The organism is Streptomyces sp. NPDC046909 (assembly GCF_040644695.1).
Taxonomy (GTDB): Bacteria; Actinomycetota; Actinomycetes; order Streptomycetales; family Streptomycetaceae; genus Streptomyces.
Window position 1 is genome coordinate 167,250 of sequence record NZ_JBEYXC010000004.1, and the last position, 57,671, is coordinate 224,920.

Consider the following 57,671-nt stretch of genomic DNA (forward strand, 5'->3'; position numbering starts at 1 on the left):
GGGGGGGGGTGCGTTCGCTTTTTAGACCTCACACTAAAAAAAAAAACCCAACCCCCCCGCCCCCCCCGGCCCCCCCCCCCCCCCCCCGCCCGCCCCCCCCCCCCCCCACCGCCGTATCCGTAGGAACTGTCAGCCGGTGTTGCGCAGGCCCGCCGCCACGCCGTTGACCGTCAGGAGCAGGGCGCGGGCCAGGGTCGGGTCCGGTTCCTCGCCCGCCGCGGCGGCGTCGCGCTGGCGCTTGAGCAGGGCGACCTGGAGGTAGGAGATCGGGTCGAGGTAGGCGTCGCGGATGGTGAACGTCTGCCTCAGGACGGGCTGGGCGTCGAGGAGTTCGCTCTCGCCCGTGACCTTCAGGACCTCGGCGACGGTGAGCGCGTGCTCGGCCTCGATGTCGGCGAAGACGTGCTGGAGTTCGGCCGGGACGAGGGTCTCGACGTAGTGGCGGGCGATGCGCAGGTCGGTCTTCGCGAGGGTCATCTCGACGTTGGAGATGAAGTTGCGGAAGAAGTGCCACTGCTCGTGCATCTCGTCGAGCACCGTGTCGAGGCCTGCCTCGCGCAGCGCCTTCAGGCCGGAGCCGACGCCGTACCAGCCGGGGACGATCTGGCGGGACTGGGTCCAGCCGAACACCCACGGGATGGCGCGCAGTCCGTCGAGGGAGACGCCGGAGCCGGGGCGGCGGGAGGGCCGGGAGCCGAGGTGCAGGTCGGCGAGCTGGTCGACGGGGGTCGAGGCGAGGAAGTAGTTCGGCAGGTCGGGGTCCTCGACCAGCCTGCGGTAGGCCGCGTGGGCGGCGTCGCTCACCACGTCCATGGCCGCGTCCCAGCGGGCGAGGGCCTCGTCGGACTGGCGGGGGGCGGTGTGCAGGGCGGAGGCCTGGAGGGTGGCGGCGACCGTCAGTTCCAGGTTCTCGCGGGCCAGGGACGGCACCAGGTACTTGTCGCTGATGACCTCGCCCTGCTCGGTCACCTTGATCTCGCCCTCCAGGGTGCCCCAGGGCTGGGCGAGGATCGCGTCGTGGGACGGGCCGCCGCCGCGGCCGACGGTGCCGCCGCGGCCGTGGAAGAGGCGCAGACGCACGCCGTAGCGGTGGGCGACATCGCGCAAGCGCCGCTGCGCGCGGTGGATCTCCCACTGGGACGTGGTGATGCCGCCGAACTTCGAGGAGTCCGAGTAGCCGAGCATGACCTCCTGGACGTCCCCGTTGAGCGCGACCAGGCGCCGGTAGGAGGGGTCGGAGAGCATGTCTTCGAGGATGGTGTCGGCGGCCTTGAGCTCGTCGGTGGTCTCCAGGAGCGGCACGATGCCGATCTTGGCCCAGCCGGCGTGCAGGTCGATGAGGCCGGCCTCGCGGGCGAGGACGGCGGCGGCGAAGACGTCGTCGGCGCCCTGGCACATGGAGATGATGTACGACTCGATGACCTCGGGGCCGAAGACGTCGAGGGCGCGCTTGACGGTGTGGAAGACGCCGAGGGTCTTCTCGCCGGCGGCGTCCAGGGGCGCCGGGGTGGGGGCCAGGGGCCTCCTGGACCGCAGCTCCTTGGCGAGCAGCTTGCCGCGGTAGTCGCGGGGCATGTCCGCGTACCGCCAGGACTCCTCGCCGAGGCGGTCGAAGAGCTGGCCGAGGGCGTGGTGGTGGGCGTCGGCGTGTTCGCGGACGTCCATCGTCGCCAGCTGGAGGCCGAAGGCGGCGAGGGTGCGGATCGTGCGGTTCATGCGGCCCTCGGCGAAGAGGCCGCCGCGGTGTTCGCGCAGGGAGGTCTGGATGAGCGTGAGGTCGTGCAGGAGCTCGCTGGTGCCGAGGTAGTCGCGGCCGTCCTCGTGCGGGGTGTTCTTGGCGAGCCGCAGCTTGGTGTTCTCCAGCTTCTGGCGGATCGCGGTGGCCTTGAGCCGGTAGGGCTCCTCGGCGTTGAGGCGCTTGTAGCGGGGGCTGATCTCCGGGAGGCGCTCCAGGTCGGTCCGGAGCGACTGGAGCAGTTCCTCCGTGGCGCCGGTGTAGCGGATGGAGTTGGAGAGGAAGCCGCGCAGCTCGTCGATGAGGTCGAGGGCGTCGTTGATGCCGTGTTCGTGCTGGAGGATCAGGACGTCCCAGGTGACCTGGGGGGTGACGTTGGGGTTGCCGTCGCGGTCGCCGCCGATCCAGGTGCCGAAGGTGAGGGGGCGGGTGTCCTTGGGGAGGGTGACGCCGACGCGCTCCAGCTCGGCGGTGAGGTCCTCCAGGACGTCGCCGACGGCGCCCGCGTGGAGTTCGTCCAGGTAGTAGATGGCGTTGCGGGACTCGTCGGTGACCTCGGGGCGTACGACGCGCAGTTCGTCGGTCTGCCACACCAGGTCGATGTTCTCGGCGAGGCGGGTGTCGTAGCGGCGGCGGTCGGTCTCCAGGACCGGGGTCTCCAGGAGGGCCGCGATACGGCGGAGCTTGTTGAGGACGGAGCGGCGCGCGGCCTCCGTCGGGTGGGCCGTGAACACCGGACGGACGTTGAGGTTCTGGACCGTCTGGCGCAGGTGCTCGGGGTCGGCGTCCTTGAGGCGGTCGGCCGTACGGGCGAGGAGGCCGCCCTCGGCGGCGCGCTTGGCGCGCAGCTCGCGGCCGCGGTGGACCTGCTCGGTGACGTTGGCCAGGTGGAAGTAGGTGGAGAAGGCGCGCACCAGCTTGGCGGCGGTCTCCAGCTCGGTGCCCCGCAGCAGCTCGGCGGCGGCGTCACCGTCCTCACGGGTGAGGCGGCGGACCTTTTCGACGAGTTCGAGGAGCTCCGGGCCCTCCTGGCGGACGAGGGTCTCGCCGAGGAGGTCACCGAGTCGCCTGATGTCGGCGCGCAGCTCACTCGAAGTCGTGGTGGTCTGGTCGTCGGCACTGCTCACAGGTGCGGCTCCTTGCAGTGTTGAAGCTCGTCCGGGAGGGAACCCGGTACCGGTCGTGCGGCGGGTGCCGCATACGGGCCGGACATCCGGGAAGAGATGAGAGCGGACCGCGCTGTCCGAACGACTCCAGGATAGGTGTCCGTGCGGACGCGCAGGTTCTGGGGCTCTTGCCGTCGGGCGACGCGCTGCCATACTTACGACGCCGTAGGTTACGGACCCGTAGGAAGTCCCGCTCTGCTTCCGCTTGGCTCCGCTGACCAGGCTCTTGTCACAAAACCCTCGAACCCCACAGGGGACGCCCCATGACCGCAAGCTCCGATGTGATCGAAGACGCCCCGAAGGCGCCCGACGATTCCCCGATGCCGTCCGCCACCCTGGGCGGCGAGCAGAAGCGCTCGCTGGAGCAGATCACCCTTCTGCTCTTCATCATCGTCCCGTTCCTCGCGGTGCTCGCGGCGGTGCCGCTGGCGTGGGGATGGGGAGTGAGCTGGCTGGACCTCGGTCTGCTCGTCTTCATGTACTACCTCGGGTGCCACGGCATCACCATCGGTTTCCACCGCTACTTCACGCACGGCTCCTTCAAGGCCAAGCGGCCGCTGCGGATCGCGCTGGCGATCGCGGGGTCGATGGCGGTCGAGGGGCCGCTGGTCCGCTGGGTCGCCGACCATCGCAAGCACCACAAGTTCTCGGACGCGGAGGGTGACCCGCACTCGCCGTGGCGGTTCGGCGAGACCGTTCCGGCGCTGCTGAAGGGCCTGTGGTGGGCACACATCGGCTGGATGTTCGACGAGGAGCAGACGCCACAGGACAAGTACGCGCCGGATCTGATCAAGGATCCGGCGATCCGCTGGATCTCCCGGGGCTTCATCTTCTGGGCGATGCTGTCGCTGGCCATTCCGCCGCTGGTCGGCGGGCTGGTGACGATGTCGTGGTGGGGCGCGTTCACGGCGTTCCTGTGGGGCTCGCTGGTCCGTGTGTGCCTTCTCCACCATGTGACCTGGTCGATCAACTCGATCTGCCACGCGGTGGGCAAGCGGCCGTTCAAGTCGCGGGACCGTTCGGGCAATGTGTGGTGGCTGGCGGTGCTGTCGTGCGGTGAGTCGTGGCACAACCTGCACCACGCCGACCCGACGTCGGCGCGGCACGGTGTGATGCGGGGGCAGCTGGATTCCTCGGCGCGGCTGATCCGCTGGTTCGAGATGGCCGGGTGGGCGTACGACGTGCGCTGGCCGTCACGCTCGCGTATCGATTCGCGGCGCAACACCGGTGAAGACGACTCCCGGCGCCGGAAGGAGCCCGCGAAGGCGGCATGATTGACGCCGTGGCGACCGACCCGAGCAGCACCGAGAGCAATGAGAAGCCGCGGCGCGCGCGTCGTACCCGGATGACGGGGGCCCAGCGCCGTGAGCAGCTGCTGGAGATCGGCCGCACCCTCTTCGCCGCCAAGGGTTTCGAGGCCACGTCGGTGGAGGAGATCGCGGCGAAGGCCGGGGTGTCCAAGCCGGTGGTGTACGAGCACTTCGGCGGCAAGGAGGGGTTGTACGCGGTGGTGGTGGACCGTGAGATGCGGCGCCTGCTGGACATGGTGAACCGCTCCCTGACCGCGGGCCACCCCCGGGAGCTCCTGGAGCAGGCGGCGTTCGCGCTCCTGGACTTCATCGAGGAGTACACGGACGGTTTCCGCATCCTGGTCCGTGACTCTCCGATCCCCCAGTCGACGGGTTCCTTCGCCTCGCTGATCTCCGACATCGCCACGCAGGTGGAGGACATCCTGGGCCGCGAGTTCAAGAACCGCGGCTTCGACCCCAAGCTGGCTCCCCTCTACGCCCAGGCCCTGGTCGGCATGGTCGCCCTGACCGGCCAGTGGTGGCTCGACGTCCGCCGCCCGAAGAAGGCCGAGGTCGCCGCCCATCTGGTGAACCTGGCGTGGCACGGCCTGGACGGCATGGAACAGAAGCCGCGGCTGATCGGGCACCGGAAGAGTTAGGGCGGCGGTGCGTTGTCGCCTGCGGGGCGGTGGGGGCTGGTCGCGCCCACGCGGCGGAGCCGCAAATCGATACAGCCCCGCGCCCCTTAAAGACGGGGCTGCGCCCCGATTCCCCCAGGGGCGCGGGGAACTGCGCGAGCAACCCCCACAAACCCGCAGCCGCCGACGAAACACTCACCCCCGAGCTGTCAGCCCGCCTCCGGCTCCAGGAACTCCAGCCGGTTGCCCACCGGGTCGTACGCATAGAACCGCCTGTGTCCCGGCAGGTCCCCGTCCCAGGTGACCGTCGCTCCCCTCGCCTCCAGCTGGGCGGCGTACGCCTCGATGTCCGTGACCCGGAGGCCGGGGTGAGCCTTCTTCGAGGGCCGGAAGCCGTCCTCCATTCCCAGGTGCAGTTGGACCGCCCCCGCCTGGAACCAGCACCCTCCCCGCGCCGCCAGTACCGGTGGCTTGGGGAGTTCCGTCATGCCGAGGACGTCGACGTAGTACGCCCGTAGCCGGTCCTCGGAGCCGGGCGGCGCGGCGAGCTGGATGTGGTCGACGGCGGAGATCACGGTCACGCCTCCTTGCGGGCGACCGCGAAGATCCGGCGGAACGGGAACGCCGTGCCGTGGGGGCCGGCCGGATACGCCTTGCGGAGGGCGTCTCGGTAGCGGTTCAGGAAGGCGTCGCGGGCCTCGGGGTCGTCAGCGAGGGCCGTGAGGACGGGGCGCAGGCCCGTGCCCTTCACCCAGTCGAGGACCGGGTCCTCGCCGGGGAGGAGGTGGACGTAGGTCGTCTCCCAGACGTCGGCCGTGCAGCCGAGGGCGGTGAGGTGTTCGAGGTAGGACTCGGGTGACAGGACCGCGTCCTCGTGGCGGAGCGCGCCGGCGAGGCCCGCGGACTCGGCCAGTTCGCGCATCAGCCGGTGGCTGGGGGCGCCGAAGTTGCCGGGCACCTGGAAGGCAAAGGTGCCGCCGGGGGCGAGCCCGGCGATCCAGTCGGCGAAGCGGTCGACGTGGCCGGGGACCCATTGGAGCGTGGCGTTGCTGATGATCAGGTCGTACGGCGCTTCCGGGTTCCAGGTGCGGACGTCGCCGTGGGCGAAGTCGAGGCGGCCGCCGCCCGGGGTGGGGCCCTCGTGCTCGGTGTGGGCGCGGTCGAGCATCTCGGGGGAGTTGTCGTAACCGGTGATGCGGGCGGTGGGCCAGCGGTCGGCGAGGAGGACGGTGACATTGCCGGGGCCGCAGCCGAGGTCGGCGATGCGGGCGGAGGCGCCCGGGGGATCCGGGATGCGGGACAGGAGATCCAGGAAGGGGCGGGCTCGGTGGTCGGCGTGCCGGAGGTACTGCGCGGGGTCCCACGTCGTCATGGATCCCGTCGTCATGGATCCCGTGTTCGTCCTGTTCGTCATGGATCCACTGTGACCCCCGATTTATCTTGACGTCAAGAGACTTCACTTCAAGAGACTCCACGTCGACACAACCACTAGACTGATCGTCATGGAGGACGAGGTCGATCGGCTGGTCGCAGCGTGGCGCCGGGAGCGCCCTGACCTCGACGTGGAACCGCTCGAGGTGCTCAGCCGGGTGAGCAGACTGGCCCGGCACCTGGACCGGGCGCGCCGGCTGGCCTTCTCGGAGCACAGTCTGGAGCCCTGGGAGTTCGACGTCCTCACCGCGCTCAGGCGCGCGGGGACGCCGTATCAGCTCTCCCCGGGGCAGCTGCTGACGCAGACCCTGGTCACCTCGGGCACGATGACGAACCGCATCGACCGGCTGACGAAGAAGGGCCTGGTGGAGCGGTTGCCGGACCCGAGCGACCGGCGCGGTGTGCTGGTGCGGCTGACGGACGAGGGCCAGGACCGCGCGGACCAGGCCCTCGCCGGACTGCTCGACCAGGAGCGCGCGATCCTCGCCGAGCTCTCCCGGGCGCAGCGGGGCGAACTGGCGGGACTGCTACGCCAGTTGACCGCCCCGTTCGACAACATCCCCGGCTAGGTCCACGGGACCCACACCGGCCCGGCGGGCGAGCGCGACCGCGGCCAGGGTGGAGTGGACGCCCAGCTTGCCGAGGACGTTCTGCATATGGGTGCGGACGGTGTGCGGAGACAGGAACAGCCGCTCGGCCACGGCCTTTCTGCCCAGGCCCGCCACCATGCAGCGCAGCACCTCCCGCTCGCGCGGGGTCAGCGACTCGACCAGCCGCTCGCTCTCGGTGCGGTGCTTGCGCGCGGCGGTGAGCTCCCGCAGCACGCCCGTGAGCAGGGCGGGCGGCAGATGTGTCTCGTCCCGCAGCACTCCCCGTATGACGGTGAGCAGTCTGGACAGCGAGCAGTCCTTGGCCACCCAGCCGGAGGCCCCAGCCTGAAGTGCCAGCGCCGCCCGGCGCGGATCGTCCTTCTCGGCGAGGACGACGATCCGTACGCCGGGCTGTGCGGAACGCACCCCGGCCACCAGCGAGATGCCGTCGACCAGCCCGTCCTCATTGCCCTCCTGTACGGGCACGGCGGGCCGGATGCCCTGGACGTTGCCGCCCAGATCGGCGTCGACGAGCAGTACGTCGAAGCGGCGCCCCTCGGCGGCCGCGCGCTCCAGACTGCGCAGCGCGGCGGGACCGCTGCCGGCGGCGGAGACGTCGACGTCGGGCTCGGCGGCCAGGGCGGCGGCGAGCGACTCGGCGAAGATGCGATGGTCGTCGACGACCAGGACTCGGATGCGAACCACGAAACCCCCTTCCCCAAGCTCTCTGTAAGAGCAGGGGATTACCCCATCGTCGGGAGACGGAAGACGGATGCAGACCGGCACGGATACGACGCCCGAAGTGTGATGGCCGCACGGCCGCCGCCGTGCACGAACTGCTACCCCCACTTCGGGCGCCGTACCCGACTGTCTCGCCCCCTGATCGGCACCGGCCCCCACCGGTGCTGTTCATCAGGGTACGGCCGGGGGGCAGGAGCGGAAGGTAATTTGCAGAACTGCTTGTCCAGCGCGTTTATGGTGAGCCGCATGTTTCGTATGGAGACAGAAGTCGACAGAGAGCGGCGCGATCTTTTGCGCAGACGGCTCCGCGACACCAACACGGCGGCCTCGCCGGTCCTGCGCGCGCTGCGCGGAACCCCAGGTGAACGGGAACTTCCGCTCCATGTCTGGGTGTTGGACGGGTCCGGCGAGCTGGCCGGCGGGCTCGTCGGCCACACCTGGGCGAGCTGGCTCCATGTCACGTATCTGTGGGTGGACGAGCGGTGGCGGGGCGCGGGTCTGGGTTCGCAGTTGCTCGCGCGGGCGGAGACGGTCGCCAGGACCGAGCGGGGCTGTGTGAACTCCCGGCTGGAGACCTGGGACTTCCAGGCGCCGGAGTTCTACAAGCGGCGCGGCTACGAGGTGGTGTGCGTGATCCCCGACTATCCGCCGGGGATCACCGAGTACACGCTGACGAAGCGGATCGGCTGACGCGGACCGGCTAAGCGCTCCGCTGGATGTGCGGCGACGTGTCGGCGTTCGTCTGCGGCGCCGTCGTGGCTGGTCGCGCAGTTCCCCGCGCCCCTTAGCGGCGCTGCCGTACCGCAGCCGACTTCACCGGGTCCGCTTAGAGCGCCTTTCCGCAGATGGTGTCGTACGGCCGTCCGACCACGATCGTCAGCCGGATCGGGTCGGTGGTGCCGGACGGGCAGCGCGCGGAGCCGGCGTCGACGAGGCCGGTCACCTTGAAGTCCCCGGACCCGGCCCGGTCGCACGCGATCTCCTGGGCCTGCGCGTCGACACAGTCCCCCGTGACCAACTGGCCGCCGCCGGCGCCCGCGTCGCCGGGATGGCCGCCGGAGAGATTGCGCCCGCAGACGGTGTCGGTGGGGATGCCGCGGGTCGTGTCGTCGTCCGGTCCGAAGTTCATCGAGACCTCGATGACCAGGTCGGTTCCCGCCGGGCACTGCACCGCGGCGGGCAGGATGCTGCCGTCCATGATCTTCAGGGCCTTGAAGGTGGCGCCGGAGTCACCGCAGCCGAGCTGCCGGTACCCGTCGGGAGCGCGGTCCGGGTCGGGCCCGCCGCAGTCGCCGACCTGCCACTCCCCCGAACTCCCGCCGCCGTCGGCGGTGTCCGAGGCGGACACGGAGGGCGAGGACGAGGACGAGGCCTCGTCGTCATCCTTGCCGCCGGTGAACCACCAGATGGCGTAGATGATCCCGATGAACACCACCAGGGCTGTCAGCCCCCGCAGACACCCCGGCTGCTTGCGCGGTGGCGGATCCTGAGGACCGTCCTGCACAGCCATGAAATCCCCCTTCGCTCACGGCGATGTGTCCACGGTCACACGGAACGTCCGGTTCTGCGGGGGCCGTTACGTTCCGGGGACACCGGAGGGACGGGGCGGGGACAATCCCCACATCATGTGCGCGAGCGGGGCGTCACAGCGGCAGGTCGTCCGTGGAGTCGAGGCCGCGGCGGCGCCGGACATGACCGCGCCGGCCCGCCAGGAGCGCCATCAGCGTCCAGATCACCACTCCGGCGACGAGGCCGCCCAGCCGGCCTGCGGCGTCGACGTCGTCCGCCTGCTCCATGGGCACCTCGCCGTCCGGGTCCACGAGGACGTCGAGCCGCCGGCCGACCTTGGGGGCCCAGGTGTCGCCGTCGTACGCCAGCTTCTCCTTCAGCTCGCTCCCGTCCGCGCGCCGCAGGGTGAAGCGGTGGTTGTTGCCGCCCGTCTCCGCCGCGCTGTCCGCGACGATCACCACGCTCTCGCGCACCCCCCGCTCCTCCAGGGCCGCCTCGGGCGCGTACTGGACGGCCCCGACGAGGACGAACAGCGAGGGCACCGCGGACAGGACGCCGAGCCACCAGGCGCGGTGGAGCAGGATCATCAGGATGGCGAAGACGAAGCACAGCAGCACGCCGGTGGAGATGGGGATCCATTCCGAGCCCAGGGTCAGATAGGCGATGCCCGTGGTGCCCGCGGCGGCCGCCCATCCGAACAGGATCAGGGCGAGGGTGCGCCGTGCGGACGTCCAGGGGGCGACGGCCGTCGCGCCCTTCCCGTTCGGTGCCGTGACCGCGGTGCTGTGTATGCCGCCTGACATCCCCGTACTCCCTGCCTGCCTCGCGCTGTCTGCGGCTGCACGCTACAGGGGGCCCGGCACCGGGCCGGTACGCAGGTCGGCCCCGCGGCTCTGTGACGAGCGGCGGGGCCGGCCTGCTGTGGAGAAGCTCAGACGAGCCTGCGTGCGCCCGGTGAAGGCACCGCCTCGAAGACCCGGGGTGCGGTGAACCCGGCCGCGGCGAAGGCCTCTTCGACCGCCTTGGTGATGGTGTCGACGTCGGCGACGTCCGCGAGGACGATCGCCGAGCCGCCGAAGCCGCCGCCGGTCATCCGGGAGCCCAGGGCGCCGGAGGCCATCGCGGTGTCGACGACCAGGTCCAGCTCGGGGCAGGAGATCCGGAAGTCGTCGCGCAGCGAGGCATGGCCCTCGACCAGGACCGGGCCGATCGCGCGGGTGTCCCCCGACTCCAGGAGCCTGACGACGCGTTCGACGCGCTCGTCCTCCGTGACGACGTGGCGGACCAGGCGTACGACCTCTTCCTCGTCGCCGAGGCGGGCCAGCGCCGCGTCCAGGTCCTCGTACGCGATGTCCCGCAGGGCGTCCACGCCGAGCAGTGCCGCGCCCTTCTCGCAGCCCGCGCGGCGCTTGCCGTACTCGCCCTCGCTGTGGGAGTGCTTGACCTGGGTGTCGACGACCAGCAGGCGCATGCCCTCGGCCGCGAGGTCGAAGGGGATCTGCTTCTGGGAGAGGTCGCGGGTGTCGAGGAAGAGCGCGTGGCCGTCCTCGCAGCAGGCCGAGGCGGTCTGGTCCATGATGCCGGTCGGGGCGCCGACGTAGACGTTCTCGGCGCGCTGGCACAGGCGGGCCAGCTGCCAGCGGGGCAGGCCCAGTTCGAACAGGTCGTTGAGGGCGAGGGCGACCACGACCTCCAGCGACGCCGACGAGGACAGGCCCGCGCCGGACGGGACCGTCGAGGCGAGGTGGATGTCGGCGCCGGTCACCGCGTGCCCGGCCTCGCGCAGCGCCCAGACGACACCCGCCGGGTACGCGGTCCAGTCGCGGTCCGACTCCGGGACCAGGTCGTCCAGGCGCAGCTCCACGACGCCGCCCTCGACATCCGCCGAGTGCAGGCGCAGGACGCCGTCGGTGCGCCTGGAGACGGCGGCGACGGCGGTGTGCGGCAGCGCGAAGGGCATCACGAAGCCGTCGTTGTAGTCGGTGTGCTCACCGATGAGGTTGACGCGGCCCGGCGCCGCCCAGACACCTTCGGGCCCGGTTCCGTAGAGCTCGACGAAACCGTCCCGCACCTGCTGCCCCACCACTACTGCTCCCTTGCGATCTTCTGCGTGAACTCCCACGCATCCGCGACGATCCCCGCGAGGTCCGCGCGGGACGGGTTCCAGCCCAGCTTCTCGCGGGCGGTCTCGGCCGATGCCACCAGGACCGCCGGGTCGCCGCCGCGGCGCGGGGCCACGACCTCCGGGATCGGGTGGCCGGTGACCTGGCGGACCGTCTCGATGACCTGGCGGACGGAGAAGCCCTCGCCGTTGCCGAGGTTGCAGATCAGGTGCTCGCCGGGGGCGGCGGCGGTCAGCGCGAGGAGGTGGGCCTCGGCCAGGTCGGCGACATGGATGTAGTCGCGGACGCAGGTGCCGTCCGGCGTCGCGTAGTCCTCGCCGAAGACGGAGATGGCGTCGCGCCTGCCCTGGGCGACCTGGAGGATCAGCGGGATGAGGTGCGACTCGGGGTCGTGCCGTTCGCCGAACTCGCCATAGGCGCCAGCGACGTTGAAGTAGCGCAGGGAGACCGCGGCGAGGCCGTGCGCGTGCGCCTCGCTGGTGATCATGAAGTCGACGGCGAGCTTCGTGGCGCCGTACGGGTTGGTCGGCCTGGTGGGCGCGGACTCGACGATCGGCACCTGCTCGGGCTCGCCGTACGTGGCCGCCGTGGAGGAGAAGACGAGCTTGCGGACGCCGGCCTCGCGCATGGCGCGCAGCAGGACCATCGTGCCGCCGACGTTGTTCTCCCAGTACTTCTCGGGCTTGACGACGGACTCGCCGACCTGGGAGGAGGCGGCGAAGTGCAGGACCCCGTCGAAGGAGCCGTCGAGCCACTTGTCGGCGTCGCGGATGTCGCCCTCGATGAAGGCGGCCCCGGCCGGTACGCCCTCGCGGAAGCCGGTCGTCAGGTTGTCGAGGACGACGACCTCGTGGCCCGCCTCCAGCAGATGCTGGGCGACCACGCTGCCGACATAGCCCGCGCCACCGGTGACCAGGTACTTACCGCTCATGAACTCGCTACCTCTCGCAGTCGCTCGGCCGCGGCCTCCGGCCGGATGTCGTTGATGAACACGTTCATGCCGGACTCGGAACCCGCGAGAAACTTCAGCTTGCCGGAGGTGCGGCGGATGGTGAAAAGCTCGAGGTGGAGGCCGAAGTCGTCACGGCTGACACCCTCGAACTCCTCCAGCGCGCCGAACGGCGCCTGATGCCAGGCGGCGATGTACGGCGTGAGGGGTTCGCCCTCACCGAAGATCCGGTCGAAGCGCTTCAAGAGTTCCAGATAAACCTGGGGGAATTCTGAGCGCGCGTCCTCGTCGAGCCCGAGCAGATCCGGCACCCGGCGCTTCGGGTACAGGTGGACCTCGTAGGGCCAGTGCGCGGCGTACGGCACGAAGGCCGCCCAGTGTTCACTCTCCAGGACGACCCGCTCACCGGCGAGTTCGCGCTCTAGGACGGCGTCGAAGAGGTTCTCCCCGCCGGTGGCCTCCTTGTGCTGGGCCACCTGGCGCAGCATCAGGGCGGTGCGGGGCGTGGTGAAGGGGTACGCGTAGATCTGCCCGTGCGGGTGACCCAAGGTCACACCGATCTCCGCGCCACGGTTCTCGAAGCAGAACACCTGTTCAACGGAGGGCAGATGAGACAGCTCCGACGTCCGGTCCGTCCACGCCTCCAGAACCAGCCGCGCCTGCTCCTCGGTGAGGTCGGCGAAGGACGCGTTGTGGTCGGAGGTGAAGCAGACGACCTCGCAGCGGCCGGAGTCACCGGCGAGGGACGGGAAGCGGTTCTCGAAGACGACCACGTCGTACGACGAGTCCGGGATCTCGCTCAGCCGGTCGCCCTGCGTCGGGCACAGCGGGCATTCGTCGGCCGGCGGGTGGTAGGTGCGGCCCTGGCGGTGCGAGGCGACGGCGATGGAGTCGCCGAGCAGCGCGTCGCGGCGGATCTCGGACGTGGTGACCGTCCGCTCCAGCGGACGGCGGTCCACCGCGTCCCGCACGGTGTCGTCGCGCAGGTCGTAGTAGATCAGCTCGCGACCGTCGGCCAGCCGGGTCGAGGTCTTCTTCACCGCCGGACTCCTTCACTCAAACAGAACTAAACACAAGTAACCATAACTCGACAGCAGCGTCAACGTCGGAATCAAACAAAGAACGCCAGTGGAAGGGTTCAATTGCCCCATGCAATCCCCCACAGAAGCCACATATCTGGCGGCCGAGCTACGACTCCCCACGAACTGGCTCGACTACACGATCCTGGGCATCTACTTCGTCGTGGTCCTGGGCATCGGATTCGCCGCCCGGAGATCGGTGAAGACCAGCCTCGACTTCTTCCTCTCCGGCCGCTCGCTGCCGGCCTGGATCACCGGCCTGGCCTTCATCTCGGCCAACCTCGCCGCCACCGAGATCCTCGGCATGGCCGCCAACAGCGCGCAGTACGGCGCGTACACCGTGCACTGGTACTGGATCGGCGCCATCCCGGCCATGGTCTTCCTGGGCCTGGTGATGATGCCCTTCTACTACGGCAGCAAGGTCCGCTCGGTCCCCGAGATGCTGCTGCTGCGCTTCGACAAGTGGGCGCACCTGCTCTCCTCGGCCCTGTTCGCCTTCGCCGCGATCCTCATCGCGGGCGTCAACCTCTACGCGCTCGCGATCGTCGTGGAGGCCCTGCTGGGGTGGCCGCAGTGGGTGGCCATCGTGGTCGCGGGCGCGTTCGTGCTGGCGTACATCACCCTCGGCGGTCTGTCGTCGGCGATCTACAACGAAGTACTCCAGTTCTTCGTGATCCTCGCGGCGCTCATCCCGATCGTGGTCCTCGGGCTGAAGAAGGTGGGCGGCTGGGACGGCCTGACCGACAAGCTGACGGCCGAGCACGGCGCCGACTTCACGACGGCGTGGGGCGGCACGGGCATCGGCAGCGCCAACCCGCTGGGCGCGAACTGGCTGACGATCGTGCTCGGTCTGGGCTTCGTCCTGTCCTTCGGCTACTGGACGACGAACTTCGCCGAGGTCCAGCGCGCCCTGTCGGCGAAGAACCTGAGCGCGGCCCAGCGGACGCCGCTGATCGCCGCCTACCCGAAGATCTTCATCGTCTTCCTGGTGATGATCCCGGGCCTGACCGCCGCCGCCCTGATCCCCGGCTTCGGCACGGAGCAGTCCGGCTACCAGTACAACGACGCCATCCCGTACCTGATGGAACAGCTGCTGCCCAACGGCGTCCTGGGCATCGCGGTGACCGGTCTGCTGGCGGCGTTCATGGCGGGCATGGCGGCCAACGTGTCGTCCTTCAACACGGTGTTCACCAACGACATCTGGGGCCGGTACGTGGTCAGGGACCGTGAGGACGAGTACTACGTCCGCTTCGGCCGCCTGATCACGGTGATCGGCGTCGCGGCGTCGGTGGGAACGGCGTTCCTGGCATCGTCCTTCTCGAACATCATGAGTTACTTGCAGACGCTGTTCAGCTTCTTCAACGTGCCGATGTTCGTGGTCTTCATCGTCGGCATGTTCTGGAAGCGGGCGTCGGTGAAGTCGGGCTTCTGGGGCCTGCTCGCGGGCACGGTCGCGGCGATGGTGAACTACTTCTGGATCTACAAGCAGGGCATCATCGACATCCCCTCCGACCAGGGCGCCAACTTCGTCTCGGCGATCGTGGGCTTCGTGGCGGGCGCGGTGGTCATGGTCGCCGTCTCGCTGTTCACCGCGCCGAAGCCGGCCGAGGAACTCCAGGGCCTGGTCTACGGCACCCGCTCCCCCGGCATGTCCGAGGCCCCCTCCGAGGGCGACGACGCCTGGTACCGCCGGCCGGCCCTGCTGGGCTGGGGCGCGGTGATCCTGGCGGCGGCCTGCTACATCCCGTTCTCGTTCTAGTCGCGGGAGGATTGAGAGACCATGTCTGACCACCACGGATACTCCGAGCAGGACGTCCAGCGGGAAGTCACCGAACTGGAGGCCAAGTCCGCCACCGCGGCCCGCATCTTCGACCTGCGCCGCATCATCGGCGGCCTGTTCGTGTTGTACGGCGTCATCGTCACGATCGCCGGCATCAACCCCTCCGACGCCACCCTCGACAAGGCCGAGGGCGTCAACATCAACCTCTGGACCGGCCTGGGGATGCTGATCCTCGGCATCTTCTTCCTGGCTTGGCTGAAGCTGCGCCCGACCCCGCCGACGGTGCCGGAGGTGACGCCGGAGGAGACGCCGGGCGAGTAGGGGCGTGCGGGGCGACGACTGACACGGTGATTGGCGCCCGGCGCTCGGCGTCGGGCGCTCGGTGTCCGGGGCTCCGGTCAGGCGGGCGGGTCCGGTGGTGAGTGGGGTACCGGGCCCGCGCGGTCCAGCAAGCCCGTCCTCGCCGCCAGTGCCGCCGCCTCCAGCCTCGATCCCACCCCCAGTTTCATCAGGACCCGCTGGACGTGGGTGCGGGCGGTCGAGGGGGCTATCCCCATGCCGGCCGCGATGAGCCGGGTGTCCTCGCCGTCGGCGACGCGGACCAGGACCTCGACTTCCCGGGGCGTCAGCATCTGGAGCAGCCGCTGGCCCTCGTCGTCCGGTTGGGCCGCCGGGTTCAGCAGCTCGCTGAAGGCGCCTTGCAGCAGTTGAGGCGCGACGGCCGCTTCACCCGCCCTGGCCTTCATGATCGCCCGTTCGACACCCTCGATCCGCTCGTCGTGGCGGACGTACCCCGACGCGCCGGCCGCGAAGGCCGCCGCGATGCCCCTCGGGCTCGGTACCGGGCCCAGGACCAGGACCGCCACCTGCGGACGGTCGCGCTTGATCTTCACCACCGGGTCGAAGATGCCCGGTTCGGCCGGTGTCGCCGTGCCCAGCAGGCACACTTCCGGAGCGCGGGTGATCACCAGCTCCGCCGCTCCCGCGGCCGGTGCCGCCGCGGCGAGGACACGGTGCCCCCGCAGTTTCAACGCCGAGGCCAGCGCCTCGGCGAGCAATCGGTGGTCGTCGACCACCATGAGCCGCACTCCCATCGAGCAACCCCCCAGTCCCCCCAATGGATCACCATGCAACGATCCCCATGCACCGCTGTGGGTGCCCCTCTATGGATGCCCACTGGTCCGCACGGACAGAAGCCCTCCCCCGGCTCCCCCGTTCTTCATGCCCCCGGAAGCTACACGCTTGTTCGACGTTGCGCTCCCCCTACTCGCGAGAAGTGCCCCGGATCGACGGAATTTCCGGCATTCGAGGTTGATGGGTGGTACGCGCACGGCCCCGTCCCTGAGCAGGGACGGGGCCGTGCGCGACAAGCGGATTCACACCCGCCGAGCGATCACTTCGCTCACTTCGCTCACTTCTCGGCTCACTTCACGCCGAAAGCGACCGCCAGATACTCCTTCTCGCTCGTGCTGCTGCCGAAGTCGCTCGCGTAGACCTGCGACATGAACAGCCGGCCGTCGTGGTAGAGGATCTCGGAGTACTCCGGGAGCATGCTCGTCTCCACGTCACGGACCGCCTCCGTGGACGGGTTCTCCAGCAGCTTCGTCTCCTTGAAGCTGCCGCCGTCGATGGTGACGATCTGCCCGCCCTTGTCGTACGGCGGCCGCTTGTACGCCAGCAGGTTGCCGCCGTCCATGCGCAGCGGGCTGATGGTGTAGCCGGCGCCGGCGTCGGCGCGCTGGCCGGTCTGCTTGCCGGTGGCGAGGTCGACGGCGACGATCTCGTTGGTCCGGCTGTAGGTGTCGCTGCCGGCCGCGTCGTGCTCCTCGGTCGGCAGGTAGAGGCGGTCGTTGCCGACCACGACCTGGGAGCAGTACTCGATCCTGGTGATGCCGTCGCAGCGGGCGGTGTACTGCTCGGGGTCGACCGAGATACGGGTGCGCAGCTTGCCGGTCTTGTTGTCGATGGAGAAGACGTCCGAGATGCCCTGGGCGCCCTCGACCTCGCCGACCTCGGCGGCCACGACCAGCGGCTCGGTGGAGACGATGCTCGCGTACTCGATGCCCTGCGCCATCTTGTACTCGGAGATCACCTTCCCGGAGGTCGGGTCGATGGTCTGGATGTGCAGCTCGCGCTCGCCGTAAGCACCGCACTTGCGGACCGCGACGAGCTTCTCGCCGCCGCCGTACCCGGCGTCGTAGCAGGTGTCGGTGGGCTTCGGGGACCACAGCGACTTGCCCGTCTTGAGGTCCCAGGCGCCGCCGCCGCTGGTGCTGCCCGCGGCGACGGTGTTGCCGCTGGTGGTGACGTTGTCCCAGGTGATCAGCCGGTCACCGGTGTTGGCCGTCTTGGTCCACAGCTTCTTGCCCGCGGCGAGGTCGATCGCCGCGACCTGGCTGCATCCGGCGGTCGGGGTCTCCTTGGTCGGCATGGCGGGCTCGTAGGCGATGGCCGTCAGACCGTCCTCGGTGGCGTGGCGGCTGGCCTGGCAGACCGGGCCGGGCAGCTTGATCGTCCACAGTTTGGTGCCCTTGGCGGGGTCGTAGCCGACGACCTCGGCGATGCCGCTCTTGGCGTAGACCGTGTCGGTCAGCCAGGAGCCGTTCACCGTGTACGTGGTGTCGACCTTGACCTCGGGCTGCGGGACCTGGAAGAGGACGGACGCGGCCGTGCTGGAGGGGACCTTCTCCTCGCCCTTGCCGGACGTGCCGCCCTTCTCGTCGCCGCCACCTCCGCCGGTGCCGCCGCTGCTGCCGCCTACGTCCTTCTTGCCGTCGTCACCGGAGGAGGAGGCGTACCAGAGGCCGCCGCCGACGATCAGCGCGATCGCCACGACGGCCGCGACGATGATCGCGAGCTGTGCGTTGATCTTCCGCCCGCCGCCGCCCGGCTGCCCGGCCTGCGGGTGCAGCGGCACGGTCGGCTGCTGGTAGCCGTAACCGGGCTGCTGGCCATAGGGGTTGGGCTGCTGCCCGTAGGCGTCCGGCTGCGGGTGCCCGTACGCGCCGGGCTGCTGGCCGTACGCCGGGGTCTGCGGCTGGCCGTACGGCTGGGGCTGCTGACCGGGGTAGCCGTAGCCGGGCTGCGGCTGCGGAGGCGGAGGGGTCTGCGGCGGGCCCTGCGGCGGCGGGGGCGGCTGCGGGGCGCCCTGCGGCGGCGGGGGTGCCTGGGGGTAGCCGTACCCCGGCTGCGGCGGCTGGTCCTGCGGGGGGTCGAAGCCTCCGCCGGGCGGGGGCTGGTGGGGTGGTGGGGGCGGCGGCTGGGTCATGATGCGGGTACCTCGGGCAGTGGGGACGGCGGCGGAATGTGACGGGGCGACGGGCTACTTGCCGTAGGCGAGCATCAGCTTCTCCTGCGTGTCGTCGTTGCCGCTCAGCCGTGTGGTCGAGAGGTAGAAGCGTCCGCCGACCCAGTCGATGGCCTTGGAGTAGAAGCCCGACTCGATGTCGGCGATGCCCCCGGGGTTCTGGAGCAGCTTCGTCGGGCTGTGGTTCGCACCGGCCGTCGGGATGGAGACGACCTGGCCGCCCCCGTCGTAGGACGGCTCGACGTAGGCGATGAGCTTGCCGTTCTCGATCTTCATCGGCAGCATCGACTCGGCCGCCGGGGACTTGACCCGCCACTTCTCCTTGCCGTCGGCGAGGCTGATGGCCACGACCTCGTTGGCCGCGCTGGTGGCGTCGGTCGGCAGGTAGAGGGTGTCGGCGTCGGCGACCGCGCCGGTGCAGCCGGTCAGGTCGCGCGCGAGGATCGCCCAATCGCACGCGGGGGCGAAGTCCTCGTCCACGCCGACCTGGGAACGCACCTTGCCGCTCGCGGTGAACGCGGCGATGTTCCAGGTGTCCTTGTCCTCGTTGGTGGCGTACATGACGAGCGGCTCGACGGAGTACGCGCGCGCGACCCGCCAGCCCTTCTCGTAGGCGAAGGTCCACTTGGCCTTGCCGGTCGCCGGGTCGAGCTCCTGGACCTCGTCGTGCTCCTTGTCGCCGCCCGCGTCGCAGGAGGAGACGGCGATCAGCCTGGTGCCGCCCGCGAAGGCGCTGGGGAAGCAGGCGTTGCCGTACTTCCCCTTGTCGAACAGCTTCTTGCCGGTCTCCACGTCGTACGCGGTCCCGGACATCGAGCGGCCCACCATGAGCGTCTTGCCGGTGACGGACAGCTCGATCTGGAGCGCGGAGTCGAACAGGTCGCCGTCGGCGACCTCGGCGGTCCAGCCCTTGGCACCGGTGTCGAGGTCGATCTCCTGGAGCTGGTTGCACTTGGCGCGGTCGCTGCTGCCGCTCATGGAGGCGACGACGATCTTGTCGGCGGCCGTCTTCTGCGGGGTGACCGCGCAGATCTTCTGGTCGAAGGTGATCGGGTCCCAAGTGGGCTTGCCGTCACCTACGTTGTAGGCGAACAGCTGCTTGTAGGCCGCCTTCACCGCGGTCTTGCCGGTGATCCACATGCCGGGGGCGTCGGCGCCGGAACCGGGCGCGTCGGGCGCGTCCTTGTACCAGAGCACCTTCGACTCACCTGACTGGCGGCCCTCGTTGAGGTCCTTCTGCTCCTCGCCGCCGCCACCGTCGCCGTAGCCCGGGTTGACCGGGTCGTCGGAGGCGGACGGCTTGGAGCTGCCGCTCTCCTTGGCGACCGGCTTCTTCGGGTCGTCGTCCCCGCCGGCGACCGCCCACACGGTGCCGCCGATCACCAGCAGCCCGGCGACGGCCGCGGCGATGACGAGAGCGGGCCTGCCCTTGAAGGGGTTGCGCGAGCCGGACGGGGGCGGGGTGCCGGGGCCGCCGGGGTACTGGGGCTGGGGCGGATAGCCGTAACCGGGCTGGCCGTAGGGGCCGGGCTGCTGCGGCTGACCGTACGGACCGGGCTGCGCGTAGGGGCCGGGCTGGGCATATGGGCCCGGCTGCTGCGGCTGACCGTAAGGGCCCGGCTGCTGCTGCGGCTGCGGCTGGGGCTGCGGCTGCGGCTGCGGCTGCGGCTGCGGCTGCCCATAGGGACCCGGCTGCTGCGGATAGCCGTAACCGGGCTGCGGCGGTCCCTGCGGCGGGCCGGCCGGAGGCGGTGGCGTCTGCGGCGGCCCCGCGGGGGGCGGCGGCGCGCCGAAACCACCCTGTGGCGGCTGGTCCTGCGGTGCTCCAAAACCGGGCGGTTGATTGGGCGGCTGAGTCATCAGCGTGTTCCCCCTCGTCACTGATTTTTAGCCACGCCCTGAGGTACGTACGGGCTCAGAGTCGTTCTCAGACAGTTCTCAGACGGCTCTTTCTATCACTCGGGACTGACAACAAACCGGGCCGATCACCCCCTGTACCCAAGGGAGGACCGGCCCGTGATGCCTCTGTTATGCGCCTTCACGCACCCTTCACGCGTCCTCGGCGAGTTCCAGCCAGCGCATCTCCAGCTCCTCGCGCTCGGCGGCCAAGTCGCGCAGCTGGGCGTCCAGTTCGGCGACCTTCGCGAAGTCCGTGGCGTTGTCGGCGATCTGGGCGTGCAGCTTGGTCTCCTTCTCGGAGAGCTTGTCGAGCTGCCGCTCGATCTTCTGGAGCTCCTTCTTGGCGGCGCGCTGGTCGGCGGCGCTCACCGACGGCGCGGCCTTCTGCACGACGGGCGCCGAGGCGGCCGCGGCCTCCTCCATCTTGTGGCGGCGCTCGATGTACTCGTCGATCCCGCGCGGCAGCATCCGCAGGGTGGCGTCGCCGAGCAGGGCGAAGACGCGGTCGGTCGTGCGCTCGACGAAGAAGCGGTCGTGGGAGATGACGATCATCGAGCCGGGCCAGCCGTCGAGGAGGTCCTCCAGCTGGGTCAGGGTCTCGATGTCGAGGTCGTTGGTGGGCTCGTCGAGGAACAACACATTCGGCTCGTCCATCAGGAGACGGAGGAGCTGAAGCCTGCGCCGCTCACCGCCCGACAGGTCCCCGACCGGCGTCCACTGCTTCTCCTTGTTGAAGCCGAACGTCTCGCACAGCTGCCCGGCGGTCATCTCGCGCCCCTTGCCGAGGTCGACGCGCTCACGCACCCGCTGCACGGCCTCCAGCACCCGCAGGTTGGGGTCGAGTTCGGCGACCTCCTGGGAGAGATAGGCCAGCTTGACCGTCTTGCCGACGGCGACCCGGCCGCCCACCGGCTGCGTCTCGCCCTCGGTGCGCCATGCCTCGGCCATGGCCCGCAGCAGCGAGGTCTTGCCCGCGCCGTTGACGCCGACGAGGCCGATCCGGTCGCCGGGGCCGAGCTGCCAGGTGACGTGCTTGAGCAGCACCTTGGGACCGGCCTGGACGGTCACGTCCTCCAGGTCGAACACCGTCTTGCCGAGCCGCGAGGAGGCGAACTTCATCAGCTCGCTGGTGTCGCGCGGCGGCGGCACGTCCTTGATGAGCTCATTGGCGGCCTCGACGCGGAAACGCGGCTTGGACGTACGCGCGGGGGCGCCGCGCCGCAGCCACGCGAGCTCCTTGCGGACCAGGTTCTGCCGCTTGGTCTCCTCCGTCGCCGCGATGCGCTCGCGCTCGGCGCGGGCGAAGACGTAGTCGGAGTAACCGCCCTCGTACTCGTACACATCGCCCTTCTGCACGTCCCACATGCGCGTGCAGACCTGGTCGAGGAACCAGCGGTCGTGGGTGACGCAGACGAGCGCGGAGCGGCGCTCGCGCAGATGCTTCGCCAGCCAGGAGATGCCCTCGACGTCGAGGTGGTTCGTCGGCTCGTCGAGGACGAGCAGGTCCTGCTCCTCGATGAGCAGCTTGGCGAGGGCGATCCGGCGGCGCTCACCGCCGGAGAGCGGGCCGATGACGGTGTCCAGGCCCTGCGGGAAGCCGGGCAGGTCCAGGCCGCCGAAGAGGCCGGTCAGCACATCGCGGATCTTGGCGTTGCCCGCCCACTCGTGGTCGGCCAGGTCCCGGATGACCTCGTGCCGCACGGTCGCGGCCGAGTCCAGGGAGTCGTGCTGGGTGAGGACGCCGATGCGCAGTCCGCCGGAGTGCGTGACCCGGCCGGTGTCGGCCTCCTCCTGCTTGGCGAGCATGCGGATCAGGGTCGTCTTGCCGTCGCCGTTGCGGCCCACGACGCCGATGCGATCGCCCTCGGAGACGCCGAGCGAGACACCGTCCAGCAGGGCACGCGTGCCGTACACCTTGCTGACGTTCTCGACATTGACCAGGTTGACGGCCATTTCTCTCCTGCCCAGGGGGATCGATCAGCCTCCCAGCGTAGGCCCTGCCGGTCGGTGACCGATCCCCGAGCAGGTCAGCGGGCCGCCGCCGCCCGTACCTCGGTCAGCAGGTCGTACATCGTCTGCCCCGGGCACTCCGTCTGGAGCCAGTCGCGGTGGCCGCTGACCGTCTCGACGTCCTTGGTGACGCCGTTGACCGGGTTGGTGAACGTGACCTTCGCCTGCGGGTCGAGGCCCTTGAGGCGGGCGATCACCTTGACCAGGCGGACCAGCGAGGCCTTCGCCGCGTCCGTCGGGCCCTGGTCGGTGAGGGTGCCGAGGAGGGCGATGCCGAGGTTGCCGGAGTTGAAGCCGGCGGTGTGGAAGGCGGTGACGAGGTCGCCGTCGGAGTCGAAGGCGGGCACGCCGTCGTCGCCGGAGTAGCGGCCCTCGTAGACCGTGCCGGCCTCGTCGATCAGGAAGTGGTAGCCGATGTCGCCCCAGTCGAGGGTGACCGCGTGGTACTCGTAGATCGCCCGGACGGTCGCGGCGGGGTCGGCGTCGCCGTTCGGGGTGTCCGTGTGGTGGACGGTGATCGTCTGCAACGCGTAGTACTTCTCCGGCGAGTTGACCGCGCCGTCCTTGTACCGCTTCGACTCGTCCGCACCCCACGCGGGCCGCGACAGATAGCGCACGCCCCGCAGCCGGGTCGGCTCCGAGGGCACCTGGAAGGCGCGCTGCGGGCCGTCGGTGGTGTCGATGGCGAGCGAGCGCACGTCCGTCGTGCCGTCCGCCGCCTTCACGTCGTACGACGTCGAGGCGCCGGCCGCGACCAGGGCCGTACCGCCGTCCTCGACGGTGGCGCAGCCGCCGCTCAGGGTCCGCCAGTCGCCGTCCGCGAGCCGCAGCGAGGCGCCGTCCCGGGCGCCGGCCCAGCGGACGCCGACGTAGGAGGCGGCGAAGGCGGTGGTGGCCGTGCCGGTGCCGGTGGTGGCGTCGGAGCGGGTGGCCGGGAACTTCTCGGGCGTCGTACCGGACGCCTGGTCCGCGGAACCGGAGTCGGACTCGGACTCGGTCGCCGCGAAGACCACCGGGGTCAGCGCGGCCCCGGCGGCCACCGCGCCGGCGGCCCCGATCACTCCACGGCGTGACAGGGGCCGCCTGCGGCGGTGGGAGGCGGGGGTGGGGGTGGGGGGTTGTTCGGACACGGACGTGCCTTCCGGTGCGGTTCACTTGGGGGCGCCGCGTGGCGCTTGAAGTGTCAAGTGACCCTAGAGGCCTCTGGTGTCCGGCATGTACAACGGGTGCAGTAGATCGTGTGGAGATCGGGCAAAGACAGCGTCAGGCGCCGCCCTCGCCGCCCCCTCTACGCCCCCGCCCCGGTGATCCGCTGCTGCGGGATCAGCGCCGCCGCCGGTGCCAGTCCCCGGCCGCCGACGGCCTGTTCGCCCACCGGCATGTCGTCCCGCGTCAGCGCCTCGGGGATGAAGACCGCCGCGGTCACACCACCGTTGGGCGAGGCGCGCACTTCGACCCGCAGGCCCTGGCGCTCGCGCAGCCGGTTCACCACGAACAGGCCGATCTGCTTGGCGTCGAGGAGGTCGACCTTCTCGGACTGGATCTTGCGGTTGGCGTCGGCGAGGGCCTGCTCGTTCATGCCGAAGCCGCTGTCCTCGATCTCGATGAGGACGCCGTCCCGCATCCGCGCGGCGCGCAGCTGCACCTTGGAGCTGGGCGGCGAGAAGGCGGAGGCGTTCTCGACGAGTTCGGCGAGCAGATGGATGACGTCGGCGACCGAGCCGCCCACGACGGACACCTTCGGCACCGCCCAGATCTGCACGCGGGGCGAGTTCTCGATCTCGGCGACGGCGGCCCGCAGCACGTCCGACAGCGGGATGGGGTCCCGCCAGCCGCGCCCGGGCGCGATGCCGGACAGGATGAGGAGCGACTCGGAGTGGCGGCGCATCCGGGTCGCCAGGTAGTCGACGCGGTACAGGTCCTGGAGCTCGTGCGGGTCCTGCTGGCGGCGCTGCATGCCCTCCAGCAGGTCGAGCTGGCGGTGCAGCAGGACCTGGCTGCGGCGGGCGAGGCTGACGTACACGCCGGAGATGCCGCTGAGGAGTTCGGCGCGCTCGGAGGCGGCCTTGAGCGCGGCCCGCTGGACGGCGGTCAACGCGGTGCCCACCTGGGCGAGTTCGTCGCCGACGAGCCGGCGCATGGGGGCCTCGGCGTCGATGTCGACGCCTTGCCCGGCGTGCAGCTTCCGCATGGCCTGCGGCAGTCGGCGACCGGCCACTTCGAGGGCGTCGTTGCGCAGGTCGAGGAGTTCGACGATGAGACCGCGTCCGACGAGCACGGAGACGAGCAGCGACAGCAGCACACCCACGAGACCGAGCACCACGGCGACTCCGGAGGCGCCGAGGGTGTCCCAGCCGAACGGGTCGGCCTGCGCGGTCGCCCCCGTACCGGCGGCCGTCTCGGCGGCGGTCAGGTCCTTCAGCACCCCGGCCGACGCCGTGTCCCAGCCGCTCAGCAGCCCCGACGCCACGGCCGAGGCACCCGGACCGGCGCTCTGCACCCGGTTCTCGACGGCTTGCAGCTTCGCGTACTGGTCGCCGTCGAGGATCTCCTCGTACGCCGCCCGGTGCACGGACTTGAGGTCGGTGACCGCCGGCTCCAGCAGCTGCCGCTGCGTGGCGACGGCGCCGACGAACTGCGCGTAGCCCTCCCGGCTCAGCTTCCCGTCGGCCTCGGCGGCGCCGAGCAGCGCCTGCTCCCGCGCCAACGCCTCCCGCGCGCGGGACAGTTCGAGCACCACGCGCGCGTCGGACGCGGCCTCGGTGCTCTGGTCCTCGGTGAGCCCGCCCGCGACCGCGAAGGCGTCCTCGACGACCGCGGAGTACTTCGCGTACGCCACCGCCGGCTTCGAACTCGCCTGTGTCCGCAGCTGGTCGAGCTTGCCCGCCGCCGCCTCCAGGGTGTCCAGGCGCCCGGGCAGACTCGCGTCGAGCAGCGCCGCGTCCGAGCTGGACGCGTTGATGCCGTCCAGCAGCGCGGCCGCGGCCTTGTCGGTCGCCTTGCGCGCACCGGCGTAGTCGTCCGGTTCCCGCATGACGGCGGTCCGCTCGGCCTGCAACGCGGTGACGAACCTGCCGACGGGCGCGAGCAGTTCGGCGTTGACGTCCTTGGCCCGCTCGGCATCACCGATGCTGGACGCGGTCGTCACGGCGGCGAAGCCCCACAGCGCCATGAGGGACACGATGGGCAGCATCAGCAGGGAGACGATCTTCGCCCGGACGGATCTGGGCCGAAGTCTGCCGGTCGTGGTGCGGAGAACGCGCATAGGGGGACCTCAGTTTGGGGGTTTGCGGTGCGTATGGCGCCCCGAAAGGGGCGCGGGGAACTGCGCGACCAGCCACAACGAACCCGCAGACGCCAAAGCACAAGGCGCCGCAGATCAAGGGGCGTTCTTAGGCCGTCGCCAGCTCGACCTCGCGGAGAATCTCCGCAGCGATAGCCGACTCATGCCGCTTCCCGGTCGGCGACAACGCCACATACGCGGCGGCGAGAAACAGGAACGACCCGAGCACGACGGCCAACGGGAAGATGAACTCGGTCGGCGTCGCCCCCGGCAACCCCGCACTGCTGGGCGCGAGATCAATGCTCACGGCGTACATCGCGGTGTAGTGCATGCTGCTCACCGCGAGCCCCATGACGAGCGCGGCGATGGCGGCGAGCACCCCGCCCCGCACGATCAGCGTGAGCGTCAGCGCCGCCGTCGCGGCAACAACAGCGATCGCGACGGACGCGATGACGAGCATGGGGTCGTAGTTGACGTCACCGTGCAGATTCAGCGCGGCCATGCCGGTGTAGTGCATCGCGGCGACACCGACGCCGGTGCCGAGCCCGCCGAAGACGACCGACGTCACACGGGACTTGCCGTATCCGGCGGTGAAGACTCCGGCCGCGACCACGCCGATGGACATCAGCAGGCTGAGCACGGTGAGGGGGACGTCGTAGCGGATCGGGGTGCCCTCGACGCTGAAGCCCAGCATCGCGATGAAGTGCATGGTCCAGATGCCGGACCCGATGGCGACGGAGGCGAGCAGCAGCCAGTTCCGCTTGGAGGCGCCGTCGGCTTCGAGCGCCCTGAGCGTGCAGCGCAGTCCCAGCGCCGAGCCGACGCACGCCATGACATAGGAAAGGACGGGAGTGACCCATCCGGCGCTGAAGTGATCCATGTGACCCATGGGGGGATTTCCTCTCGCGCGTGGCGCGGGCTGGAGGTCGCCGCGCACACGAAGTACCGCCGGTAACAGAGGGACCGGGGTTGGCTGATCATGCCAGCCCTCCCCGTGACACAGAGGGGGCGAAAAGGGACCAGGGGCCGCAATGGTGAACATTAAAATACTGTGGCGTAGGTAACACCTGACCTGCATAAATATGCGGTCAACCCCTGCCTCGTGAAGGGTTCGAGGAGGTTCCGGGGATTGTCAGGAGAACGTCAGTTTCCAGCCACCACGGACGCCCCCGGCGCGGGCGCCGACGCGGTCCGCACCGTGCGGCATGTGCCGGACGCGGTGAGCGCCTCGGCCACCTTCGCCGCCGACTCGGGGTCCCGCGCGAGGAACGCCGTCGTCGGCCCCGAACCGGACACCAGCGCGGCGAGCGCACCGGCGCCGCGGCCGGCGGCGAGGGTGTCGGCGAGTTCCGGGAAGAGGGAGAGCGCGGCGGGCTGGAGGTCGTTGGAGACGGCGGCGGCGAGCGCGTCGGGGTCGCCCTTGGCGAGCGCGTCGAGCAACTCCTGCGAGGCGACGGGCTCGGGGACGCCGGCCCCCTCGGTCAGCCGGTCGAACTCCCGGAACACGGCCGGAGTCGACAGCCCCCGCTCGGCCATCGCGAAGACCCAGTGGAAGGTCCCGCCGACGTCGAGCACCCGCAGCTTCTCCCCCCGCCCGGTCCCGAGCGCCGCCCCGCCCACCAGGCTGAACGGCACATCGCTGCCCAACTCGGCGCAGATGTCGAGGAGTTCCTCGCGGGAGGCGTTCGTGCCCCACAGCGTGTCGCAGGCGAGCAGCGCCCCGGCGCCGTCCGCGCTGCCGCCCGCCATGCCGCCGGCCACGGGGATGTCCTTGGCGATGTGGAGGTGCACGGCCGGTTCGATGCCCCGGCGTTCGGCGAGGGCGATGGCCGCCCGCGCCGCCAGGTTCGTACGGTCGAGCGGGACCTGTCCCGCGTCCGGTCCCTCGCAGGTGACGCTCAGTGCGTCGGCCGGGGTGACCGTCACCTCGTCGTAGAGGCCGACCGCCAGGAAGACATTGGCAAGGTCGTGGAAGCCGTCGGGACGGGCGGCGCCGACCGCGAGCTGGACGTTGACCTTGGCGGGGACGCGGACGGTGACGCTCACGGGCGGTTCGGCTCCTCGGTGTCGGCGGTGTTCTCGGAGACACGGTTCTCGGAGGCACGGTTCTCGGAGACGCGGTTCTCGGAGACGCGGTGCTCGGCGATCCGGGCGAACTCCTCGACCGTCAGCGACTCCCCGCGCGCCTGCGGCGAGACCCCCGCGGCGACGAGCGCGGCCTCGGCGGCGGGCGCGGATCCCGCCCACCCGGCGAGCGCGGCCCGCAGCGTCTTGCGGCGCTGGGCGAACGCGGCGTCGACGACGGCGAAGACCTCGCTCCGGGAGGCGGTGGTCTTGATCGGCTCGGCGCGCTTGACGAGCGAGACGAGCCCGCTGTCGACGTTGGGCGCGGGCCAGAAGACATTGCGGCCGATGGCCCCGGCCCGCTTGACCTCGGCGTACCAGTTGGCCTTCACCGACGGCACCCCGTACACCCGGGACCCCGGCCCGGCGGCGAGCCGGTCGGCGACCTCCTTCTGCACCATGACGAGGGTCCGCTCGATGCTCGGGAAGGTCTCCAGCATGTGCAGCAGCACGGGTACGGCGACGTTGTACGGCAGATTCGCGACCAGCGCGGTGGGCGCCGGGCCGGGCAGCTCGGCGACCTCCATCGCGTCGGAGTGCACCAGCGCGAACCGGTCGGCGCGCGTGGGCATCCGGGCCGCGATGGTCGCGGGCAGCGCGGCGGCGAGCACGTCGTCGATCTCGACCGCGGTGACCCGGTCGGCCACTTCGAGCAGCGCGAGGGTGAGGGACCCGAGCCCCGGACCGACCTCGACGACCACATCGTCCGGCCGTACGTCCGCGGTGCGCACGATCCGCCGCACCGTGTTCGCGTCGATCACAAAGTTCTGCCCGCGCTGCTTGGTCGGCCGCACACCGAGCACATCCGCGAGCTCACGGACGTCGGCGGGACCGAGAAGGGCATCGGGGGTGGGGCTGCTGGTCACGGGTCAAGGGTACGGGGCGCGGCCGGGGGCGGCCGCGCCCCCTGATGAGCGCTAGGGGGTGTCTTCTGGATCAGGCCGGCTATGAGAAGCGGTGCGGGTCGGCCCAGCCGAGCGGGGTCTGGTGCGTGCAGCTGCAAGGCGGAGGAGGGCGGCGACGCGGAGCGTCGGCAACCGACGACAACGCCGCAGATGGGCGTGCCAGATCCCGCGACACCGGCATGATCCAGAAGGCACCCCCTAGACCCAGGTGTCCAGCCACATCCGCGACCGCCAGTCGTCGATCGGAATCGCCGTGCCGGTGTACAGCGGCCAGAAGTAGATGAAGTTCCAGGTGATCAGCAGCACGAGGACGCCCGCTCCCGTGGCGCCCGCCACGCGTCGGGTGTCGCTCGATCCCGGGGGGCCGATGATCGCGCCGAGCATCATCGCGACGGCGAGGCAGAGGAAGGGCAGGAAGACGACGGCGTAGAAGAAGAAGATCGTGCGCTCCTGGTACATGAACCAGGGGAGGTATCCGGCCGCGATGCCGCAGGCGATGGCGCCGGCGCGCCAGTCGCGGCGGAAGAACCAGCGGTAGAGGACGTAGAGGATCGCGAAGGCGGCCGCCCACCACAGCAGCGGGGTGCCGATCGCGAGGACCTCGCGGGCGCACTTCTCGGTGGCGTCGGCGGGGCAGCCGTCCTTGCCGGGCGCGGGGGACTCGTAGAAGAACGAGACCGGGCGGCCGTCGACGATCCAGCTCCACGGGTTGGACTGGTAGGTGTGCGGGGAGTGCAGGCCGACGTGGAACTCGTAGACCTGGTGCTCGTAGTGCCACAGGCTGCGCCACCAGTCGGGGAACAGCCAGGACCAGTCGCTGTTCTTGCCGTCGGTCGCGGCCCAGTTGCGGTAGTAGCCGCCGGTGCCGTCCGTCGGGGAGAGGATCCAGCCGATCCACGACACCAGGTAGGTGACGATCGCCACCGGGACCGTCGCCAGGAAGGTGATGCCGACGTCCCGCTTGAGGACGGCGGTGTACGGGTGCCGGGCGCCCGCGACCTTGCGCGAGCCGGCGTCCCAGAGCACGGCCATGACGCAGAACGCGGCCAGGATGTACAGGCCGTTCCACTTGGTGCCGATGGCCAGGCCCAGCATCAGGCCCGCCAGCCAGCGCCAGGGGCGCCATCCGAGGCGGGTCGTCTCCGCGATGTGCGCGTCCGGGCGGGCCCGTCCCTCCGCGTCCACCGGCAGCGCGGCGGCGAGTTTCTCGCGTGCCTTGTCCCGGTCGACGACCAGGCAGCCGAACGCGGCCAGCACGAAGAACATCAGGACGCCGTCCAGCAGCGAGGTGCGGGCCATCACGAAGGCCAGTCCGTCCACCGCCATCAGCGCGCCCGCCAGGCACCCGAGGAACGTCGAGCGGAAGATACGGCGGCCGATCCGGCACAGCATCAGCACCGACAGCGTGCCGAGCAGCGCCGTCATGAACCGCCAGCCGAACGGGTCGAACCCGAAGATCAGCTCGCCGAGCCCGATGACGTACTTGCCGACCGGCGGATGCACGACGTACGACGGATCCGTCGGGACCGTCACCTTGCTGCCGACGTCCAGGATCAGGTCGTTGGCGTTCTTGTCCCAGTTGACCTCGAAGCCGCGGTGGACGATCGCCCACGCGTCCTTGGCGTAGTACGTCTCGTCGAATATCACCGCCTTGGGGCTGCCCAGGTTCCAGAACCGGATCACGCCCGCGAACAGCGTCACCAGCAGCGGACCGCCCCAGCCGGACCAGCGCACGATCCGCTCGACCAGCGCCTTCGGCAGCCCGAGCGCCGCCCACATGCGCGGGTCGGGGCGCGTGTACGGCGGCACGAGCCGGTCGCGCACGTCGCTTCTGGGCCCCGCCGCATAACCGAAGCGGCGCAGCCGCTGCTGCCACGACGGCCGCTGGTCTCGCGGGTCCTGGGCCTGCCGGGTGTCCGTGGAGTCCATGGACGACGCTGTACTGGTCACCGCGCCATCGTAGGGAACACGTCTGTGGGAGTCCCGTGGATGGGTCCTGCGAGGATGGAAAAGTGACAGGAACCCTTGTTTTGGCAGGCACCCCCATCGGCGACATCGCGGACGCCCCGCCCCGGCTCGCCGCGGAACTGGCCGGCGCCGACGTGGTCGCCGCCGAGGACACCCGGCGGCTGCGGCGCCTCACCCAGGCGCTCGGGGTGACGCCCAAGGGGCGCGTCGTGTCGTACTTCGAGGGCAACGAGAGCGCCCGTACGCCGGAGCTGGTCGAGGAACTCGTCGGCGGCGCGCGCGTGCTGCTCGTCACGGACGCCGGGATGCCGTCGGTGTCGGACCCCGGGTACCGGCTGGTGGCGGCGGCCGTGGAGAAGGACATCAAGGTGACCGCGGTCCCCGGCCCGTCCGCGGTGCTGACCGCGCTCGCGCTGTCCGGGCTGCCCGTCGACCGGTTCTGCTTCGAGGGGTTCCTGCCGCGCAAGGCGGGCGAGCGGCTGACCCGGCTGCGGGAGGTCGCCGGGGAGCGGCGGACCCTCGTCTACTTCGAGGCCCCGCACCGGCTCGACGACACCCTCGCCGCGATGGCCGAGGTGTTCGGCGCGGAGCGGCGCGCCGCCGTGTGCCGGGAGCTGACCAAGACCTACGAGGAGGTCAAGCGGGGTCCCCTGGCGGAGCTGGCCGCGTGGGCCGCCGAGGGCGTACGGGGTGAGATCACCGTCGTCGTCGAGGGGGCGCCGGAGAAGGGGCCCGAGGAGCTCGACGCCGCCGAGCTGGTGCGGCGGGTGCGGGTGCGCGAGGAGGCGGGCGAGCGCCGCAAGGAGGCGATCGCGGCGGTGGCGGCGGAGGCGGGACTGCCGAAGCGGCAGGTCTTCGACGCGGTCGTCGCGGCCAAGAATTCGGGGGCGTAGACGGGGGCGCGTGACCGCGCCCACACGCCCTCTGAGCAGGGCGCATGTCGTTTGAGCGTGCGCCCCACGTGCAGGCAAAGGACGAGCGGCGAAGGCAAAGCACAGCCCTCGCCGCACGGGCCGTTTTGCAAGGAAAGTCCAAATCGGATCCAACACTCGACAGGGCTGATGCATTCGCGCCGGCGGAGGCGTCCACTGGGACACAGGGACGCACCCGTCCCTGTGTCCAGCGGACCAGAGGAGCTGGCATGAGCGAGATCGCAGGGCAGACCGCCGCACTGCGCAGTGGCGCCACCGCCGTCGTCCACGAGTCGTATTCCTTCGCCTGCATGCGCTGCGGGCACGGCTGGGAGCAGTCGTACGAGATCGAGCACCACACCGACGCCGACGGCCACGACTTCGTCATCTACGTCGCGGGCGGCCAGGTCGTGCCGTCGCCGCTGAGTCGCCCCACGTGCCAGAACTGCGACAACCACGTGGTGCGGATCATGCGGCCGGGACAGGTGTCGTCGGTGCTCGACGCGGTGCACCGGCATCAGCGCACCCCGCAGGCCGGGCCCGTCGAGGTGCCCGAGGTGCCCGCGCAGGCCAAGGAGCGCCACCACTGGCATCTGTCCGATCTCCTGCACCCGTTCCACCACCGCAAGGCGAGCTGAGCCCCGGCCTCCCGGACTCCCCGCCTCCCCGGACTCCCGGCCTCCCCCGGGTGAGGGCATGCCCCTTTCGTAGGATCGGGGCATGCCTTCCTCGTCCGACAAGAACGCCGCGCCGCCGCTCCCGGAGCCCCTCCGGGTGCCCGTCGCCGACTCCCACACCCACCTCGACATGCAGTCCGGCACCGTGGAGGAAGGGCTCGCGAAGGCCGCGTCGGTGGGCGTGACCACGGTCGTGCAGGTCGGCTGCGACGTACGCGGCTCGCAGTGGGCCGCGGAGACGGCCGCCGCCTTCGAGAGCGTCCACGCGACCGTCGCCCTGCATCCCAACGAGGCGCCGCGCATCGTGCACGGCGACCCGGACGGCTGGTCCCGGCAGGGCGCGCGGCAGCCGGGGGGCGCGGGGGCGCTCGACGAGGCGCTCGCGGAGATCGACGCGCTGGCCGCACTCCCGCAGGTCAAGGGCGTCGGCGAGACCGGCCTCGACTACTTCCGCACAGGGCCCGAGGGCAAGGAGGCGCAGGAGCGCTCCTTCCGCGCCCACATCGAGATCGCCAAGCGGCACGGCAAGGCCCTCGTCATCCACGACCGCGACGCCCACGCCGACGTCCTGCGCGTGCTGAAGGAGGAGGGCGCCCCCGAGCGCACCGTCTTCCACTGCTACTCCGGCGACGCCGAGATGGCGGAGATCTGTGCCCGCGCCGGATACTTCATGTCCTTCGCCGGCAACGTCACCTTCAAGAACGCCCAGAACCTGCGGGACGCGGTCGCCGTGGCCCCCCTGGAGCTCCTCCTGGTCGAGACGGACGCGCCCTTCCTGACCCCGGCGCCGTACCGCGGACGGCCCAACGCGCCCTATCTCGTTCCGGTCACCGTGCGCGCGATGGCCGCGGTGCGGGGGACGGACGAGGACACCCTGGCCGCTGCTCTCGGGGCCAACACAGCACGCGCGTTCGGGTACGGAACACCACTCTGAGTAGTTGCGTCGCTTTGGAGAGTGACGGTCGCTCCGCTAAGTTCTGGGTCTCTCTGGACCCTGGAGCGTGTCGGCGTGAGCAACTCCCAGTACCAGACGTACGAGACGTACGGCCCGAACGACCCGTACGGCGCGGTGTACGACCCGCACAGCGCGGAGACCGTCGCGTACGGCGTGCAGGTCGCGCCGACGCCCCCCATGCCGATGCCGTACGAGGACACGTACCGGCCCGCGTACGACCTTCCCGGGGCGCCCGCGCCCTCCTCGCGCACCGGATCGAACCGGCGGGCCGCGCGCCGGCGGAAGGCGCGGGGCGCCGAGCGCTCGGACAGCGCGATGCGCCGGCTGCTGCCGCAGGCGCTGGTCGTCGCGTTCCTCGCCGGCGGCACCACCGCGTTCGTCGCCAACGACAAGGCGATCGAGCTGACCGTCGACGGCAAGCCGCGCACGCTCCACACCTTCGCCGACGACGTCACCGAGCTGCTCGCCGACGAGGGCGTCGCCGTGGGGGCGCACGACGTGGTCGCGCCCGCCCCCGGGACGGCGCTCGCCAGCGGTGACGAGATCGCGGTGCGCTACGGGCGCCCCGTACGGCTCACGCTCGACGGGGAACGGCGCGAGGTGTGGACGACGGCGCGCACGGTGGAGGGGGCGCTCAAACAGCTGGGGGTGCGCGCCGAGGGCGCGTATGTGTCGACCTCGCGCTCCCGGTCCATCGGGCGCGAGGGGCTCGCGCTGGACGTGCGCACCGAGCGCGCGGTCACGGTGATGTCCGACGGCCGCTCCCGCGTCGTACGCACCAACGCGGCGACCGTGCGGGAGGTCGTCGAGGAGGCCGGCATCACGCTGCGCGGGCAGGACACGACGTCGGTCCCGCCGGGGAGTTTCCCCCGCGACGGCCAGACGGTGACCGTGCTGCGGATCACCGGGACCAAGGAGGTCCGCGAGGAGGCGATCCCGTTCCGGGTGGAGCGGACCTCCGACCCCTCGCTGTTCAAGGGCACCGAGGTCGTCGAGCAGGCCGGGCAGCAGGGGCTCCGGCGGGTCACGTACGCCCTGCGGACCGTCAACGGCGTGAAGCAGAAGCCGCGGCGGATCGGGTCCGAGGTGGTGCGGGAGCCCCGGACGCAGGTGGTGAAGGTGGGCACGAAGCCGTTGCCGACCTCCGTGCAGGGCGCCGACGGGCTGAACTGGCAGGGGCTGGCCACATGCGAGTCGGGGGGCCGGCCGAACGCCGTGGACCCCTCGGGGACGTACGGCGGGCTGTACCAGTTCGACACCCGGACCTGGCAGGGACTGGGCGGCAGCGGGCGGCCGCAGGACGCGCCGGCGGCCGAGCAGACGTTCCGGGCGAAGAAGCTCTATGTGCAGCGCGGGGCCAGTCCGTGGCCGCACTGCGGGCGGCGGCTGCACGGCTGAGGTCCGTCTCGCTTCGGCCAACAAAAGAAAACAGCTCTCACAGAAATCCCTCACGCCACTTACAGTTCACAGGACTGATAACGGGGAGAGGAATCAGTTCCATGGGCAAGGGGGTCAAGGCCGCCGTCATAGGCAGCGTGTTCGCGGTGATGGTGGGCGGTGCCGGATACGGCGCGTTCAACATCGTGTCCGCGCTGAACGAGGACGGGGGATCGGGCGGGTCCGAGGCGAAGTCGGGACCGCTCAGCGGTGACGAGGTCGAAGAGGCCTCGCAGAAGTTCTTCGCGGCCTGGGAGAAGGGTTCCGCGGCCACGGCGGCGCAGCTCACGAACAACAACGCCGCGGCGCAGAGCGCGCTGACGGACTACGCCGGCGACGCGCACATCACGGACGTGGAGATCACTCCGGGGACCGTACAGAAGACCACCGTGCCGTTCACGGTGAAGGCGAAGGTGTCGTACGAGGGCACCAGCAAGCCGCTGACGTACAAGAGCACGCTGACCGTCGTACGCGGGATCACCACGGGCAAGCCGCTGGTCGACTGGCAGCCGTCCGTGCTCCATCCCGAGCTGAGGACGGCTCAGGACGCGCTCGTGACCGGCCCGTCGGCGACCCCGCCCATCGAGGCGGTGGACCGCGACGGCAAGGTGCTGACGAAGGAGAAGTACCCCTCGCTCGGGCCGATCCTGGACGCGCTGCGCGAGAAGTACGGCGCCAGGGTGGGCGGGAAGCCAGGCGTCGAGCTCTATGTCCGGCACAACGGCGACGGCTCACCCGACACCTCGCTGCTGACCCTCGCCGAGGGCAAGGCGGGCGAGCTGCGGACGACGATCAGGGCGAGCGCGCAGGCGGCGGCCGAGACAGCGGTGAAGAAGTACGCCAACTCCTCGGTGGTGGCGGTCAAGACGGGCACGGGTGAAGTGCTGGCGGTCGCCAATCACCGCGACGACGGCTGGAACGCGGCCTTCGAGGGGACGCAGCCCCCCGGCTCCACGATGAAGATCATCACCGCGGCGATGCTCATCGACAACGGCGTGACCTCGATGAACGGCCCGGCGCCCTGCCCCGACGACGCGATGTGGCAGGGGCAGACCTTCCACAACCTCAAGAACATGAAGCCCAACGAGAGCGCCACGCTCGCCAACAGCTTCCTGCGGTCCTGCAACACGGCCTTCATCAAGCTGATCGACGAGAAGCCGCTCACCGACGAGTCGCTGACCCAGGAGGCGCAGACCCGCTTCGGGCTGGGCCGGGACGACTGGAAGACGGGCATCACCTCGGTCGACGGCAGCGTCCCCGCGGAGAGCGGCCCGGACCGCGCGGCCAACGCCATCGGCCAGGGCAAGGTCACCATGAACCCGCTGAACATGGCGTCCGTGACGGCGACCGCGATCACCGGCGACTTCCACCAGCCCTACCTGGTGTCGCCCAAGCTCGACGACCGGCAGCTGGCGACCGCCAAGGGGCTGCCCTACGGCACGGCCACCCAGCTGAAGCAGATGATGCGGCTGACGGCCACGCAGGGCACCGCCGCGCCGGTGATGCAGGGGCTCGGCGGGGACATCGGGGCGAAGACCGGGTCGGCCGAGGTGGACGGAGTGGAGACCTCCAACAGCTGGTTCACCGGCTTCCGCGATGATGTGGCGGCGGCCGCCATGACGGAACAGGGCGGCCACGGCGTCGACGCGGCCGGACCGATCGTGAAGGCCGTACTGGCGGCGGGTGGCTGAACTCACCCGCACAGGACGGGACTCTAGGGTGGTCGCCGTCGTTGAGGTGATGGACGAGGGCAGCGGGGACCCTGGGATCGCGCGGAGGACCGAGGACTGTGGGCAAGAGAAGGCGCGTCGCCGAGCGACGGAAGACGAATCGCCCCGCCGTGATCGGCGGGATGATCGCCGTCGTCGTCGGCGGCGCCGGGTTCGCCGTGTACACGGTGTACGGCGGCGGGGCGGCGGCCGAGGACCGTACGGCCGCGGTCGCCGACCAGAAGCCGAAGCTCAAGGTCAGGACGGGCCCGCTGGCCGCGGCCGAGGTCACCTCCGCGGCGAGGACGTTCCTCACCTCCTGGCAGTCGGGGAAGGTCGCGCAGGCCGCGGCGGTCACCGACGACAGCAAGGCGGCCACCACCCTGCTCACCGGCCTCCCCAAGGACGCCCACCTCAAGGACGTCACCCTCACCGCCGGCACCCGCAGCGGCGACAAGGTGCCGTTCACGGTGAAGGCGACGGTGTCGTACAAGGGCACCGGCAAGCCGCTGACGTACAAGAGCTCACTGACCGTCGTGCGCAGCAGCACCACCGGGAAGCCGCAGGTCGACTGGCACTCCGCGATCGTCCACCCCGACCTGGAGGACGGGGACAGGCTGGTCACGGGTGAGTCCGGGACGCCGCCGGTCAAGGCGCTGGACCGGGAGGGCGGGGAGATCACCGAGAAGAAGTACCCGTCGCTGGGCTCGGTGCTGGACGGGCTGCGGGAGAAGTACGGCAAGAAGGCCGGCGGCAAGGCGGGCGTCGAGCTTCAGGTGGTCCGGGGCGAGGAGTCCAAGAAGGACAAGCTGTCCGACAAGACGGTCCTGACGCTGAGCAAGGGCACGCCGGGCACGGTGAAGACCACGCTCAGCCCGACCATGCAGGCGGCGGCGGAGGCGCAGGTCGCGAAGAAGGCGCAGTCGTCGGTGGTGGTGCTGCGTCCGTCGACCGGCGAGATCCTGGCCGCCGCGAACGCCTCGCACGGCTTCAACGTCGCCTTCCAGGGCTCGCTCGCGCCGGGTTCGACGATGAAGGTGATCACGTCGTCGCTGCTGATCGAGAAGGGGCTCGCGTCGGCGGACAAGACGCATCCGTGCCCGAAGTACTTCACGTACGGCGGCTGGAAGTTCCAGAACGACGACAAGTTCGAGATCAAGGGCGGCACCTTCAAGGCGAGCTTCGCCCGCTCCTGCAACACCGCCTTCATCAGCCAGGCGCCGGACCTGGACAACGACTCGCTGACCGAGCAGGCCCAGCAGGTCTTCGGCCTGTCCATGAACAACTGGGCGGTCGGCGTGCCCACCTTCGACGGCGCGGTGCCCGTGCAGTCGCAGGCGCAGATGGCGGCCTCGCTGATCGGCCAGGGCGGGGTGCGGATGAACCCGCTGAACATGGCGTCGGTCGCGGCGACCGTCGAGTCGGGCGTCTTCAAGCAGCCCTACCTGGTCTCCCCCGACGTGGACGGGCGGACGCTGGCGACGGCCTCGCGCACGATGTCGTCGGGCACGCTCTCGCAGCTGCGCGAGCTGATGTCGTACACGGCGGCCTACGGCACGGCGGCCGAGGCGATGCAGGGGGTCTCCGGCAACGTGGGCGCGAAGACCGGCTCGGCGGAGGTCGACGGGCAGAAGAAGCCCAACGGCTGGTTCACGGCGTACCGGGGCGACCTGGCGGCGGCCGGTGTGGTGCAGGCGGGCGGGCACGGCGGTGACACGGCCGGGCCGATCGTGGCGGCGCTGCTGAAGATGGGCTGACCTGCCGAGGGTCAGTGGGTCACCGGGGTGGCCGTGTAGGTGCGGCGCAGGAACCTGAGCAGGGCCTTCGACTCGAACTGCACGACCGAGACGCCCTGCGAGGAGTGGAACTCGACCACGGCCTGCACCCGTCCGCACGGCCACACGCGTACGTCGCCGGCCTCGACCGGCGCCCGCAGGCCCCGCTCCAGCAGCTCGCGCTGGAACGTCCACTCGTGCGTCCCCGGCAGTCCGACGCGCACCGCGCGCGGGTCGGCGTCGGGGTCGTAGCGCAGGACGACGGGCACGGCCTCGGGTTCCGCGACCGAGAGATCGGCGTCCGTGACGATGTGGGCTCGCGCGTACTGCTCGACTACGGACATCGGAACGGCCCCTTACGCTGCGTGACCTGTGCGGAAGCTGTGCGCCCGCTTCCTCTCCAATGTCGCATATTTTTCGGATCGCGCTCCCGGGCGCAGGACATCGTCGGGCATCTCACATGCCCGATGTACGACCCACTCGCTCTTGCAATTGATTTGCAGTAAGCCGCATCATCGAACGGTGCATGTGCCTGACGGTTTTATCGACGCTCCCGTATCCGCCGCGGCCGGCGTGGTCGCCGCGACCGCTGTCGCCGTGTCCCTGCGCGGCGCGCGCCGCGAACTCGACGAGCGCACCGCCCCGTTGGCCGGGCTGGTGGCGGCGTTCATCTTCGCCGTGCAGATGCTGAACTTCCCCGTCGCGGCGGGAACGAGCGGCCATCTCCTGGGCGGCGCGCTCGCGGCGATCCTCGTCGGGCCCTATACCGGGGTCCTGTGTGTGTCCGTCGTGCTGCTCATGCAGGGCATCCTCTTCGCGGACGGCGGCCTGACCGCGCTGGGCGTGAACATCACGGTCATGGCGTGTGTGACGACGGTCGTCGCGTACGCCGTCTTCCGCGTCCTGGTGAAGGTGCTCCCGCGCGGGCGGCGTTCGGTCACGGTCGCCTCCTTCACCGCCGCGCTGCTCTCCGTACCGGCCGCGGCGCTCGCCTTCACCCTCATCTACTGGATCGGCGGCACCACCGACGTCGCCATCGGCAAGGTCGCCACCGCCATGGTCGGCGTGCACGTCCTCATCGGCCTCGGCGAGGCCGCGATCACCGCGCTGACCGTCGGCGCCGTCATCGCCGTGCGCCCGGACCTCGTGCACGGCGCGCGCGGCTTGCGGCAGCGGCTCAAGCTGCGGGTGAACGGCGAGCTGGTGGACGTACCGGCGCCCCAGGGGGCGCGCACGGCGCCCGTCGCGGCGCGCACCTCCCGGCGCGCGCTGTGGCTCTCCGGTCTCGCCACCTCCCTCGTCCTCGCCGGCGTCGTCAGCTTCTACGCCTCCGCCAGCCCCGACGGCCTGGAGAAGGTCGCCTCCGACAAGGGCATCGACAAGAACGTCGAGGAGCACGCCGCCGCCGACTCCCCGCTCGCCGACTACGGCGTCAAGGACGTCGACGACGCCCGTCTCTCCGGCGGCCTCGCGGGCGTGATCGGCGTGGGCGTCACGGTCGTCGCGGGCAGCGGGATCTTCTGGGCGGTGCGCAGGCGCCGTACCGGCGACGTCTCGCCGTCCGGCACGGCCGTCGGTTCGAGCGCCTGACATGGGCGCCGGGCACACCCACAGGCTCTACCGGCACGGGCACTCGCCCGTGCACGAACTGCCGCCGCACACCAAACTCGCCGCGGTCCTCTGTTTCGTGATCGTCGTCGTCTCGACGCCGCGCGAGGCGATGTGGGCCTTCGGGCTGTACGCCGTCCTCCTGGGCGTCGTCGCACACGTCGCGCGCGTGCCCGCCGGGTTCGTGTTGAAGCGGCTGCTCATCGAGGTGCCGTTCGTCGCGTTCGCGGTGCTGCTGCCCTTCGTGGCGGAGGGCGAGCGGGTCGAGGTGCTCGGGATGTCCCTCAGCGTGAGCGGGCTGTGGGGCGCCTGGAACGTCCTCGCCAAGGGCACGCTCGGCGTCGCCGCCTCGGTCCTGCTGGCCTCCACCACCGAACTCCGCGAACTCCTGCTGGGGCTGCAACGGCTGAAGCTGCCGCCGCTGCTCGTGCAGATCGCGTCCTTCATGATCCGGTACGGCGATGTCATCACCGACGAGATGCGGCGGATGCGGATCGCGCGGGAGTCGCGGGGGTTCGAGGCGCGGGGCGTGCGGCACTGGGGGGTGCTCGCGAAGTCGGCGGGCGCCCTCTTCATCCGCTCCTACGAGCGGGGTGAGCGCGTCCACCTCGCCATGGTGAGCCGTGGCTACGCCGGTTCGATGCCGGTCATCGACGAGGTGACGGCGTCGCGGGCGCAGTGGCGGTACGCGTTCGCGCTGCCGTCGGCCGCACTTGTCGTATGTCTGCTGGGATGGATGCTGTGACCGGGTTGGACGCCGTGAGTGGGTTGGACGCCGTGAGTGAGTTGGACGCCGTGACCGCTTCTCTCGAGGTCTCCGGCCTCGCCTTCGCCTACCCCGACGGGCATCAGGCCCTCTTCGGCGTGGACTTCTCCCTCACGCGCGGTGAACGCGTCGCGCTCCTCGGCCCGAACGGCGCCGGCAAGACCACCCTCGTGCTCCACCTCAACGGCATCCTGACGGGCGGCGCGGGCACGGTCCACGTCGCCGGACTGCCCGTCGGCAAGCGGCACATGGCGGAGATCCGGCGCCGGGTCGGCATCGTCTTCCAGGACCCGGACGACCAGCTGTTCATGCCGACCGTGCGGGAGGACGTGGCCTTCGGACCGGCCGCGGCGGGCGTGAAGGGCGCGGAACTGGAGGCGCGGGTCGACCGTGCGCTGGAGCGGGTCGGCATGGCGGAGTTCAAGGACCGGCCGCCGCACCATCTCTCCTTCGGACAGCGGCGGCGAGTGGCGGTGGCCACAGTGCTGGCGATGGAGCCGGAGATCCTCGTGCTGGACGAGCCGTCCTCCAACCTCGACCCCGCCTCCCGGCGCGAACTCGCCGACATCCTGCGCTCCCTGGACGTCACCGTCCTGATGGTCACCCACGACCTCCCCTACGCCCTGGAGCTGTGCCCGCGCTCCCTGATCCTCTCCGAGGGCGTCATCGCCGCCGACGGCAAGACCGCCGAACTGCTCTCCGACGACGACCTGATGCGCGCCCACCGCCTGGAGCTGCCGTACGGCTTCGATCCGCGTTCGGTCTCCGGGGCTCCGGGGCGTCCGTGACAATGGGCGCGTGACGAACGAGGAGACGCGGGGCGCGCGTGAGGTGGGGGCGCGTGCGGAGGGGGCGCGCACGGCGCTCGAAGGGTCGCTGTTGCTCGACGAGCAACTCTGCTTCGCGCTCTACGCTGCCCAGCGCGCCGTGACCGCCGCGTACCGCCCGCTCCTGGAGGAGCTCGGTCTCACCTACCCCCAGTACCTCGTCCTCCTCGTCCTCTGGGAGCGCGGCGAGACGACGGTGAAGGAGCTCGCGGGCGCACTCCGGCTCGACTACGGCACGGTGTCGCCGTTGCTCAAGCGGCTGGAGAGCGCGGGGGTGGTGCGCCGGGAGCGCGCGGCCCACGACGAGCGCTCGGTGCTCGTCGCGTGCACCGGGCGCGGGGAGGAACTCCGCGAGCGCGCGGCACGCATCCCGGGCGCCCTGGCCACGGCGACCGGCTTGGACGCCACGGAGGTCGCGCGGTTGCGCGAGGAGCTGTGGGAGCTCGCGCTCAGGGCGCAGAACGCGGCCGAGCGCTCCCTCTGAGCCACCCGCGCCCTCTCGGCCTATCCCACGCCCCCTCTGAGCTCCTGTTACCCGCGGTCGCTACCCCCTGGTAACCCACCTTCCCCCTACCGGCCGGTACCTTGTGCACGATGTATTTGTGCGCACCTGTTCTGGGGGGAGCCAGTCATGAGTGAGGACACCGCAGTCGACACCCGCCCGACGAAGATCATGTTCGTCGCCGAGGCCACCGCGCACGGCGGCCGGGACGGCTATGTCACCAGTCAGGACGGCCAGATCGAGCTGAAGGTCTCGATGCCGCCGGAGCTGGGCGGCGACGGCAACGGCACCAACCCGGAGCAGCTGTTCGCGGCCGGCTACAGCTCCTGCTTCCACAACGCGCTGATCCTGGTCGGCAACCGCGAGGGATACGACCTGACCGGCTCCACCGTCGCCGCGAAGGTCGGTATCGGCCCCAACAAGCACCGCGGCTACGGTCTCGCGGTCGCCCTCAGCGTCTCCCTCCCCGTCCTGGACGCGGGCATCGCGGCGAAGCTGGTGGACGCCGCCCACGAGGTCTGCCCGTACTCGAACGCGACCCGCGGGAACATCGACGTGACGATCCTGCTTGGGTGAAGGAGGAACACCCGCACCGGCGGCACGCAGGAGGAGCACGGACGTGGACGTGAACGTGAACGGCACGGTCGAGAAGGGCTTCGAGCCGGTCAGGGACGCGTTCGTCCGGAACTTCGAGACGCTCGGGGACCGGGGCGCGGCGGTGGCCGTGTACCGGGACGGGCGGAAGGTCGTCGACCTGTGGGCCGGCACCCGGGACGTCGACGGCACCGAGCCCTGGCAGCGGGGCACCGCGCAGATCGTGCGCTCGGCGACCAAGGGCGTCGCCGCCGCCGTACCCCTGATGCTCGCGCAGCGCGGGCTGCTGGACCTGGACGCGCCGGTGGCGGCGTACTGGCCGGAGTTCAAGGCGCGCGGCAAGGAGCGGGTGCTGGTCCGGCACGTGCTGAACCACCGGGCGGGACTGCCGGTCATCGATCACCCGCTGACGCCCGAGGAGGCCCTGGACCCGTCGAAGGGGCCCGAGGCGGTCGCCGCGCAGGCGCCCGTCTGGGAGCCCGGGACGGACCACGGGTATCACGCGCTGACGTACGGCTGGCTGCTGGACGAGATCGTGCGGCGGGTGACCGGGCTCGGGACCGGTGAGTGGATCGCGTCCGGGATCGCGGGGCCGCTGGGCGCCGACCTGTGGCTGGGGCTGCCGGAATCGGAGGCGTACCGGGCCGGGCGGGTGGGGCGGGTGGAGACGCCCGAGCCCGTGAACGCCCTGCGCGCGCGTCCGAAGCGTTCGGTGACCGAGGCCTACACCGACCCGGCCTCGCTCACCAACCGCGCGTTCGGTGCGATCACCCCCTTCCCGGACCAGAACGACCCGGCGTACCGCGCGAGCGCCCTGCCCGCGACGAACGGCATCGCGACGGCGGACGGCCTGGCCCGGGTCTACGCGGCGCTGATCGGCGAGGTGGACGGCGTGCGGCTGTTCACGCCGGAGACCGTCGCGGCGGCCCGCGCGGAGGAGTCCGCCGGACCCGACCGCGTCCTCGTCATCAACACCCGGTTCGGCCTCGGCTACATGCTGCACGGCAGCGCGTCGCCGTTGCTCGGCCCCGGCTCCTTCGGCCACCCGGGCCGCGGCGGCGCCCTCGGCTTCGCCGACCCGGAGTCGGGCATCGGGTTCGGCTATGTCACCAACGGCCTGCGCAAGACGGTGACGGCGGACCCGCGGGCGCAGGCGCTGGTACGGGCGGTACGGGCCGCCCTTTAGGCGTGCCCCGGGCCCTGGCGGTCAGACGTGGATCGGATGCGACGTCCGCCCGGACGCCGCGTCGATCTCGCCGTGCGCCTTGGTCAGCAATTGCATGGCGAGTTCGTTGAGCGCGCGGGCGCCCGCGATCTCCTCCCCCACCCTCGGCTGATTCGAGTCGGACGTGTGGCGGCTGGCCTGCCCATGGGCCCGTACCTCGGAACCGTCGGGCAGCCGCACCATGGCGACCGCCCTGGTGTGCTCGGCGTCCTCCTGGAACTCCAGCTCGACATGCCATCCCACAGCGGTGTGCATCATCACGATCACCTCCGGAAGACCTGCTTCCAGAGTGCTCCTCGGCGGTGGGCCCCGCCTAGTCGGGTTCGGCGTACTCCTCGGGCCTGAAGGCGGGCGCGGTCGGCCTGGTGCGGGCGGGGCGGCTCATCTCGGTCACCCGCGAGGCGAGCTCGCCGTGGAACCGGGTGACCTGTCGTACCAGCTCACGGCGCTGCCGCCGCTGGTACCGGTGGGCGATCTCCAGGGTGCCGAGGGCCAGGAGGGCGGCGATCAGGACCATGACGCCCAGCGCCACGTACCGTCGGACCGTGCCCTCGCCCTCGGTTGCGTAGGCGAGCCCCGAGGCCAGGAAGAGCGCGGCCGTCAGGGCGAGCCACAGCACGTAGAAGGCGAACAGCAGAGGGTGGTCCTGGCCGAGCCAGGCACGCCGCGACCGTCCGGCCTCCTCCGACACCCGCCCCACCGCCCCGGCGATGTCGTCGAGCTCCCAGGCCGCCTTCTCGCGCTGCTCCAGCGAGAGCGGGGCCGTCATCCGGTCCAGGCGGAGGTGGAGCCGGGCGGCCGCGCGCCGCAGCACGACGCGGGTGACACGGTCGGGCAGCCGGTGCGGCCAGCGGGCCCACAGATCGGCGTCCCGCTTCTTGAGGCGGAGGTGGGTGCGGGCCGAGAGGGCGACGGCGACGCTCAGGACCAGCAGCAACGCGAGCGCCACCAGCGCGCCCGGGTCACCGGTCAGCCCCACCACCGCGCCGATGACGACGAACCCCAGGCCGATCGGCCAGGTCAGCCGGATGTACGTCTGGTGCCGCACGGCATGCAGCTCGCGTTCAAGCCCGTCGACGGACCGCCGCACGACCCGGACGGCGGCGACCGCGATCAGCGGTGCGCACAGCACGGTGCAGGACATCAGTGCGAGGGCCAGGGTGTACGGCAGCACGTCCGTCCCGGCCCAGCTGTCGTCCTGGGGCAGCGCGGGAATGCCGACGAGGACGGCGGCGGCGAGGAGTGCGGTCAGCGCCCCGAGCCACCGGCCGGGCCGCACCCCGTGCTCCTCGGGTGCCTCGACGGGCCGCCAGTCAGGGCGCACCGGCCCTTCCAGCGCGGCGATGAGCACGGCGAGGTCGGAGGTCCAGCGCTCCTCGCGCAGCCTGGGCGCGTTGAGGCCGACGAGTGGCCGGAGCGACTCCGGCAGCTCAGCCCCGCGCGGCATCTCGGCACCGCCGAGCAGGACCGGTACGACGAACTTCCCGCCCGCCAGTGCCCACTCGATCTCCCGCCGGACCCAGTCCTCGGGGTCGTCCAGCCGCCGGGCCCCGGAGGGATGCCGTGCGCCCGCCCAGCCGGGGTGGATCACGGCGATCAACGCGTCGCAGTCGGCGACCCGCGCCTTGAGCGCGTCGGCGAACCGCTGCCCCGGCAGCAGGGACGGCCGGTCCAGGAAGACCTGGCCCCGGCCGAAATGCCGCGCGAGTGCCGCGTCGAGGTCGTCGACGACGCCCGAGTGCCCGCCTCTGCGGTAGCTGATGAATACGCCGCTCATGCGGGCGTTCGTACCAGAGTTACGGAGGGAAAGCCGGAGAACGCGCCAGAACCCGCCGGGAGGGGGACAGCGCCCGGCCCGTGCGCGGGGCCTCTCCGCGGCGCCCGGTTTCCCGGACCGCGGAGAGGCCCTGCCGGCCGGTGCGGATCAGGCCTGCCTGGAGGCCCGCCGCACCGCCGATCCGGTCTCGGCGCAGCACACGTACGCGACGCATCCCGCGACCAGCGTTCCCGCCATTCCGATCAGCGGGTCGGGACCGGAACCCCCGGCCAGGGCTGTGCCGGCGAACGCGATCGCGATGGCGGCCTCCCCGAGCGAGAGCAGGCCGAGCCACCCGGCACGCACCGCGTGGGGCGTGGCGGCCCGCGCCTTGGCGGAGCCCAGCAGTACGGCGCCACCGGTCATACCCACCACCGCGGCGGCGACCAGCAGCCCGTAGAGGAGCAGTCCGGAGGGGTCCGACTCGGTGTGGTCGAGTTCCCCGGTCCGAGGCGCCAGGAAGGTGAACGCGAACTCCAGGAGCGCGGCGTACGCGACCTGGCCCAGGAGGAGGGCCGGGGCGATTCTGCGGTGCAGGACCGTCATGCGTTGCTCCTCACGAGACGACCGCTCTTGATGATCCACAGCTTGCCGTCGGACACGTGCTTCTTGCACGAGCCCCGGGCCGCCTTGGAGGCATCGGCCTTGTAGCTGTACTTGGCCTTGTAGTGCCGGCCGATCTCCCTGCCCTTCTTGTTGTTCTTGAGGTCCATCTCCTTGTCGACGCCCCGGGACTCCGACTCGTGCCGGGTGGCCACCTCGTACGCCGTCTCGTGGTCGACGTAGATCTCCATCAGGGCGTTCCAGTAGCAGTGCCGGAAGGCGTCGCCCCGGCCCTGGAAGAGGGTGTTGTCGGGGTAGAGGTCCTTGGCGTACTTGAGGGCGACGTCCGCCATGTCACGGGCCTTGGAACAGTCGTACGGGTTCCAGAAGCAGTAGTTGCGCTCCGACGGAGTCACCGTGTAGCTGGCGCCGCTCGGGTCGAGCAGCACCGGGAACGCGGGGTTCTGGCCGGCGGCCGGAGCGAGCGAGACCTGGACGTCGGTGCCGTTCGCCGTCATGGTGACGGGCACCGTGGCACCGTTCGCGTCGACCGCCACCGGCGCGCTGAGGAAGGTGATCAGGCCGCTCTGGTTGTCGGCGATCACCAGCGTGTTCTCGGAGACGGCGGATATCTCCTGCCCCGGCTGGAGGGCGACCTTGTAGGTGAAGGACCGCGGTGCGTCGGCGCCGCGCAGCAGGTGGAAGAGCTCGACCCGGTTCTCGGCGTCGCGAACGGCGATGGTGTCGGCGTCCTGCTGGGTGTTGGCGTAGATCACCAGCCCGGTGTCGCTCAGTTCGGCCGCCGACCCGGCGGCGACCGGCAGGTCGATCAGGGTCTGGGAGGCACCGTCGGCGCTGTTGCCGGTCAGCGCGCCGTCGGCGGTCGAGGGCAGTTCGGTCGTCGCGAGCCGGCCCGCGGAGTCCTCGGTCTCCGTCTTCTCCGGGTCGTCCGGGACGACGTAACCGGCGGGGAGGTCCTCCTCGTCGGCGATCTCGTCCGCGATCTCCTCGGTCGGGTCGAGTCCGTCGGCGGAGTGCAGGAGGGAGGCGAAGTGGGTCTCGGCGATCTCGTTGACGAACGGGACGGAGAGCGTCCCGGTGATCTTCCCGGAGCGGAAGGTGTACTCGGCCCAGTCGGACCAGACCCCGGCCGCGCTCCGCACCCGGGCGGTCAGTGTGTGCGTGCCGCGGGTGGCGGGTGTCACGGTGACGGTGGCCTTGCCGGAGGCGAGCGTGACGGTCTGTGCCGTGCCCTCGTCGAGCCGGTACTCGCCGCTGGTCGCCTTGTCCGTGCCGGCGGCGAGGGTGAACGTTCCTGCGGTGCCTGCGTCGCCGTGCCACAGACCGTCGGCCGGGTACGTGGCCGAGCTGATGGCGGGCGCGGCCGGGACGGTCGGGTCCACGGACAGGGTGCGCCAGCCGGACCAGGTTCCGTTCCAGTCCGTGCCGTCGTACACGGCGACCCGCCACTTGTAGGTCCCGGCGGCCAGGGCGGGCGACGTCCAGCCGCCCGCGCTCCCGGAGGCCACGAAGGGGGAGGTGCCGGAGGCGACCTTGGTGGTGCCGGCGGAGTCCCAGACCTCGAAGGTGAGACGCACGGTGTTGCCGTCGGCGTCCGTGGCCTTGGCCGTGAGCGTGGGCGTGCTGTCGCCGGTGAGGGCGTCGGCGGCCGGGCTCACCGGCGAGGCCGCGCCCGGCTTGGTGTTGTACGTGATCGACAGGGCCGGCTCGGTCGGCCCCTGGGAACCGTCGACGTAGTTGGCGGAGCGGAAGCGGCGCCAGCTCGTGGAGTCGGCCTCGTCCACCGCACGGACCTGGAGGCCGTGGTTGGGCTCGCCGTCGGCCCACGCCTGGGCGATGCCCGTGACGTTCCAGCGCATGAAGTCGGCCGGGCAGTCCGCGCTGTGGCCGTAGGCGGACTTGGAGACGACGGCGCCGGTCGCCGTGGTCGCGGGCTGAGCGCCCCACGAGACCCCGCTGGGATCCCAGCTCCCGGTGATCCTGCGGACCTGGACCCCGGACCCGTCCGTGGCGCAGGTGGAGGACCAGTACGAGTGCAGCCGCAGGCCGGCGCTCAGGATGTGCTTGCCGGTGTACTTGGAGACGTCGAACTTGACGTAGGAGCGGGCCTTGGTGGTGCCCGCGTCGTACGTGCCCGCCTTGAGCTCCGTCGAACCCCGCTGCGAGTCGGGGTAGTTGGTGGCGACCCAGGTGTCGGTCGACGCGGCGAGCGTGGTCGTCGGGTCGATGGTGACCGGGTAGGTCAGCTCCGGGTCTCCGAGGAACTCCTCGCTCGGCCGCAGGACGAGAACCGTCCCCTCGGGCGTCTCCTCGACGGTCGTGGCGATCTCCGCGCTTCTGGCCGGCTCGCCGGACCGGGCGTCGATGCCGGTGCCCCACATCCGGGGCGCGGGCGCGCTCGCGACGAGGGTGCCCTTGGTGTCCTCCAGGCGCAGATGCCGCTCGGCGGTCTGCTCCAGGCGCATGCCCTCAAGGGTGACCGGGAGCCGGAGTTCGACCGGCTCGGTGGGCCGCTCCTTGAGAATCAGGGCCTCGGAGAATCCGTGCGGCAGCGCGGTGACACGCAGGTCGCCATGGGGTACTACGGACCGGTAGACGGCGGTGTCCCCGTCCACCCGGGGCGCGGGCAGGGCGCTGCCCCAGTCCAGCCCGAAGGTGTGCTGCCCTCGGCTGACCTGGGCGAAGTCCTCGGTACCACCGTCGGACAGCTCGACGTCGGCGACCGACGTCCGCGGTTCGAGGCGGGTGCCGGAGTCGACCAGGCCGGTGTCGATCGGGTGCCACTGCCCGTTCTCCTTGACCCGGATCGCGCCCGACGCGACATCCGTGGTCAGCGTGCCGTCCGGGTTGGCCCAGGTCGTGTCCGACTCGGTGCGCGCGTCGAGCACCTCGACGCGATGGCCCTGGAGCACCGCGGCCAGCCGGGCCGCCTTCTCGTCCGGTGCCTCGGTGACGCGGAGGTCATCGCCCGCGCCCGTCTCGGCGGCGGTGGCCGTGCCGTCGTCCGCCGCCGTGTCGTCCGCCAGGGTGGTGGCGGAGGACTGGGCGGCGAGGGCGAGGCACAGGGCCAGCGATGTGGTCGTCATCGCCATGAATCGTCTTCGCATACATCCCCCCAATGGTCAAGACATTGCCAACAGTTGACAATGAGCGACCGATCATAGGGTGCGCACCGCCTCCTCAATCGACACACATCAGCCATAAAAAGGGTCAACACCCCATCAGCGCCTGTGACGTTGATCATGATGCGGAATGCGTGACTACCCCGTATGCAGCATGAGCCCGATCCCCGCCACCAGCAGCCCCGCCGCCACGATCCGCGGCGCCCCGAACCGCTCCTTGAAGAACACCGCCCCGATGGCCGCCCCCACGATGATCGAGGACTCCCTGAGGGCCGCGATCGGCGCCAGTTCCGCCTTGGTCTGCGCCCACAGGACCAGTCCGTACGCGGCGACGGACAGGGCCGCGCCGAGCAGCCCCACGGCGGCGAACGGCCGCACCATGCCGAGGAATTCACCGCGCCAGCGCCAGAGGGTGTACGCGGGGATGACCACGCCTTCGATGGCCATCAGCCAGGCGACATAGCCGAGGGAGGACCCGGACGCGCGCACGCCGAGCCCGTCGACGACGGTGTACGCCGCTATGGACAGCCCCGTCGCCAACGCCGCCCCGATCGCCGCCCAGTTGGGCCGCCGCCCGCGCAGCCCCCACAGCGCGACACCCGTCAGCCCGGCGCACGACAGGGCGATACCGGCCGCCGCCCAGCCGTCCGGCACCTCGTGCGCGAAGACCGCGGCGAGCGCGGTGACGACGAGCGGCGCGGTGCCGCGCGCGATGGGGTACGCCTGCCCGAAGTCCCCCAGCCGGAAGGACTTCATCAGCAGCACGTAGTACGCGATGTGGATCACGGACGAGGCGATCAGATACGGCCACGCGCCCGCCGCCGGGACCGGCACGAACGGCACCATCGCCAGCCCGATCAGCATCCCGCCGCCGGCGATGAGCGTGAACCCGACCAGCTTGTCGGTGATCTTGTGCGCGATGGCGTTCCAGCTGGCGTGCGTCACCGCGGCGAGCAGCACGGCCGCGGTGACCAGCGGGGTCACTGGCTCTGCTCGCGGACGTCCACCAGCGTGCCGCCCGCGTGGGCGATCAGCGTCTTGGGCTCCATGGGGAACACGGTGTACGGCGTACCGGCCGCCGCCCACACCACGTCGTGGTCGAGCAGCGAACGGTCGGCCAGCACCCGCGTCCTGGTCCGGTGCCCGAAGGGCGGTACGCCGCCGATGGCGTACCCCGTCGTCTCCCGTACGACGTCCGCCTTGGCCCGGGTCACCTTCCCGGCGCCGAGTTCCTGCCGCACCCGCTCCACGTCGACGCGGGACGCCCCGTCCATGAGGACCAGCACCGGGACGCCGTCCGCCGCGAAGATCAGCGACTTGCAGATCTGGCTGAGCTCGCACCCGATCGCCGCGGCGGCCTCAGCGGCGGTGCGGGTCGCGTCCGGGAAGCGGCGGATCTCGGCCCGCAGCCCGTCGAGACCGAGCGTGGTCAGGGCCTCGGCGAAGAGGGGGTGGGCCTCGGAGTCTGTCGTCATGCACGGCACGCTAGCGGTGCGTGTACGGGGCATGCGACCGAGTTCCCGGATGGGTGCCCTGATCCCGGGCCCGGACCGTGACCCGCTGCGCCTCCGTCGACGCCGCGCGGGCCGCCAGCGCCTGCGGATGCCGGGCCCCGAGCGCGCTCACGGAACACCGCGCGACCCCCATGAGCACCTCGGTCAGCCGCCCCATCGACTCCAGGTCCCCCAGCGACTCGGCCGCCGCGAGCTCGGCCGAGACCCGCACGACCAGGGCTTCCAGCGCCCGGGGATGCCCGGCCCCCCAACGGTCCACCTGCGCGGCACAGACACCGACGAGCGCCCCGGCGAGCGCCGCGACCCGGGGATCCCCCGGCGGCGCCCCTCTGCGCTCGGCCTGGAGAAGCACGGAGGCACAGCGCATCCGCACGTCCAGCCACTCCTGCTCGGGACGGGGCGACTGCTGGGCGAGGGGTACGCGCGGTTCGGGGAGGGGCACGACCGGTTCGGCGAGGTGCACGGCTCCGACCCCTCCGTCGAGCCCAACCGCCTCCTCCGCAAGCCCAATCGTCTCCTCCGCAAGCCTCCCCGCCTCCTCCGCATGGCGGCGGGCCGGCGGCCAGTCCTTGAGGTCGGCTTCCAACGTGGCGAGGCGGGACAGGGTGTACGCCGTCTCCAGCGGGGTGCGGGCGGCGCGCAGGGCGGATTCGAGGGCCTCGCGGGCACGGGCGGTGAAGCCGAGCTCCGCGAGGACCGCGGCCATCCGGTTGTGCACCGCGCACCGGTGCTCCACGGGGACCAGCCCGCCGCTCACCCGGTCGACGACCACACCCACCGCCCGGGCGTACTCCCCCTGCGCCGGTGCGCCGAGGGCACGCAGCAGGGACAGGAAGTACGACATGGCGCCGGCCGCGGCCGGGGTGTCCAGGAGCTGTTCGTCCTCGGGCAGCCGGCGGACCTCCGCCCGGAGCGGTCCGAGCGCTTCCCCCTCACCGCGCACGGCTCGTTCCGCGAGGCCGACGCGGTCCCCCCAACGCCCTGGCGGGGCGGGCTCGAAAGGGGCCGTCCCGGCTTCCTCCCACTGCCTCAGAGCCTTGAGCACGTCGCCGGTGTCGCCCACCAGTTCCGAGGTACTCATGGCCGCCCCCACCACTTCCTCGACGAAGTCCGGCGACCCTCCCCGGGGAGAGCGGCCGTATCCGGATCATCCCATGGCGCGGGTCAAGGATCCGAAGATCCAGGGGAGTTGATCCGGACAGTCACCCCGCCCTGATTTCGGACAGCGGCCCCCGCCTCGTACGCCGTCCTCGTACGCCGTGCACAGCCCCATCGAATGACGCGGCTCATTCGACTTACGCGGCTTACTCGACCCCGTCGAACGACACCTCCTTCGCCTCCACCACCCCCGCCGTCCGCCCCGGCGCCGACTGCCAGCGCCAGTACAGGTTGGTGTGGGCGATGACCTGCTCCACCGGCGGGGCGCCCCACGCGCTCTTGTCGCCGGCCGTGTGCGCGTCGCCGACGAGCGTGACGTCGTAGCCCCGGACGAAGGCGCCGTGGATCGTGGAGCGGATGCAGGCGTCGCTCTCCGCCCCGGTGACGACCAGGCGTCCGACCGCGGCCCCGGCGAGGACCTCCTCCAGGTCGGTGGCCTCGAAGGAGTCGCCGTAGCTCTTGTGGACCAGCGGCTCGGAGTCGAGACGGGTCAGCTCCTCGACGTACTCCCACTCCGCGCTGCCCTTCACCAGTTCGTCGTCGGAGTGCTGAATCCAGACGACCGGTATCCCCTCGGCGCGGGCCCGGTCCACGAGACCGGCGATGGCGGCGACGACCTCGTCACGCCGATGCGCGTCGGCCACCACGCCCTTCTGGACGTCGATGACGAGCAGAGCCGTACGGGTTCGTTCAGGCAGTGTGGTCATGTCGGCCACGTTAGCCCCGCCCACTGACAACGGCCCCGGCCTCGTGGTTCGTCCCGGCGGCGTGCTTGGCCTCGGACCGCTTCCTGCGGCCGCCGACGATGCCGCCCAGGGCGCCGAGGGAGACCAGGCCCATCGCGGCGGCGCCGATGATGCCCTTCGCGCCGTCCATAGTGAAGTACATGGCGGCGGCGGTGGCCCCGTTGAACAGGAACAGGAACCAGAGGGTGCCGGGGCGGCCCAGGAACGCCTTGATCCTCGGCTTCTTCGCGATCCGCGAGCCGGCGATGAGGGCGAGGACTCCGCCGACGGCGGTGGCGACGTTCTTCTCGGTCCCGTCGAGGACCGCTCCGGCGCCGCCCGCACTGGCGACGAGGCCGGCCACGAAGACGGACCAGAGCAGGAGATCGGCGACGAACTTCTTGACGGCGGCGAGGACGGACATGAGGGCTTCCTTGCAGGTGGAGGACGGTTTTCCGAGCTGCCTCCAGCCTCCCGTCCCGCGCTCGCCGCCACGAGGGAGTGAACTGCCGAGGCCGTGGTGTAGCGGACTACACCACGGCTTCGGATCACAGGTTCACAGGGTCACAGGGTCACAGCATCAGACGCCGTACATCAGACCCGTACGAGCTCCCGGTCCTCGTCCCTCTTGTCGTCGCCGCCGCCGTCCCCGTCGCCCTCGGCGTCGAGCTTGCGCAGCCCCTCGCCCTCGACGTCGACGTTGGGCAGGGCGCGGTCGAGCCACTTCGGCAGCCACCAGGCCTTCTTGCCGAGCAGCGCGAGCACCGCGGGGACGATGGCCATGCGGACCACGAACGCGTCGAAGAAGACGGCGATCGCGAGGCCGAAGCCGATCATCTTGATCATCGACTCGCTGGAGCTGATGAAGCCGCCGAAGACGGCCATCATGATGATCGCGGCGGCGACCACGACCCGTGAGCTGTGCCGGAAGCCGGTCACGATGGCCTGGCTCGGGCTCTCTCCGTGGACGTAGGCCTCCCGCATCCGGGTCACGAGGAACACCTCGTAGTCCATCGCGAGACCGAAGACCACGCCGACCATGAAGATCGGCATCATCGACATGATCGGGCCGGTCTCCTCGACGCCGATCAGACCGCCCAGCCAGCCCCACTGGAAGACCGCGACGACGGCGCCGAGCGCGGCGAGCACGCTGAGCAGGAAGCCGAGGGCCGCCTTCAGCGGGACCAGGATCGAGCGGAAGACCACGATGAGGAGGAGGAAGGCGAGGCCGACCACCAGGCCCAGATACGGGATCAGGGCGTCGTTGAGCTTCTGCGAGAAGTCGATGTTCATCGCGGTGGTGCCGGTGACCAGGACGTTCGCGTCGGTGTCGGCCTTGACGTCGGCGCCGGCGTCCCGGATGGCGTGGACCAGGTCCTCGGTCTGGGTCGAGGAGGGCTTGGAGTCCGGGATGACGGTGATGGTGAAGGTGTCCCCGGCCTTGTTGAACGCCGCGGGTGTCACCGTCACGACGTCGTCGAGGCCCTTGATCCGGTCGGCCACCTCGGTGGCGGCGGCCCCGGGGTCGGCGCTGCCCTGGGCGTCGCCGACGACCATCAGCGGACCGTTGAAGCCGGGCCCGAAGCCCTCGGACAGCAGGTCGTAGGCGCGGCGCTGGGTCGTGGACGTCGGCTGGGAGCCGTCGTCGGGCAGGCCCAGTTCCAACTGGGTGGCCGGGACGGCGATGGCGCCCAGACCGAGCACGCCGAGCAGCAGTACGGCGGCGGGGCGGCGGATGACGAAGCTGGCCCAGCGGACACCGAGGCCGGGCTTGGCGCCCTGCCCCTGAGAGTTCTGGGAACCCTGGGAGCTCTGGGAACCCTGAGAGGCCTTCCTCGGCTTGCGCTTCTCGCCCGCCGGACGGATCTTGCGGCCCGCGTACCCGAGCAGCGCCGGGACCATGGTGAGCGCGATGAGGACGGCGACCACGACCGTGCCGGCCGCCGCGAGGCCCATCTTGGTGAGCATCGGGACGTTGACGACGGCGAGGCCCGCGAGCGCGATCACGACGGTGAGGCCCGCGAAGACCACGGCCGATCCGGCGGTGCCGACGGCCCGCCCGGCCGCCTCCTCGCGGTCACGGCCCTCGGCCAGCTCGCCCCGGTAGCGGGAGACGATGAACAGCGCGTAGTCGATGCCGACCGCGAGGCCGATCATCAGGGCGAGCGTGGAGGTGGTGTCGCCGAGGTCGAGCGTCTTGGCGAGGGCGGTGATGGTGGAGACGCCGATCCCGACGCCGATGATCGCGGTGAGCAGCGGCAGTCCGGCCGCGACCAGCGAGCCCAGCGTGATGACGAGGGCGACCGCGGCGATGGCGAGGCCGACGACCTCTCCGGCCGCCCCCGGCTCGGACGCGGCCTGGAGCGCGTCACCGCCGATGTCGACGGTCAGCCCGGTGTCCCGAGCCTCGTCCCCGGCCTTCTCCAGGGCATCCCGGGTGGAGTCCTTGAGCTCCATGCCCGGGGCGTCGTACTTCACCGAGATGTAGGCGACCGAGCCGTCCTTGCTGACGGCGTTCGACGTGTAGGGGTCGGTGACGGAGACGACCTCGGCGCCGTCGCCGAGTTCCTCGACGGTCTTGGCGACGGTCGCCTTGTTGGCGGCGTCCGTCATCTTCTCGCCGTCGGGCGCCTTGAAGACGATGCGTCCGGTGGCGCCGTCGGCGCTGCCGCCGGGGAAGCGCTGTTCGAGCAGGTCGAAGGCCTTCTGTGCCTCGGTCCCCGGGATGGAGAAGGAGGTCGAGCCCGCGGCGGGCGCGGAGGCCGCGCCGACGCCGGCGAGCGTCAGCAGGGCGACCCATATCAGGGCGACGAAATGCCGTCGCCGGAAGGCGAGCCGGCCGAGTTTGTAGAGGAACGTGGCCACGTGGGCGTACTCCCGGTCAGGTCGTGGTCTGGTGCAGGGAAGGGGTGATCGACCCGATGGGGACATGGGTGATCGTCCCGACGACTTGAGCGGTGGCGTCAGGTGCTACAGGGGAGTTCTACGGGGGGTGCTACGAGGGGTGCTTGCTGTCCGGGGAGGGGTCAGCGGGTGGGCACGCCGAGGGCAGGGAGGACCACGGCGTCGATGTACGAGGTGAGGAACGACTGCGTCGGAGGCATCTGGTCGATCATCGTCCGTGTCGCGAACGCGCCGACCATCATGTGGACGATGTAGTCCAGCGCCGGGCAGTCGGCCCGGACCTCTCCGCGGTCGACCGCGCGCTGCATGACCTTCCTGAACTCGTCCATCTCGGGTTCGACGAGGAGTTCGCGGAAGGCCTTCATCAGCTCCGGATTCCCGTGCACGGCCATGGCCAGGGCGCGCATCAGGTCGGAGTTCCGCTCCATGGTGCAGTCGTCCTCACGGCCGACGAAGGCATGGAGGTCGCCCCGGAGGGTCCCGGTGTCGATGTCGGCGATGCTGCCGCCCGCCTTCTGGCTCCGCATGGCCTTCACCACCAGCTCCGGCTTTCCGCCCCACTGACGGTAGAGCGTGGCCTTGCTGGACTTGGTGCGGGCCGCGACGGCGTCCATGGTGAGGGCGTCGTAGCCGACTTCCCGGAGCAGTTCGAGCACGGCCGCGTACAGCTCGGCCTCCCGCTCGGGCGTGATCCTGCTGCGACGCGCGGTTGCGACCTCAGTCATGATTTTCGCCTCCCACTCCGAACGACAACGGTCCGAACGACACGGTTTCGTACGTGACGAATGTAGCGCATGGATCGTGCGAAACGAAACAGTTTCGTACGTGTCCTGTCTCACGTGGGATCCGCGCGGGATCGACATCGACCCATTTTTCATAAGTTGCTGCGGCCCATCCTCCGGAAAAGCATGGGGAGGTGAGCTATCTGCGCCTGCCGCATCTGAGCGGTGACCTGTTGTGCTTCGTGGCCGAGGACGACCTGTGGCTGGCCCCCCTGGACGGGCGGGGCCGCGCCTGGCGCCTCACCGCCGACCGTACCAAGGTGGGCCACCCCCGCTTCTCCCCCGACGGCCGCCACATCGCGTACACGAGCTGGCGCAGCCTGGTCCCCGAGATCCATCTGGTGGACGTGGAGGGCGGTCCGGGCAGACGGCTCACGTACTGGGGCTCGCCGGACACCCAGGTCTGCGGCTGGACGCCCTCCGAAGGAAAAGGATCCGAAGGAAAAGGATCCGAAGGAAAAGGAGGCGCGCAGATCCTCGCCGTCGCCTCCCACGGCGAGCCCTTCTCCTACTTCACCTGGGCCTACAAGGTCCCCACCGACGGCGACCCCGGCCGCAAACTCCCCTGGGGCCCCGTCTCCGACCTCCAGGTCGCCGACCTCGACGGCGACCGCCGAACCCTCCTGCTCACCGGCACCCCACCCCACGAACCGGCCGCCTGGAAGCGCTACCGGGGCGGCGCGACGGGCCGCCTCTGGCTCCACGGCCACCGCCTGCTGGAGGGCCTGGAGGGCCACCTCCACTCCCCCATGTTCGTGGGCGGCCGTATCGCCTTCCTCTCCGACCACGAGGGCGTCGGCAACCTCTACTCCTGCGCCCACGACGGCTCGGACCTGCGCCGCCACACCGACCACGACGCCTTCTACGCCCGGCACGCGGCGAGCGACGGCACCCGGGTGGTGTACCAGTGCGCGGGCGACCTGTGGATCGTCGACGACGACCTCGCGGGCGAGCCGCGCCGACTCGACGTACGGCTGAGCGGGCCGCGCACGGGCCGTCGTACGTACCAGGTGCCCGCCGCCCAGCACGTGGACGGCGTCTCGGTGGACGAGACGGGCCGCGCGAGCGCCGTCGTCGTGCGCGGCAGCCTGTACTGGCTGACCCACCGCGACGGTCCCGCCCGTACGATCACCGACACCCCGGGCGTACGGGTCCGGCTCCCGGAGATGCTCGGTTCGGTCGGCCAGGTCGCGTACATCACGGACGCCGAGGGCGAGGACGCGGTGGAGATCGCCTACCTCCCCCGGGCGACCGGCGACCGCGAGCCCAGGCGGCTGGCCTCGGGCGAGCTGGGCCGGGTCCTGGAGATGGTGGCCGACCCGGACGGCGAACGCCTGGCCATCGCCGCCCACGACGGCCGCCTCCTCCTCATCGACGCGACCGAGGACTCCAACGGCGAGGTCACCGAGCTGATCCGCTCGGTCAACGGCCCGGTCCGCGACCTCGCGTTCTCCCCGGACGGCGCCTGGCTGACGTGGTCGCACCCGGGCATCGGGCGGTCCTTGCGGCAGATCAAGATGGCCCGCATTTCCCCGAAGGGAGGGGGGGACCGGTTGATCGTCGACGTCACCAAC

Annotated in this window: 50 protein-coding genes (1 of these 50 only partly in view); 19 read left to right on the forward strand and 31 right to left on the reverse strand. The window is 70.9% G+C overall.

Translation table 11 applies throughout. The features are described 5' to 3' along the window. Positions 1-129: 129 nt before the first annotated feature. Entirely contained in the window at positions 130-2,862 is a 2,733-nt protein-coding gene (gene ppc / locus ABZ928_RS13835) for a phosphoenolpyruvate carboxylase (RefSeq protein ID WP_361517908.1), read from the reverse strand. 302 nt (positions 2,863-3,164) lie between these two features. On the opposite strand from ppc, the gene ABZ928_RS13840 reads away from it, so the two are divergent. Together ABZ928_RS13840 and ABZ928_RS13845 are read left to right on the forward strand one after the other, a co-directional pair. After that, positions 3,165-4,175, forward strand: coding sequence for a fatty acid desaturase (locus ABZ928_RS13840; RefSeq protein ID WP_361517909.1), 1,011 nt, complete (start codon positions 3,165-3,167; stop codon positions 4,173-4,175). Continuing rightward, complete coding sequence (locus ABZ928_RS13845; RefSeq protein WP_361517910.1) at positions 4,172-4,849, forward strand: TetR/AcrR family transcriptional regulator; 678 nt, start codon at positions 4,172-4,174, stop codon at positions 4,847-4,849. The genes ABZ928_RS13840 and ABZ928_RS13845 overlap by 4 nt, the downstream gene beginning before the upstream one ends. 188 nt (positions 4,850-5,037) lie before the next feature. Here ABZ928_RS13845 and ABZ928_RS13850 read toward each other — a convergent pair whose 3' ends face one another. Further along, positions 5,038-5,403: a VOC family protein gene (locus ABZ928_RS13850; RefSeq protein ID WP_361518909.1), complete on the reverse strand. Its 366-nt coding sequence runs from the start codon at positions 5,401-5,403 to the stop codon at positions 5,038-5,040. 2 nt (positions 5,404-5,405) lie between these two features. Next, entirely contained in the window at positions 5,406-6,242 is an 837-nt protein-coding gene (locus ABZ928_RS13855) for a trans-aconitate 2-methyltransferase (RefSeq protein ID WP_361517911.1), read from the reverse strand. A gap of 88 nt (positions 6,243-6,330) precedes the next feature. Here ABZ928_RS13855 and tamR point away from each other — a divergent pair, with 88 nt between their 5' ends. Further along, positions 6,331-6,828, forward strand: a complete 498-nt coding sequence (tamR, locus tag ABZ928_RS13860) for a MarR family transcriptional regulator TamR (RefSeq protein WP_266891343.1) — start codon at positions 6,331-6,333, stop codon at positions 6,826-6,828. On the opposite strand, the gene ABZ928_RS13865 is transcribed toward tamR, so the two are convergent. Beyond that, a complete protein-coding gene (locus ABZ928_RS13865) occupies positions 6,787-7,554 on the reverse strand; it encodes a response regulator transcription factor (RefSeq protein WP_361517912.1) in 768 nt (255 codons plus the stop codon). The genes tamR and ABZ928_RS13865 overlap by 42 nt on opposite strands. A 270-nt stretch (positions 7,555-7,824) precedes the next feature. On the opposite strand from ABZ928_RS13865, the gene ABZ928_RS13870 reads away from it, so the two are divergent. Further along, entirely contained in the window at positions 7,825-8,280 is a 456-nt protein-coding gene (locus ABZ928_RS13870) for a GNAT family N-acetyltransferase (RefSeq protein WP_361518910.1), read from the forward strand. A 136-nt stretch (positions 8,281-8,416) separates the two neighbouring features. On the opposite strand, the gene ABZ928_RS13875 is transcribed toward ABZ928_RS13870, so the two are convergent. The 5 genes from ABZ928_RS13875 to galT form a co-directional block, all read right to left on the reverse strand. After that, entirely contained in the window at positions 8,417-9,100 is a 684-nt protein-coding gene (locus tag ABZ928_RS13875) for a hypothetical protein (RefSeq protein WP_361517913.1), read from the reverse strand. 133 nt (positions 9,101-9,233) lie between these two features. Beyond that, positions 9,234-9,902, reverse strand: coding sequence for a hypothetical protein (locus tag ABZ928_RS13880; protein ID WP_361517914.1), 669 nt, complete (start codon positions 9,900-9,902; stop codon positions 9,234-9,236). Positions 9,903-10,030: 128 nt separating this feature from the next. Further along, the gene (gene galK / locus ABZ928_RS13885) at positions 10,031-11,185 is read right to left on the reverse strand and encodes a galactokinase (protein ID WP_361517916.1); all 1,155 of its coding nucleotides are present in this window, start codon (positions 11,183-11,185) and stop codon (positions 10,031-10,033) included. After that, entirely contained in the window at positions 11,185-12,153 is a 969-nt protein-coding gene (galE, locus tag ABZ928_RS13890; protein ID WP_361517918.1) for a UDP-glucose 4-epimerase GalE, read from the reverse strand. Before galE ends, galK begins: the two co-directional genes overlap by 1 nt. Next, positions 12,150-13,211, reverse strand: coding sequence for a galactose-1-phosphate uridylyltransferase (gene galT, locus ABZ928_RS13895; protein ID WP_361517920.1), 1,062 nt, complete (start codon positions 13,209-13,211; stop codon positions 12,150-12,152). Before galT ends, galE begins: the two co-directional genes overlap by 4 nt. Before the next feature lie 109 nt (positions 13,212-13,320). Here galT and ABZ928_RS13900 point away from each other — a divergent pair, with 109 nt between their 5' ends. Beyond that, entirely contained in the window at positions 13,321-15,009 is a 1,689-nt protein-coding gene (locus ABZ928_RS13900; protein WP_361517922.1) for a sodium:solute symporter family protein, read from the forward strand. Between the two features lie 21 nt (positions 15,010-15,030). Further along, entirely contained in the window at positions 15,031-15,351 is a 321-nt protein-coding gene (locus tag ABZ928_RS13905) for a hypothetical protein (protein WP_361517924.1), read from the forward strand. Positions 15,352-15,428: 77 nt separating this feature from the next. Here ABZ928_RS13905 and ABZ928_RS13910 read toward each other — a convergent pair whose 3' ends face one another. The 10 genes from ABZ928_RS13910 to ABZ928_RS13955 all read right to left on the reverse strand — a co-directional run bounded on the left by ABZ928_RS13910 (position 15,429) and on the right by ABZ928_RS13955 (position 30,508). After that, complete coding sequence (locus ABZ928_RS13910; RefSeq protein WP_361517926.1) at positions 15,429-16,124, reverse strand: LuxR C-terminal-related transcriptional regulator; 696 nt, start codon at positions 16,122-16,124, stop codon at positions 15,429-15,431. A gap of 329 nt (positions 16,125-16,453) precedes the next feature. Beyond that, positions 16,454-18,298, reverse strand: coding sequence for a PQQ-binding-like beta-propeller repeat protein (locus ABZ928_RS13915; RefSeq protein ID WP_361517928.1), 1,845 nt, complete (start codon positions 18,296-18,298; stop codon positions 16,454-16,456). Positions 18,299-18,352: 54 nt separating this feature from the next. Then, entirely contained in the window at positions 18,353-20,197 is a 1,845-nt protein-coding gene (locus ABZ928_RS13920) for a PQQ-binding-like beta-propeller repeat protein (RefSeq protein ID WP_361517930.1), read from the reverse strand. Positions 20,198-20,386: 189 nt separating this feature from the next. After that, on the reverse strand, positions 20,387-22,189 hold the full coding sequence (locus ABZ928_RS13925; protein ID WP_361517932.1) for an ABC-F family ATP-binding cassette domain-containing protein: 1,803 nt from the start codon (positions 22,187-22,189) through the stop codon (positions 20,387-20,389). Between the two features lie 74 nt (positions 22,190-22,263). Next, positions 22,264-23,376, reverse strand: coding sequence for a peptidoglycan recognition family protein (locus ABZ928_RS13930; protein ID WP_361517933.1), 1,113 nt, complete (start codon positions 23,374-23,376; stop codon positions 22,264-22,266). A 158-nt stretch (positions 23,377-23,534) separates the two neighbouring features. Further along, a complete protein-coding gene (locus ABZ928_RS13935) occupies positions 23,535-25,511 on the reverse strand; it encodes a nitrate- and nitrite sensing domain-containing protein (RefSeq protein ID WP_361517935.1) in 1,977 nt (658 codons plus the stop codon). Between the two features lie 127 nt (positions 25,512-25,638). Further along, positions 25,639-26,418: an MHYT domain-containing protein gene (locus ABZ928_RS13940; RefSeq protein WP_361517936.1), complete on the reverse strand. Its 780-nt coding sequence runs from the start codon at positions 26,416-26,418 to the stop codon at positions 25,639-25,641. 254 nt (positions 26,419-26,672) lie between these two features. Further along, positions 26,673-27,575 carry a 4-(cytidine 5'-diphospho)-2-C-methyl-D-erythritol kinase gene (locus ABZ928_RS13945; RefSeq protein WP_361517937.1) on the reverse strand — a complete coding sequence of 301 codons (903 nt, stop codon included), beginning with the start codon at positions 27,573-27,575 and terminating at the stop codon, positions 26,673-26,675. Next, the gene (gene rsmA / locus ABZ928_RS13950; RefSeq protein ID WP_361517939.1) at positions 27,572-28,519 is read right to left on the reverse strand and encodes a 16S rRNA (adenine(1518)-N(6)/adenine(1519)-N(6))-dimethyltransferase RsmA; all 948 of its coding nucleotides are present in this window, start codon (positions 28,517-28,519) and stop codon (positions 27,572-27,574) included. Before rsmA ends, ABZ928_RS13945 begins: the two co-directional genes overlap by 4 nt. A gap of 237 nt (positions 28,520-28,756) precedes the next feature. Further along, complete coding sequence (locus ABZ928_RS13955) at positions 28,757-30,508, reverse strand: phospholipid carrier-dependent glycosyltransferase (protein ID WP_361517940.1); 1,752 nt, start codon at positions 30,506-30,508, stop codon at positions 28,757-28,759. A gap of 62 nt (positions 30,509-30,570) precedes the next feature. Between ABZ928_RS13955 and rsmI the strand changes: the two genes are divergently transcribed. From rsmI to ABZ928_RS13985, 6 genes are all read left to right on the forward strand, one after another. Then, entirely contained in the window at positions 30,571-31,419 is an 849-nt protein-coding gene (rsmI, locus tag ABZ928_RS13960) for a 16S rRNA (cytidine(1402)-2'-O)-methyltransferase (protein ID WP_361517942.1), read from the forward strand. A 248-nt stretch (positions 31,420-31,667) separates the two neighbouring features. Next, positions 31,668-32,075, forward strand: a complete 408-nt coding sequence (locus tag ABZ928_RS13965) for a hypothetical protein (protein ID WP_361517944.1) — start codon at positions 31,668-31,670, stop codon at positions 32,073-32,075. A gap of 82 nt (positions 32,076-32,157) precedes the next feature. Then, positions 32,158-33,048, forward strand: coding sequence for a TatD family hydrolase (locus tag ABZ928_RS13970; protein WP_361517945.1), 891 nt, complete (start codon positions 32,158-32,160; stop codon positions 33,046-33,048). Between the two features lie 75 nt (positions 33,049-33,123). Beyond that, on the forward strand, positions 33,124-34,467 hold the full coding sequence (locus ABZ928_RS13975) for a ubiquitin-like domain-containing protein (RefSeq protein ID WP_361517947.1): 1,344 nt from the start codon (positions 33,124-33,126) through the stop codon (positions 34,465-34,467). 101 nt (positions 34,468-34,568) lie between these two features. Beyond that, positions 34,569-36,197 carry a penicillin-binding transpeptidase domain-containing protein gene (locus ABZ928_RS13980; RefSeq protein ID WP_361517949.1) on the forward strand — a complete coding sequence of 543 codons (1,629 nt, stop codon included), beginning with the start codon at positions 34,569-34,571 and terminating at the stop codon, positions 36,195-36,197. Positions 36,198-36,295: 98 nt separating this feature from the next. Next, positions 36,296-37,972 carry a penicillin-binding transpeptidase domain-containing protein gene (locus tag ABZ928_RS13985; RefSeq protein WP_361517951.1) on the forward strand — a complete coding sequence of 559 codons (1,677 nt, stop codon included), beginning with the start codon at positions 36,296-36,298 and terminating at the stop codon, positions 37,970-37,972. 11 nt (positions 37,973-37,983) lie between these two features. On the opposite strand, the gene ABZ928_RS13990 is transcribed toward ABZ928_RS13985, so the two are convergent. Next, positions 37,984-38,334 (reverse strand): SsgA family sporulation/cell division regulator, encoded by a 351-nt coding sequence (locus ABZ928_RS13990; protein ID WP_361517952.1) that lies wholly within the window; start codon positions 38,332-38,334, stop codon positions 37,984-37,986. A 178-nt stretch (positions 38,335-38,512) separates the two neighbouring features. Here ABZ928_RS13990 and ABZ928_RS13995 point away from each other — a divergent pair, with 178 nt between their 5' ends. From ABZ928_RS13995 to ABZ928_RS14020, 6 genes are all read left to right on the forward strand, one after another. Further along, entirely contained in the window at positions 38,513-39,580 is a 1,068-nt protein-coding gene (locus ABZ928_RS13995; protein WP_361517954.1) for an energy-coupling factor ABC transporter permease, read from the forward strand. Position 39,581: 1 nt separating this feature from the next. Further along, complete coding sequence (gene cbiQ / locus ABZ928_RS14000) at positions 39,582-40,343, forward strand: cobalt ECF transporter T component CbiQ (protein WP_361517955.1); 762 nt, start codon at positions 39,582-39,584, stop codon at positions 40,341-40,343. A gap of 41 nt (positions 40,344-40,384) precedes the next feature. Then, positions 40,385-41,152 (forward strand): ABC transporter ATP-binding protein, encoded by a 768-nt coding sequence (locus tag ABZ928_RS14005; RefSeq protein ID WP_361518912.1) that lies wholly within the window; start codon positions 40,385-40,387, stop codon positions 41,150-41,152. A 43-nt stretch (positions 41,153-41,195) separates the two neighbouring features. Beyond that, positions 41,196-41,675, forward strand: a complete 480-nt coding sequence (locus ABZ928_RS14010; RefSeq protein WP_361518913.1) for a MarR family transcriptional regulator — start codon at positions 41,196-41,198, stop codon at positions 41,673-41,675. A 147-nt stretch (positions 41,676-41,822) separates the two neighbouring features. Continuing rightward, complete coding sequence (locus ABZ928_RS14015) at positions 41,823-42,269, forward strand: organic hydroperoxide resistance protein (RefSeq protein WP_361517956.1); 447 nt, start codon at positions 41,823-41,825, stop codon at positions 42,267-42,269. A gap of 49 nt (positions 42,270-42,318) precedes the next feature. Continuing rightward, positions 42,319-43,473, forward strand: coding sequence for a serine hydrolase domain-containing protein (locus ABZ928_RS14020; RefSeq protein WP_361518915.1), 1,155 nt, complete (start codon positions 42,319-42,321; stop codon positions 43,471-43,473). A 21-nt stretch (positions 43,474-43,494) separates the two neighbouring features. Here the strand turns inward: ABZ928_RS14020 and ABZ928_RS14025 are convergent, their stop codons facing one another. The 11 genes from ABZ928_RS14025 to ABZ928_RS14075 all read right to left on the reverse strand — a co-directional run bounded on the left by ABZ928_RS14025 (position 43,495) and on the right by ABZ928_RS14075 (position 56,040). Then, the gene (locus ABZ928_RS14025) at positions 43,495-43,770 is read right to left on the reverse strand and encodes a DUF1876 domain-containing protein (protein ID WP_361517957.1); all 276 of its coding nucleotides are present in this window, start codon (positions 43,768-43,770) and stop codon (positions 43,495-43,497) included. Positions 43,771-43,825: 55 nt separating this feature from the next. Then, positions 43,826-45,289, reverse strand: coding sequence for a toll/interleukin-1 receptor domain-containing protein (locus ABZ928_RS14030; protein ID WP_361517958.1), 1,464 nt, complete (start codon positions 45,287-45,289; stop codon positions 43,826-43,828). Positions 45,290-45,436: 147 nt separating this feature from the next. After that, positions 45,437-45,874, reverse strand: coding sequence for a hypothetical protein (locus ABZ928_RS14035; RefSeq protein ID WP_361517960.1), 438 nt, complete (start codon positions 45,872-45,874; stop codon positions 45,437-45,439). After that, the gene (locus tag ABZ928_RS14040) at positions 45,871-48,978 is read right to left on the reverse strand and encodes a DNRLRE domain-containing protein (protein WP_361517962.1); all 3,108 of its coding nucleotides are present in this window, start codon (positions 48,976-48,978) and stop codon (positions 45,871-45,873) included. The genes ABZ928_RS14035 and ABZ928_RS14040 overlap by 4 nt, the downstream gene beginning before the upstream one ends. A 174-nt stretch (positions 48,979-49,152) precedes the next feature. Beyond that, positions 49,153-49,998 (reverse strand): DMT family transporter, encoded by an 846-nt coding sequence (locus ABZ928_RS14045; RefSeq protein WP_361517964.1) that lies wholly within the window; start codon positions 49,996-49,998, stop codon positions 49,153-49,155. Continuing rightward, positions 49,995-50,489, reverse strand: coding sequence for a YbaK/EbsC family protein (locus ABZ928_RS14050; protein WP_361517966.1), 495 nt, complete (start codon positions 50,487-50,489; stop codon positions 49,995-49,997). The genes ABZ928_RS14045 and ABZ928_RS14050 overlap by 4 nt, the downstream gene beginning before the upstream one ends. Before the next feature lie 10 nt (positions 50,490-50,499). Continuing rightward, positions 50,500-51,609 carry a hypothetical protein gene (locus ABZ928_RS14055; protein WP_361517968.1) on the reverse strand — a complete coding sequence of 370 codons (1,110 nt, stop codon included), beginning with the start codon at positions 51,607-51,609 and terminating at the stop codon, positions 50,500-50,502. Between the two features lie 223 nt (positions 51,610-51,832). Further along, the gene (locus ABZ928_RS14060) at positions 51,833-52,393 is read right to left on the reverse strand and encodes an isochorismatase family protein (protein ID WP_361517969.1); all 561 of its coding nucleotides are present in this window, start codon (positions 52,391-52,393) and stop codon (positions 51,833-51,835) included. 10 nt (positions 52,394-52,403) lie between these two features. After that, a complete protein-coding gene (locus ABZ928_RS14065) occupies positions 52,404-52,835 on the reverse strand; it encodes a hypothetical protein (protein WP_361517971.1) in 432 nt (143 codons plus the stop codon). 170 nt (positions 52,836-53,005) lie between these two features. Next, positions 53,006-55,276, reverse strand: coding sequence for an MMPL family transporter (locus ABZ928_RS14070; RefSeq protein ID WP_361517973.1), 2,271 nt, complete (start codon positions 55,274-55,276; stop codon positions 53,006-53,008). 161 nt (positions 55,277-55,437) lie between these two features. Then, positions 55,438-56,040: a TetR/AcrR family transcriptional regulator gene (locus ABZ928_RS14075; protein ID WP_361517974.1), complete on the reverse strand. Its 603-nt coding sequence runs from the start codon at positions 56,038-56,040 to the stop codon at positions 55,438-55,440. A 191-nt stretch (positions 56,041-56,231) separates the two neighbouring features. Here ABZ928_RS14075 and ABZ928_RS14080 point away from each other — a divergent pair, with 191 nt between their 5' ends. Further along, positions 56,232-57,671, forward strand: the start of a protein-coding gene (locus tag ABZ928_RS14080; RefSeq protein ID WP_361517976.1) for a S41 family peptidase. 1,845 nt of this gene lie beyond the right edge of the window; only the first 1,440 of its 3,285 coding nucleotides appear in the window; it begins with the start codon at positions 56,232-56,234; the stop codon falls past the right edge of the window.

Excerpts from the sequence above, each read along its gene's own strand:
- ABZ928_RS14035 (WP_361517960.1), bottom strand. The coding sequence starts at position 45,874 with ATGACGGTCCTGCACCGCAGAATCGCCCCGGCCCTCCTCCTGGGCCAG.
- ABZ928_RS14075 (WP_361517974.1), bottom strand. The coding sequence starts at position 56,040 with ATGACTGAGGTCGCAACCGCGCGTCGCAGCAGGATCACGCCCGAGCGG.
- ABZ928_RS13925 (WP_361517932.1), bottom strand. The coding sequence starts at position 22,189 with ATGGCCGTCAACCTGGTCAATGTCGAGAACGTCAGCAAGGTGTACGGC.
- ABZ928_RS13870 (WP_361518910.1), top strand. The coding sequence starts at position 7,825 with ATGGTGAGCCGCATGTTTCGTATGGAGACAGAAGTCGACAGAGAGCGG.
- ABZ928_RS13900 (WP_361517922.1), top strand. The coding sequence starts at position 13,321 with ATGCAATCCCCCACAGAAGCCACATATCTGGCGGCCGAGCTACGACTC.
- ABZ928_RS13935 (WP_361517935.1), bottom strand. The coding sequence starts at position 25,511 with ATGCGCGTTCTCCGCACCACGACCGGCAGACTTCGGCCCAGATCCGTC.
- ABZ928_RS13940 (WP_361517936.1), bottom strand. The coding sequence starts at position 26,418 with ATGGGTCACATGGATCACTTCAGCGCCGGATGGGTCACTCCCGTCCTT.
- ABZ928_RS13970 (WP_361517945.1), top strand. The coding sequence starts at position 32,158 with ATGCCTTCCTCGTCCGACAAGAACGCCGCGCCGCCGCTCCCGGAGCCC.
- ABZ928_RS13880 (WP_361517914.1), bottom strand. The coding sequence starts at position 9,902 with ATGTCAGGCGGCATACACAGCACCGCGGTCACGGCACCGAACGGGAAG.
- ABZ928_RS14040 (WP_361517962.1), bottom strand. The coding sequence starts at position 48,978 with ATGACGACCACATCGCTGGCCCTGTGCCTCGCCCTCGCCGCCCAGTCC.
- ABZ928_RS13915 (WP_361517928.1), bottom strand. The coding sequence starts at position 18,298 with ATGACCCAGCCGCCGCCCCCACCACCCCACCAGCCCCCGCCCGGCGGA.
- ABZ928_RS14060 (WP_361517969.1), bottom strand. The coding sequence starts at position 52,393 with ATGACCACACTGCCTGAACGAACCCGTACGGCTCTGCTCGTCATCGAC.
- galE (WP_361517918.1), bottom strand. The coding sequence starts at position 12,153 with ATGAGCGGTAAGTACCTGGTCACCGGTGGCGCGGGCTATGTCGGCAGC.
- ABZ928_RS14050 (WP_361517966.1), bottom strand. The coding sequence starts at position 50,489 with ATGACGACAGACTCCGAGGCCCACCCCCTCTTCGCCGAGGCCCTGACC.
- ABZ928_RS13980 (WP_361517949.1), top strand. The coding sequence starts at position 34,569 with ATGGGCAAGGGGGTCAAGGCCGCCGTCATAGGCAGCGTGTTCGCGGTG.
- ABZ928_RS13965 (WP_361517944.1), top strand. The coding sequence starts at position 31,668 with ATGAGCGAGATCGCAGGGCAGACCGCCGCACTGCGCAGTGGCGCCACC.
- ABZ928_RS13875 (WP_361517913.1), bottom strand. The coding sequence starts at position 9,100 with ATGGCTGTGCAGGACGGTCCTCAGGATCCGCCACCGCGCAAGCAGCCG.
- ABZ928_RS13990 (WP_361517952.1), bottom strand. The coding sequence starts at position 38,334 with ATGTCCGTAGTCGAGCAGTACGCGCGAGCCCACATCGTCACGGACGCC.
- ABZ928_RS13840 (WP_361517909.1), top strand. The coding sequence starts at position 3,165 with ATGACCGCAAGCTCCGATGTGATCGAAGACGCCCCGAAGGCGCCCGAC.
- ABZ928_RS13845 (WP_361517910.1), top strand. The coding sequence starts at position 4,172 with ATGATTGACGCCGTGGCGACCGACCCGAGCAGCACCGAGAGCAATGAG.
- ABZ928_RS13920 (WP_361517930.1), bottom strand. The coding sequence starts at position 20,197 with ATGACTCAGCCGCCCAATCAACCGCCCGGTTTTGGAGCACCGCAGGAC.
- ABZ928_RS13905 (WP_361517924.1), top strand. The coding sequence starts at position 15,031 with ATGTCTGACCACCACGGATACTCCGAGCAGGACGTCCAGCGGGAAGTC.
- ABZ928_RS14065 (WP_361517971.1), bottom strand. The coding sequence starts at position 52,835 with ATGTCCGTCCTCGCCGCCGTCAAGAAGTTCGTCGCCGATCTCCTGCTC.
- ABZ928_RS13855 (WP_361517911.1), bottom strand. The coding sequence starts at position 6,242 with ATGACGAACAGGACGAACACGGGATCCATGACGACGGGATCCATGACG.
- tamR (WP_266891343.1), top strand. The coding sequence starts at position 6,331 with ATGGAGGACGAGGTCGATCGGCTGGTCGCAGCGTGGCGCCGGGAGCGC.
- ABZ928_RS14015 (WP_361517956.1), top strand. The coding sequence starts at position 41,823 with ATGAGTGAGGACACCGCAGTCGACACCCGCCCGACGAAGATCATGTTC.
- cbiQ (WP_361517955.1), top strand. The coding sequence starts at position 39,582 with ATGGGCGCCGGGCACACCCACAGGCTCTACCGGCACGGGCACTCGCCC.
- ABZ928_RS14025 (WP_361517957.1), bottom strand. The coding sequence starts at position 43,770 with ATGATGCACACCGCTGTGGGATGGCATGTCGAGCTGGAGTTCCAGGAG.
- ABZ928_RS14055 (WP_361517968.1), bottom strand. The coding sequence starts at position 51,609 with ATGAGTACCTCGGAACTGGTGGGCGACACCGGCGACGTGCTCAAGGCT.
- ABZ928_RS14030 (WP_361517958.1), bottom strand. The coding sequence starts at position 45,289 with ATGAGCGGCGTATTCATCAGCTACCGCAGAGGCGGGCACTCGGGCGTC.
- ABZ928_RS13910 (WP_361517926.1), bottom strand. The coding sequence starts at position 16,124 with ATGGGAGTGCGGCTCATGGTGGTCGACGACCACCGATTGCTCGCCGAG.